Raw genomic sequence first — 56,344 nt, 5'->3', positions numbered from 1 at the left:
GCCAGCCGAAGTGTCAGCCGATATGGTCGTGGCGACCGCCCGCATCCCGGAAGGCAGGATCGACGACATGAAGCTCTGCCCCTCGCCGATCAGCTTGGAACGCCGCACGGGCTCGCCCGCGTACATCGTCACGCGGGCTATCGACCCTTTCAGTTTCTCGAGGGCGTCGGGGGCGGTGGCCTTGGTGATGAAATTGGCGTTGATGCCGTCAGCCGGCCAGGATTGCCAGGTGATATTGTTCCCGAGCGCGCTGCCCATCGCGACATCGCCCGACAGCACAAGCACATCCTGCAGAGATACGGCAGGGGCCTTGGGACCGGATTCGACGATGATCTGGGGCGGCGGCGCAGCGACCATGTTTTTCGCGACATAACCAGCGCCACCCGCCGCGGCCACCGCCACGCTTAGAATAATCAGTCGGGATGCTGGCATTTTGTCCGAACCTCGCCTTGGCAAACCTAGCCAAGCCGGACTTTGCAGCGGCAATCGTCAAAACAAGGTTAATGTAATGCTTACGATCGTGATTAATTTAAGGTTTACATAAATTAGACGGATTGCGTCGCCATGCGTGCAAGTATCGGCCGGTTTCCTTCAAAGCCAGGTCGGACAACGCGGTAGGGAATGGGGAAATTAGATCGTGTTCAGCCGGCCAGCCTTGCCAGCGCCCACACCATCAAAGGCGAATCCGGATAGGTCAGCAATCCGCCCAGGCCGAGCGCGATCCCATAAGGAACCCCCGCTGACTCTTCCGCAAAGTGGCGCAGGAATGGATTGCGGCCGGTAAATACCGCCAGCGGCGACTTCCGGTAAAGCAGGATGGCGAGCGTCAAGAGGCCGCCAATGAATGTCGAGACGACAAGGTATTCAACGAGATGCACGTTGAGCCCCATCCACACGGCCGTAGCGGCCAGCAGTTTGGCGTCGCCTCCACCCATGCCACCCATCGCGAACAAACCGAACGTCACGGCCAGAACCACGGCCCCGGCGGCGAAATGCCAACCGAAGGCTGCCCATTCCATGCCCGTCAGCGGCGCAACCAGCGCGAAGACGACGACAAGCAGCACCGGCACGCGATTGGCGATCGTCATCGACAGCATGTCGGAGATCGCGGCAAACAGCATGCAGAACGGAAATACGACGAAGATCAGGGCTTCAAGCATCGGCGCTATGCCTATTGTCCAGGGGCTCAATCTAGAATGGATCGATTAACGATTGATGAGGCCTGCAATTGACGAGGCCCGCAATGCAAACACGACCGTCGTCAGCCGCGACATGAACACGCAACGCAAAACAGGGGCCACCACTTGGCGGCCCCTGTCCAGAACACGATCTGAACGTTCAGCAATAAGCCGATCAGCTGCCGCTGGAGTTCAGGGTGGTTCCGATCGAGGTGAACTTGGCGTTGATGGCATTGCCGAGCGCGCCAGCGCCGGTGATGATGGCGAGTGCGATGAGAGCGGCGATCAGACCATATTCGATAGCGGTCGCGCCGGATTCGTCCTTCACGAAACGTGCAATGAGATTAGACATTCGAGAGCTCCTACTCCACGTGTTACAGCACTTCCGTCAACTTCTGTGATGGTTGATCGGATGCTGCCAATCTAGGGAGAAGCTCTTTCGATCGGCTTAATAAACAGCCTTACCGATTCCTTTCCCGGATCGAACATAGTGCGTGGTTAACTCCGCACTAAGCGCCGGCTAAAGCACCATTTCCCAGGCCAACGCCGCAGAAGGCAAGGGCTTGGCGAAGCTCGCGGCCCGGCGCCTGGACCTGGCCACGCGAGCAGCGATGCCGACCGCGACAACGGTCGGCGGCGGTCGACTTAACCGTTGGTTCACCAATCTCGTTCATGTTCCGTTGAACAGTCCGCCTGCGTGGAGCGCCATAATGGCCTTGCCGAGACCTTCAATCCTGATTGCCGTGCTCCTTGCGACCGCGAGTTTGATCACGCCGGCCAGGGCCGGCGCCGGGATCGAGGTCACCATGAACCAGGCCAAGATCGTCAAATTGTCGCGCCCCGCCGACACGGTCGTCGTCGGCAACCCGGCAATCGCCGATGCCTCCGTCCAGGACGCCTCCACGATCGTGCTCACAGGCAAGGGTTTCGGCGTCACCAATCTCGTCGTGCTCGACCAGGAAGGTAGCCCGATCGTCGACGCGCAGGTTACCGTCGTGCGGCAGGCAGCCTCGTCTGTCCGCATTTATCGACGTGCCGAGGTCCAGACCATGTCTTGCACGCCCTATTGCGAAAGCTCCTACAAGAGCGAGGCGGAAAAATCCTCCGAGGCTGAAATGAGCGTCAGCAAATAGGCAGCGCGGCAGACCGGCGGCCGGGTTACCGCCCGGTTAAGACGCCCGCGCCGACTTTAATGATCATTCAAACCGGACCTCAATTGGTTTGCATTAGTACCCCTGTCGGGACCGTCCAGGGATGGCAGGAACAGGTATGGGCAAGGCAATCGGTTCGACGGATCAACGCAAGATGGCGCGCGCCCGGCCTTTCAGGCGCTTCGTTCGCGACCGGCGCGGCAGCACGGCCCTGGAATTCGCGCTGCTTGCATTGCCTTTCGCTCTCCTGGTGTTCGCCATCCTCGAGAGCTGCATTTCATTCGCCGGGCAGGAGGTGATGGCCAACATCACCGACGACGTTGCGCGCCAGCTGCGCACCGGCCAGTTGCGGCCGGCCGATGTCGCTGGGAATAATTTGACGACCCTGATCTGCAACAAACTGGAAATCATCGTCTCCACGGATTGCCCACAACAACTGCTCGTCGATCTTCGCCAGTATTCGACTTTCGCCGACGCGGCCCAGGCGGGCTTCAAGATCCAGAACGGTGATGTCGTGCTGATGCAAGGCACCAGTTCCCAGACATTCGTGAACTCCCCGGGGCCGGCGGAATCGAAGAACATGCTGCGGGTCTTCTACAAATGGCCTGTCATGACCGATCTGATGGCCAAGTCGATGGCCAATCTGAGTGGCGGCAGGACGCTGCATTTTGCGTCGGTGACCTGGCAGAACGAGCCGTTCAATTGAGTTCGGAAGCACCGACAAGAAAAAAGGCAATGGTATGATGCGTGCGGGGGCACATCTGGAAACTGCAGGGATCTGGAGCAAGACGGTTGGGTTCTGGTGCAATCACCGCGGCGTGGCGGCGGTCGAGTTTGCCCTGATCGTGCCTATCCTGCTGATCCTGTATTTCATGACCATGGAGGCTTCGCAGGCTATCGAGACCAGCAAGAAGGTCAGCCGTATCGGCAGCATGGTGGCCGATCTCGTCACGCAACAGCCGACCATCGTGAAGGCGGATCTCGACGCCATCATGCAAATCGGCACGTCGACCATTCAGCCCTACAACCGCTCGACGCCAAACATCACCATCACCGCAATCCAGGTCACCACCGACACGCCGCCCAAAGTGCTGGTGGCGTGGTCACGCAAGGTGGCCAACGGCGTCAACAGCGTCGGCGCCGCAGCAGGCTCGGCCGCAACGGTTCCGACAACGCTCAACGTGGCCGGTACCTTCCTGATCCGCGTCGACAGCACACTGGGCTACCAGCCGATCATCAGCTGGACCGCGGACACTCAACAGAAGCTTGGATTGACCGCCGCCCTCGCCAACGGCATATCGATGGGCGAGACTTACTATCTGCGCCCCCGCAGAAGCCTGACGATCCCTTGCAGCGACTGCTAGAGCAATTCCAGGGACATCACGCGATGTGCCTTTCGTCCGAAATTGCATAAAAACAAGGGCTTGGAGCGGCTCAGCGATTCCATCAGACACTGAACCGCTGGGGCTTTTACCGCGGCCCACCATCGGGCGAGACCATCCGCACGATAGCTTCCGCCGTCGCATAATCCTTTGGAGCCACGGTCAAAAAACCACCAGAGTGCTTCGTTTCCAGGAGATCGTAGACATCCGGCGTCATCGATTTGAGGTTGGTGAGGAACGCGGTCAGCCGCCGTTTGGCTTCCGGGTCGAGATCGCTGCGCACGGTGTGGGGACCGTATCTCAGCAGGGCCGATGTCCACACGACCTGGAGAGCGGATGCCGAAAGGCCGGCCGCCTCGAGCCTTGCCCGCGTGCCACCAGACAGGTGCGGTTGGCCATCGGCCGCGGCCCTGACCCAGCCGAACATGGCGTCGGCCTTACCGTCGACGAGCATCATTTCCGCCGCCGACGCTGAATCCGCTTGGATCAGAAACGGTGCATCTTCGGCAACCTTGACATGCTCGGCGGCCAGCCCTGCCAGCGGCAAAAGCGAGCCCCCGACACTGTCAGGCGGCGGCATGGCGATCCGATGGGTCTCCATATCAGCCAGGCCAGGCAGCTTGCCATCCCTGGTCAGCAACACGGAGCGGATGCCCGCCGCACCGTCGGAATCGACCGGAGCCACGAGCGGCTCGACGCATGCGCAGCGTTGCTGCGCCGTGGCATAGGCGGTCGCCGAATAGATGGCGTATTCGATCCGGGCATTGGCCTGCGCCTCGATCAGCGAGGCATAGTCGCGGGCAACGACGAACTCCACCTTCATGCCCAACGCATTGGTAAAGGCTTGCGTCAACTGCGCCAGACCCGGAACGGTGTTGCCGCCATTAGGCTCGGCGACAATGCCGATGCGAAACGTGCCGATATCATCGCGCCAGTCGGCCCGCGCCTGCCCGCACCACAACATGCCGTGCACGACCATGAGGGTAGCCCAGGTCCTCAGCGCAGCCTTCATGGCAAGACTGCCCCGCGTTCTGTTTGATTGACGACCCGTGCCCGCAGCGCCGCGACATTCATCTCTTGTATCGGTGCCATCTCTCGTATCGGTGCATGTCGTCACCCCAAAACCGCCGCACACTTTTGGGCGACATGCACTCTTGCTGTCCATGTCGTTCCCCCAAAACCGCTGCGCACTGTTGGGCGACATGCACCGGATTATCGCGCCAAGCCGTTGCCGTTCGGTTTCCGATTTGCCAATGCCGCCGTGGAACCCTATGTCTGGTCGTCCACACTGGCAACAATGATCCGATGGCGCGCGCTTTCCTCTTCGTCCTGGATTCCTTCGGCATTGGCGGCGCGGCCGACGCCGAGCGCTATGGCGACGCCGGCGCCAACACCCTCGCGCACATCGCCGAAGCTTGCGCGGAAGGCCGCGCGGATCGTGAAGGGCTTCGTCAGGGCCCGCTGTTTGTTCCCAACATGGCATCTCTCGGGCTTGGCAAGGCGGCCGAGACGGCGACAGGACTGGGTTTTGCCCATTTCGGAACGGATGTACTCGCCAATGCCTTCCATGGCGCGGCGCAAGAGGTTTCGAGCGGCAAGGACACCCCTTCCGGTCACTGGGAGATCGCGGGCCTGCCGGTCCGCTTCGACTGGGGCTATTTCCCGGATACCGTTCCCGCCTTCCCCCCCGATCTGACCGAGGCGATGATCCGCGAGGGCAAGGTGCCTGGCATTCTCGGCAACTGCCATGCGCCAGGCACCGAGATTATCGAGCGGTTTGGCGAGGAGCACATCCGTACCGGCAAGCCGATCTGCTACACGTCGATCGATTCGGTCCTGCAGGTCGCCGCGCATGAAGTTCATTTCGGGCTGGAGCGGCTTTATGAATTTTGTCAGGTGGTGCGCCGACTGGTTGACCCATTGAGGATCGGCCGCGTGATCGCACGGCCGTTCGTCGGCGAGACGACCACGACCTTCGCTCGAACCTACAACCGTCACGACTACGCCGTGCCACCGCCGGAGCCGACCTTGCTCGATAGATTGACGGCACGGGGAAGCCGCGTCATCGCCGTCGGCAAGATCGGCGACATCTTCGCCCATCGCGGGATTTCGGAAGTGCGCAAGGCCGCCGGCAACATGGCCATGTTCGACAAGGCGCTGGGCGCAATGGATGACGCCGGCGACGGCGATCTCGTCTTCGCCAATTTCGTCGATTTCGACACCGAGTTCGGCCATCGCCGCGATGTCGCCGGCTATGCCGCCGCGCTCGAGGCCTTCGACCTGCGGCTGCCGGAGGCATTCGCAAGGCTGCGGCAAGGCGACCTTCTCATCCTGACGGCCGATCACGGCAACGATCCGACCTGGCGGGGCACCGACCACACGCGCGAACGCATTCCCGTGATCGGCACCAGGCCGGATCTAAAAGGCGGCGACATAGGGCTGAGGGCAACCTTCGCCGATATCGGCGAGACCGTCGCCGAACATCTCGGACTGGCGCGCGGCCCCCACGGCACTTCTTTCCACGCGACGATTGGCGGCCATGCCTGAATTGCCCGAAGTCGAGACGGTCCGGCGCGGCCTGCAGCCGGTTCTCGAAGGCGCCCATCTGGCCAAGGTCGAGGCGCGGCGGCCGGATCTCCGGTTTCCGTTTCCCGAACGATTCTCGGAACGGCTGACCGGCCGAACGATTACCGCGCTCGGCCGCCGGGCGAAGTACCTGACCATGCATATGCAGGATGGTCCGGTGCTGATCTGCCATCTCGGCATGTCGGGCTCCTTTCGTATCGAGACCGACGACGACAGCGAGATGCCGGGCGTGTTCCACCACGAACGCTCGAAAAGCACGGTGCACGACCATGTCGTCTTCCACGTCGAATCGGCCGCCGGCACTCGGTCACGAGTGATCTTCAACGACCCGCGCCGCTTCGGTTTCATGTTGTTTTCAGAAGGGCTGCCGGAGACGCATCCCATGCTGGCCGGACTGGGCGTCGAGCCCACGGGCAATGCGCTGGACGGCGTGCTGCTCGCCTCGCTGCTGAAAGGCCGCAGATCGCCGCTCAAGGCAGCGCTTCTCGACCAGAGGCTGATCGCGGGGCTTGGCAATATTTATGTCTCGGAGGCGCTGTGGCGTGCCGGCCTGTCGCCCCTGCGCGAGGCGGGCACCATCGCCAAGCCCGGCAAGAAGGCGAAGGAACAGAGCGAACGTCTCGCCGGGGCGATCCGCTCGGTCATATCAGACGCCATCGCCGCCGGCGGGTCATCGCTGCGTGACTATGTGCACGCCGACGGGTCGCTGGGCTATTTCCAGCACTCCTTCGCCGTTTACGACCGCGAGGGAGAGCCTTGCCCCAAGCCCGGCTGCGGCGGTCACGTCGAGCGCATCGTGCAGAGCGGACGCTCGACCTTCTATTGCCGGACGTGTCAGAGCTGAGTTAGACCGGGGTCGAGCGAGGAGAAGCAGCCATGGCCTATGAGACGATCATCACCGAGACGCGCGGCAAGGTCGGGCTGATCACGCTGAACCGGCCGCAGGCGCTCAACGCGCTGAATTCCCAAATCCTCAATGAACTCGTCGCAGCCGTAAACGGTTTCAGCGCCGATCCCGGGATCGGCGCCATGGTTGTTACCGGCTCCGACAAGGCCTTTGCCGCCGGTGCCGACATCAAGGAGATGCAGGCGATCTCCTACGTGGACGCTTACAGCCAGGACTTCTTCGCTGGCTGGGAAGAATTCACGCGGGCGCGAAAGCCAATTATCGCGGCGGTGGCCGGCTATGCGCTGGGAGGGGGGTGCGAACTCGCGATGATGTGCGATTTCATCATCGCCGCCGATACGGCCAAATTCGGCCAGCCCGAAATCACGCTCGGCGTCATTCCCGGCATGGGCGGGTCGCAACGATTGACCCGGTTCGTCGGTAAGTCGAAGGCCATGGACATGTGCCTGACCGGGCGGATGATGGATGCGGCGGAAGCCGAGCGCTCGGGCCTGGTATCGCGGGTCGTGCCCGCGGGCGAGCTTGTCGAGGCGGCCGTCAAGGCGGCTGCCAAAATCGCTGATTTCTCGCTGCCGTCGGTGATGATGGCGAAGGAAGCTGTCAACCGTGCCTATGAAACGACGCTTGCCGAGGGATTGCGGTTCGAACGCCGCCTGTTCCACTCGCTTTTCGCGCTCGAAGACCAGAAGGAAGGCATGGCGGCCTTCGCCGAAAAGCGGAAGCCGAATTTCACCAACCGGTAGGGCATCGGCGGCCGGGGCCGAAACCCTGTGACGCCGGCCAAAAAGAACGCCGGGCAGCGTTGACGCGCCGGAAAAGCTGAACTATAAGCCGCACCAACCGAGGCGGCCCCGTGGCTGCCCGTTTGTTTTTTGCGCCCTGCGGCATGCCGCGTGCGCCGACCAGATCAGAAGAGAGGCATCATGGCCAACACATCCTCGGCCAAAAAGGCAACGCGTAAGATCGCCCGCCGCGCGGCGATCAACAAGAACCGCCGGTCGCGCGTTCGCACCTATATCCGCCAGGTCGAGGAGGCACTCGCCTCCGGCGACAAGGCAGCCGCCCAGGCCGCTTTCAAGGCCGCCGAGCCGGAATTGATGCGCGCCGCGACCAAGGGCGTGATCCACAAGAATACCGCGTCCCGCAAGGTGTCGCGCCTGGCCCAGCGCCTCAAGGTGCTGTCGGCCTGAATCGACTTTCCAGGCTGATCTTCTTTAAAACCCGGCCGATCGTGCCGGGTTTTTTCGTTTGCCGGCAAGTACTTAAAAAGAATACTGAGAAATGGCGTCCAATACGGAGTCCAGGGTTCGAAATGCTTTGCCGGCACATGCATGCCTACTGATGGTCGACATGCTTGAAAAGTGCAGGCTGCAAAATCCCTGATCAGCATTAATAATCAATATTTTTCAATCAATTAGCGGTAGTCATCCACAACTTGTCCACAGCACGCCGAGGGGACGGGAGGACAACTGGCTGTCAAGCGAATTATTTCAGAAAATTTCAAACCGGCCCGGCTTTTTCATATTCGCGGGAAAAGGGTTTGAATCACAATGGCTTTGTTAAAACATACCGCCGCAGCATGGCGCCTGAACCTGCCCGAGGTAACCAGATTCCTTAAAAATCCGTTAGACGTGGCCTTGCCCTATCCACAGCGATTTCGGTAATGTCCATCCATCGAAAGGGACGGGGTCCTGAGCCCTTAACCCAGCCTGAATCGGGCCAGCTTAAATTGGCGGGATTTGCGACGCGGATCAAGTCCGCGGACGGTTTGGTTTGCTCTTTTTCGATACGGTAGGGGACTGGCGTAACTAGACATGGCAGGTAGACAGCGCGCCGGCGCTCTTTCGCCGGACGGTGTTGTGTTGCCCTGAAATACCCAACGCGGACTGGCTTCCATGGGCCGGCACCGGTTCCCCGGATAATGGGCGACGTTCATTGCCGGCGGCGGCAAGGAGCTTCGTAGCGAAGATACAGTCGCTGGCAAAGGATGCAGGAGGCGCATCCCCAGCGGAAAAACAGGTACAGAAAGGCAAGGAACTCGATCATGCAGAGCGGCATCGAAAGGGAGCTTACGGGCGACCTCCCATTTCCTGGAACTTTGATCGGAGCAAACGAGATGGTGGTCTCCAGCGACGCGGAACAGAAGTTCGACCGGGTCAAGACCCAGTTGAAGGCGCGTCTGGGGGCTGAAGTCTATTCGAGCTGGTTCGGCCGCATGAAGGTCGCGGAGGCTTCCAAGGGCATTGTCCGCATCTCGGTGCCCACCGCGTTCCTGCGCTCGTGGATCAACGGTCATTATCACGACCTTATCTCCGAACTGTGGAAGCAGGAGGATCCCGAAGTCCTCAAGATCGAGATCGTCGTCCGCACGGCCACCCGCCAGGGGCGCAGCCATGCCGAACCGGAATTGGCGCCGGCGCGCAAGATGACGCGGCAGACGCAGACAGCGCTGGCCGCCGGCACCGTGAGCCCAGGCAGGGTGGAGCGGCCTCCGGTGCCGCGGCCGGGCGCTTCGGCCGAGAACGAGTTCCGCCACAATGTGCTGGGGTCGCCGCTTGATCCGCGCTACACTTTTGGCTCCTTCATCGAAGGACCGTCGAACCGGGTGGCGTTCGCGGCCGCCAAGGCCGTAGCGGAATCGCAGTCGAGCGCGGTGCGCTTCAATCCGCTTTTCCTGCACGCAACCGTCGGGCTCGGCAAGACGCACCTCCTGCAGGCCATCGCGGCGGAATCGCTGAAGCAGAATCCCAAGTCCCGCGTCGTCTATCTCACCGCCGAATATTTCATGTGGCGCTTCGCCACGGCGATCCGTGACAACAATGCGCTGACGCTCAAGGAGCAGCTGCGCGACATCGATCTCCTGATCATCGACGACATGCAGTTCCTGCAGGGCAAGTCGATCCAGCATGAGTTCTGCCACTTGATCAACATGCTGCTCGACAGCGCCAAGCAAGTCGTCGTCGCCGCGGACCGGCCACCGTCGGAGCTGGAATCGCTGGAGCCGCGGGTGCGTTCGCGCCTCAATGGCGGCGTCGCGCTCGAAATGTCGGCGCCCGATTTCGCCATGCGCCTCGGCATGCTCAAACTGCGCCTGGCCACGGCCAGGACCGACGACGCGTCGCTCGACATTTCCGATGAAATCCTCAATCACGTCGCCCGCACCGTGACCGGCAGCGGCCGCGAACTCGAGGGTGCGTTCAATCAGCTGCTGTTTCGCCAGTCGTTCGAGCCGCAGATCACCATCGACCGCATCGACGAGATCCTCGGCCACATCTATCGCACGGGCGAGCCGAAGCGGGTTCGCATCGAGGACATCCAGCGCATCGTGGCGCGCCACTACAACGTGTCGAAGACGGAACTTTTGTCCAACCGGCGCACGCGCACGATCGTCAAGCCCAGGCAGGTAGCCATGTATCTGTCGAAGGTGATGACGCCGCGCTCCTTGCCCGAAATCGGGCGGCGCTTCGGCGGCCGCGACCACACCACGGTGCTGCATGCCGTGCGCAAGATCGAAGACCTTTCTGGCGCCGACAACACGCTGGCACAGGAACTAGAACTGCTGCGGCGCCTGATCAACGACCAAGCCTGACCGGTACCGCGACAGGCAAGCCGGAACCGTTCTGGAATTCAATGGCTTGCCTGCCCGGCCGTGAACCCGAAATGGGCCCACGGCCTTGCCGGGAGACGATCCGGATTCCGGATTCGCCGCATCGGCCGGCGGACTTCGCGCCCTTTATCCCCAGAAAGCCTGTGCAGCCGGCCTGAACCGGTGGCGCGGGCTTGCGTTTGCTGGCTTTTTCCTGTCAGTTTACGCAGATTCTGAGCCTGTTCAGACCTTTCGCGGGGCGCCGCCAGCCGGAGACCCGCTCATCCTTTCAAGCGAGCCTGTTTCGTCATGCGTGTTATCCTGGAACGGTCAAATCTCCTGAAGTCGCTCAACCACGTCCACCGCGTGGTCGAACGGCGCAACACAATACCGATCCTGTCCAACGTGCTGCTCAGCGCCGAGGGCGCCAGCCTCGAAATGAAAGCCACCGACCTAGACCTGGAGGTGACGGAAGCGACGCCGGCCAAGGTGGAGCGCGGCGGGGCGACGACGGTTCCGGCCCACCTTCTCTATGACATCGTGCGCAAACTCTCCGACGGCGCCGAGGTGATGCTGAAGACGGATGAGGACGGCAACGCCATGACGGTGACGTCGGGCCGCTCGAGCTTCCGCCTGCAGTGCCTGCCGCAATCCGACTTCCCGGAGCTTTCGGCCGGCTCCTTCTCGCATATCTTCCGGCTCGACTCGGTCGCCCTGAAGGGGCTGATCGAGAAGACGCAGTTCGCCATTTCCACCGAAGAGACGCGCTACTATCTCAACGGCATCTACCTGCACACACATGAGGTCGGCGGCAAGCTCAAGCTGCGCTCCGTGGCCACAGACGGCCACCGCCTGGCCCGTGCCGAGATCGACGCACCGGCGGGTTCCGAGGGCATGCCGGGGATCATCATTCCGCGCAAGACGGTCAGTGAGCTGCAGAAGCTGGTCGACGATCCGGATATCGCCGTGACCACCGAACTGTCGGACACCAAGATCCGCTTCACCATCGGCAGCGTGGTCCTGACCTCGAAGCTGATCGACGGCACCTTCCCCGATTATCAGCGCGTCATTCCGACCGGCAACGACAAGAAGCTGATCCTCGACCGCCAGAGCTTTGCCGCCGCGGTCGATCGCGTCTCGACCATTTCCTCCGAACGGGGCCGCGCGGTGAAGCTTTCGATCAGCGAAGGCCAGGTGACGCTCGCCGTCAACAACCCGGATTCCGGCAGCGCCACCGAGGAACTGGCCGCCGACTATTCGGCGGACCCGATCGAGATCGGCTTCAACGCCAAATACCTGCTCGACGTCGCCGCGCAGCTGACCGGCACGGAAGCCAAATTCATGCTGGCCGACGCCGGTTCGCCGACGCTGATCCACGACATGGCCGACGAGACCGCGCTCTACGTGCTGATGCCGATGCGCGTATAGCCGGCACCTGTCGTCAGCGGCTCCGCCGCAGCCGGCAGCGAGAATGATGGCGACTTCTACAGGCGGATAGCGGTTGCCGGTACAAACCCATATAAGTAAGCTTACACTTACAAATTTTCGCAATTATGCGGCGCTGGCGATCGACCTCGCCCCGGGCCTTGTGGTCTTTTCTGGCGACAACGGCGCCGGCAAGACCAACCTTCTCGAAGCCATCTCCTTTCTGACGCCGGGACGTGGCCTGCGCCGCGCTCCTTACGCGGATGTCGCGCGCGAGGGCGGCGACGGCGGTTTTGCGCTGCACGCCCGGCTCGACGGACCTGGCGGCCAGATCGAGATCGGCACCGGCATTTCCGGCGGCGAGAGCGAGGGCGGCAGGCGGGTGCGGATCAACGGCGCCAACGCGCGATCGGCCGAGGACATGCTGGAATGGCTGCGCGTCGTTTGGCTGACGCCCGCCATGGATGCGCTGTTCACCGGACCGGCGGCGGATCGCCGGCGCTTTCTCGACCGGCTGGTGCTGGCGATCGACCCTGGCCACGGCCAGCGCGCCCTCGACTACGAGAAGGCGATGCGCGGCCGTAACCGTCTGCTGACCGAAGGCTCGCGCGACGACCGCTGGTTCGACGCGATCGAGACCCAGATGGCCGAAACCGGGGTGGCGATCGCTGCGGCGCGCGCCGAGATAGTGCGCCTGCTGGCCGCCATGATCGACAGGCTGCCCGACGCGGGACCGTTCCCGCAGGCCGACATCGGCCTCGCGGGCGATTTGGAGGCCGAGATCGCAAGCGCGCCGGCGGTCGATGTCGAGGAGCGGTTCCGGCGGGCACTCATGGAGGGCCGCGACCGCGACCGCGCCGCCGGGCGCACGCTCGAGGGGCCGCACCGTTCGGATCTCGTTGTCCGGCACCGGCCCAAGGCGATGCCGGCAGAGCTCTGCTCGACCGGTGAGCAGAAGGCACTGCTGGTCGGCATCGTCCTGTCGCATGCAAGGCTGACCGGCGAAATGTCCGGCATGACGCCGATCCTGCTGCTTGACGAGATCGCCGCGCATCTCGACGGCGGACGGCGGGCGGCGCTATTCTCGATCCTGGAGGAATTGAACTGCCAGGCTTTCATGACGGGAACCGATGCGGCGCTGTTTTCCAGCCTGCAGGGCAGGGCACAGTTCCTGACGGTCGACCACGGCAAGGTAAGGTCAACCGTCTAGGTCGCACGCATGTCGGCACCCCAAAGCCGCTCGACACTTTTGGGCGACATGATCTTGTTGCATGCATGTCGGCATCCCAAAACCGCTCGACACTTTTGGGCGACATGCATGAAGACCTGACAAGGTTTTTCGGCCACGATATGGTCCTGATATGACCACTGTGCTCACCGCCGACGAGATAGAACGTTATGCCCGCCACATCGTGCTGCCCGAGGTCGGCGGCGCGGGCCAGCAGAAGCTCAAGCAAGCGCGTGTCCTGGTGATCGGCGCGGGCGGGCTGGGGGCGCCGGTGCTCGAATATCTTGCCGCGGCCGGCGTCGGCACGCTCGGCATTGTCGACGACGACACGGTGTCGCTCTCCAATCTGCAGCGTCAGGTCATCCATGGCACCGATACGGTCGGCATGCTGAAAACCGATAGCGCCAAGGCGGCGATCATCCGCATCAATCCCAACACCACGGTCGAGACGCACACATTCCGGCTGACGGCGGAGAATGCCCCTGCCCTCGTCTCACGCCATGACATCGTCGTCGACGGTTCCGACAATTTCGAAACCCGCTATACGGTGGCCGACGCCTGCGCGAGCGAAAGAAAAACGCTGGTGCATGCCGCTGTCGGACGCTTCGACGGTTCGGTGACGGTGCTGAAGCCATTCGAGGACGGCAAGGATGGCAAGCCGAACCCGAGCTACCGCGACCTCTTTCCCGAAGCCCCGCCGCCGGGCCTGGTGCCGTCCTGCGCCGAGGCCGGGGTGCTCGGCGCGCTGACCGGCGTCGTCGGTACGCTGCAGGCGATGGAGGCGATCAAGCTGATCACCGGCATCGGCGAGCCGCTGGTCGGCCGGCTGCTGCTCTACGATGCGCTCGCCGCGCGCTTCGAAACGATCCGCTACACCAGGCGCTGACCTTGAAGCAGACCGTGCCCTTCTCCATCACCCGCATCCCCGCCGATTTCGACCGCTGGGCTGATGTGCTTGCCCTGATCATGCAGGCCTTCGCCTCCATGGACGGCGTCATCGACCCGCCATCCTCGGCCCATTTGCTCACCGTCGACACATTGCGTGACAAGGCTCGGCGGGAGGCCGGCTTCGTGGCCCTCAACGACGGCAGCATCGTCGGCTGCGTCTTTGCTCTCGAACGGGAGGACGACTTTTATGTCGGCAAGCTCGCCGTCGCACCGGACTGGCAGGGCCAAGGCATTGGCCGGCAACTGATGCGGGCAGTCGAATGTCTTGCGCTCGACCGCGGCAAGGCGGCGCTGGAACTTCAGACACGGATCGAACTCATCACGAACCATGCCGCCTTCGCCTGCCTCGGCTTCCACGAGACCGAACAGACGGCGCATGAAGGCTACGCCAGGCCGACCTCGATCACCATGCGCAAAACCATTTCGTAAGCCTTGGCTTTCACTTGAAGGAAGGCGAGCCGTCAGGTCCTGAGCGGCAGTACGCGGTCCGGCGGACGATGCCCGTCAACGAAGGCCCTGATATTGATGATGACCTTCTCGCCCATGTCGATGCGGCCCTCGAGCGTCGCCGAGCCCATATGCGGCAAGAGCACGACCTTGCCCTTGGCGGCGAGCTTGAGCAGCTTGCCATTCAGGGCCGGCTCGTGCTCGTAGACGTCGAGGCCGGCGCCGGCGATCTTGCCGTCCTGGATCAGCTTGACCAGCGCTTCTTCATCGATGATGTCGCCGCGCGCGGTGTTGACGACATAGGCCGTGGGCTGCAGCAACGCCAGTCGCCGCGCCGACAAGAGGTGAAAGGTCGCGGGCGTCGACGGACAGTTGACCGAGATGATATCCATGCGGGCCAGCATCTGGTCGAGGCTTTCCCAATAGGTCGCCTCCAGCCCGTCCTCGACCGCCGGCAGCACGCGATGGCGATTGTGATAGTGGATGGAAAGGCCGAAGGCCTTGGCCCGCCGGGCAACGGCCGTGCCGATGCGGCCCATGCCGACAATGCCGAGCCGCTTGCCCCAGATGCGCCGGCCAAGCATCCAGGTCGGCGACCAGCCGGCCCATTTCTTGTCTCCGGTCAGCACGTTGGCGCCTTCCGCGAGCCGGCGTGGCACCGCCAGCATCAGCGCCATGGTCATGTCGGCGGTATCTTCCGTGAGCACATTGGGCGTGTTGGTGACCGTAATGCCCCTCTTGGCCGCCGCCGCCACGTCGATCTTGTCGACGCCATTGCCGAAATTGGCAATCAGCTTGAGGTTGTCGCCGGCCTGGGCGATCAGCGCCGCGTCGATCTGGTCGGTCACGGTCGGCACCAGCACGTCGGCTTCCTTGACCGCGGCAACCAGCTCCGGCTGCGTCATCGGCCTGTCCTCGACATTCAGCCTTGCATCGAACAACTCGCGCATGCGGGTCTCGACCGGGTCGGGCAGCTTTCGCGTGATGACCACGAGAGGCTTCTTTTTGCCTACCATTGTTTCCCTCGTTGAGACCTCTTTAACCAAGACCGGCGAAACTGAAAGCCGGTCGCGGTAGCCGATTTACCCATGTAACAAGCGGTGCCGCCGAAGACAAAGAAAAAGGGGCGCCGCAGCCGCCGGGCCGGCACCGAAAGGAACGAAAGTGTCTGGTTTCGCGTCGCTTCGCCTGACCCTCAGCGCAGCATTTCTCGGCGCTCTCCTTTATTCTCCGCTTGCCATGGCGCAAAGCGCGGCGGCACCGGCCCAGAGCGCCGTCACGCTCGGGCCGAGCGGCCTGCCACTGCCGCGATTCGTCAGTCTCAAATCCGGCCGCGTCAACTCGCGCGTCGGGCCGGGTGCCAATTATTCAGTCGACTGGATGTACCTGAAGGCCGGGCTGCCTATGGAGATCATCCAGGAGTTCGATACGTGGCGCCGCGTGCGCGATGCGGACGGTTCGGAAGGCTGGATCAACCAATCGCTGCTCTCAGGCCGACGCACCGCCATCATCGCGCCCTGGCAGCGCGGCAAGGGCGCCCAAGTCAATCTTCTCAAGAGCCCCGACAAGGATGCCAGGGTGGTGGCCATCGTCGAGCCGGGCGTCATGGGCACGATCAAGGCCTGCGACGGTCAGTGGTGCGAAATGACGCTCGCCGGCCATACCGGCTGGCTCTCCCAGTCCGCAGTGTGGGGCGCCTATCCAGGCGAGCGGGTCAAGGACTGAGCGTCTCGCGTTTACGCCCGATACGGCCGAGATGGGTGTCCTGGAAACCGGTTGACAGCTTGAGGCCATAGCCAAGCGCACGGTCGATGGCGATGTGAGCGATCCAGATCAGTGCGACCGCGATTGCCGTCGCATTGCCGGCCAGGCGACCAGCGAGCAACAGCAGCACCGGTACGATCACGATGTGCAGGGCGTTGTAGGCGATGGCACCGATGCGCGGGCCACCGAGATAGCCCAACATCGACAGGTCCGGTGCCAGGATGAGCAATCCGAAGAGCCACCAGGAAACCCCTGTTGAGCCGTAGAAGACGACAGCGGCCATGGTCACGACAGCCCATTCGAGCCGGACTATCAGGTCGAGCGGTTTCATCCCAGGCAGATTATTCTGGCCGGGCCGATTATTCGGGCCGGGCCGACTAGTCTGGCCCTCGCCTGTCATTCCTGGCGCTTGGCGCGCAGCCTCACGACGATGTCGACATTGGCGATTTCCATACCCTCGGGCGGGTCCGGCAGGTTGGTGACCGTCACCGGGCCGTTGGCGATGTCGAAAATCCGGTTTTCGCCTTCGATGTAGAAATGATGGTGGTCGGAGGTGTTGGTGTCGAAATAGGTCTTGGCGCCCTCGACGGCGAGGATGCGCAGCAGCCCCGCCTGGGTGAACTGGTGGAGTGCGTTGTAGACGGTGGCCAGCGACACCGGCACGCCGGCGGCCAGCGCCTCCTCATGCAGTTCCTCGGCCGAGAGATGACGGTCGCCCTTGGCAAAAAGCAGGTTGGCCAGCGCTATGCGTTGGCGCGTCGGCCTCAGCCCCGCTTCCCGTACGCGCTTGTCCACAGCGACATTTTCCTTCCGGCAGCCCCGGTCCATCTGGTCTTCCAAGCTCACAGTCCCGCCTCAAGGCACGCCCAGAATGGCAAAAAAATGAATGTCTGCCGAAACCGGACCCCAGTTGACATATATTCTGTCGTCCGAATGCGATCAATAGCGCGCATTGACCCGGGCAGACTGGCGGGTTAAGCGCAAACGCCGGTTTCCGGCCTGAAACAGATTGTGTTAGGACACCAACGACAAGGGCGCGCTATCGCCCGGACGATATGGGGACGAGATTGATGGCGGGTTCGAAATCCAGCTACGACTACGAAGAATTGCTGGCCTGCGCCCGCGGCGAGCTGTTCGGAGAGGGCAATGCCCAGTTGCCCTACCCGCCGATGCTGATGTTCGACCGCATCACCGAGGTCAGCGAAACCGGCGGCGCCTTCGACAAGGGCTTCATCCGCGCCGAATTCGACATCAAGCCGGACCTGTGGTTCTTTGCCTGCCATTTCATCGGCAATCCGATCATGCCGGGATGCCTCGGCCTCGACGCTTTGTGGCAATTGACGGGTTTCTATCTCGGCTGGCTCGGCGAACCCGGCAAGGGAATGGCGCTGTCGACCGGCGAGGTAAAGTTCAAGGGCATGGTCACGCCATCGGTCAAGAAGGTCGAGTATGGCGTGGATTTCAAGCGCGTGATGCGCGGCCGGCTCGTGCTGGGCATCGCCGATGGCTGGATGAAGGCGGATGGCGAGCCCATATATGCGGCGACGGACCTGAAGGTCGGTTTGTCCAAGCAGTCGGCGGTCGCTTGACCGCAGCCCTGGCCCGCCCTTTGGCCGGCATCCCTGGAAGGAGTTGCGAATGAGACGTGTCGTAGTCACAGGCCTCGGCATCGTGTCGTCGATCGGCAACAACGCCAACGAGGTGCAGACCTCGCTGCATGACGCCAGATCCGGGATCAGCTTTTCCGATTCCTTCGCCGAGCATGGCTTCCGCTGCCAGGTCTGGGGTGCGCCGACACTCGACCCGTCCGCCATGATCGATCGCCGCGCGATGCGCTTCCTGTCGCAGGGCGCGGCCTGGAACCACGTCGCCATGGACCAGGCGATCGCGGATGCCGGCTTGAGCGAAAGCGACATCACCAATGAGCGCACCGGCATCGTCATGGGCTCGGGCGGCCCCTCCACCCGCACCATCGTCGAAGCGGCCGAAACCACGCTCAAGAACGGCAGCCCCAAGCGCATCGGCCCCTTCGCGGTGCCGAAGGCGATGTCGTCGACGGCCTCGGCCACCTTGGCCACGTGGTTCAAGATCCATGGCGTCAACTATTCGATCTCGTCGGCCTGCTCGACCTCGGCGCATTGCATCGGCAATGGCTATGAGCTGATCCAGTGGGGCAAGCAGGACATGGTCTTTGCCGGCGGTCACGAGGATCTCGACTGGACGATGTCGGACCTGTTCGATGCCATGGGCGCCATGTCGTCGAAGTTCAATGACCGGGCATCGACCGCTTCCCGCGCCTACGACGCCAATCGCGACGGCTTCGTCATTGCCGGCGGCGCCGGCGTGCTGGTGCTGGAAGAACTGGAGCATGCCAAGGCGCGCGGCGCCAAGATCTACGCCGAGATCGTCGGCTACGGCGCGACCTCGGACGGCTACGACATGGTCGCGCCTTCGGGCGAAGGTGCTATCCGCTGCATGCGGCAGGCCCTGTCGACGGTTACCGAGCCGGTCGATTACATCAACACCCATGGCACCTCGACGCCAGTGGGGGATTCCAAGGAAATGGGCGCGATCCGCGAGGTGTTCGGCGAGAAGATGCCGTTCATCACCTCGACGAAATCACTGACCGGCCATTCGCTGGGCGCGGCCGGCGTGCAGGAATCCATCTATTCGATCCTGATGATGCAGGGCGGCTTCATCGGCGAAAGCGCCCATATCGAGACGCTTGATCCTGAATTCGAGGGCATGCCGATCGTGCGCAAGCGCATCGACGACGCCAAGATCGACACCGTCCTGTCAAATTCCTTCGGCTTCGGTGGCACCAACGCAACGCTCGTTTTCCAGCGCTATTCCGCATAAGGCCTGGTTTTTGTAGAAGGATTGGCGGCCATGGACGGATTGATGAAGGGCAAGCGCGGGCTTGTCATGGGGGTCGCCAACGATCATTCGATCGCCTGGGGCATCGCCAGGAAATTGTCCGAACATGGGGCGGAACTGGCGTTCACCTACCAGGGTGAGGCCTTCGGCCGCCGGGTCAAACCGCTCGCCGACAAGCTCGGCGCCTCACTGGTCGTTCCCTGCGACGTCGAGGACAGCGCTTCGGTCGCCGAAACTTTCGAGACGCTTGGCAAGGCCTGGGGCGGGCTGGACTTCGTCGTCCATGCTATCGGCTTTTCCGACAAGAATGAGCTGAAAGGCCTTTACGCCGACACCAGCCGGGACAATTTCATCCGCACCATGGTGATCTCCTGCTATTCCTTCACCGAGGTGGCCCGCAATGCCGCGCCGCTGATGAAGGATGGCGGCTCGATGATCACGCTGACCTATGCCGGTTCGGTCCGCGTCATGCCGAACTACAACGTGATGGGCGTCGCCAAGGCCGGGCTCGAGGCCAGCGTGCGTTATCTCGCCAACGACTACGGCCCGCGCGGCATCCGGGTGAACGGCATCTCGGCGGGACCGGTGCGCACACTCGCCGGCGCCGGCATTTCGGACGCCCGCCACATGTTCTCCTACCAGCAGCGCAACTCGCCGCTGCGCCGTACCGTGACCATCGACGAGGTCGGCGGGTCGGCGCTTTATCTCCTCTCCGACCTCGCCTCCGGGGTCACCGGCGAAATCCACTATGTCGATTCCGGCTATCACATCGTCTCGATGCCGACGCTGGACGAATTGAAGCAGACGGATGGCTGAGGAGCGGATTGCGGCCACCCGTTTTGCGCGACATGTATCCCGGCGTTTGGAAATCGCTTCATTCCAGGAAAGAAATAGTCCTCTCCGGTAAAATTGGATGCATTCGCGGAAAGCCATTTTAAGAAGGCTCCCGCTATAGAGTCCCGCAATCTGGGGACCTTTCAATGCCTGCTGTCAGCAACCCGAAGCGAACACCGGTGTTCCGACTGCTCACGATAGCAAGTTCGGGTATCGGCAGTTTCATCCTCGGCATCTGGGGCCTGAAGCACGGTCTCGGCAACGGGTTTGCCGGCATGTCGGTGGACATGATGGTCGCGATCACGGCCGCGCTTTGCGCGCTGGCGGCATCGGTGGCGGCAATGTCTTTCTTCGCCGGCATCGATGAATCGGCGGATTTCGTCTTCAACGAGACCCATTTCGACAAGCTGACCGGGTTGCTGGCCCGCCCGGCGATGGTCGGCAAGATCGCCGAGGCGGCATGCACCACGCGCCGGACCGGAGAACCGGTGTTCCTGATCGACATCGACATCGACCGGTTCAAGCAGATCAACGACGCGATCGGCTACACCCAGGGCGACGAGTTGATACGCGCCTTCACCAAGCGGCTGAAAACCTGTGTTCCCGCGCGCACAGTGATCGGGCGCATTGGTGCCGGCGAGTTCGCCGTGCTGCTTCAGGATCACCAAATCCAGGGAACGATGGAAAGCATGCTCGAGAGGCTCATCGACGAGATGATGGAGCCCTATGAACTCAGCAGCCATCAGCAATCCGTGAGCCTTTCGGTGGGTATCGTGGCCATGCCCAAGGATGGCATCGACCCGGTCCTCATCCTGCGCCGCTCCAACCTTGCGCTGCAGAACGCGCGCGCCAGCGGCGTCGGCAACTGGTCGGTCTTCAACAGCGAGATGGGGCGGGTGGCCGACTATCGCCAATGGGTCGAATCCGAACTGCACACCGCCTTCGAACGCGGAGACTTCGACCTGCACTATCAGCCGCAACTCGATCTGCCGACCGGCCGCATCGTCGGCTATGAGGCGCTGATCCGCTGGAACCATCCAGAGCGTGGCATGATCCCGCCGATGGAGTTCATCCAGATCGCCGAGGAGACGGGGATGATCAACCCGATCGGCGAATGGGTTCTGCGCAAGGCCTGCAGTGACGCCAGCCATTTGCCGGACGACTGCTTCGTGGCTGTCAACATCTCGCCGGTCCAGTTCATGACCAAGGACTTCGTCGGCATCGTGCGCGACACGATGAGGACCACCGGCATCAAGCCGTCACGGCTGGAACTGGAAGTCACCGAGACGGCGATGATGCAGGACCGTGACCGCGCGGCCGCCATCCTGAAAGAGCTTGCCGAGATGGGCATATCCGTGGCCGTCGACGATTTCGGCACAGGCTATTCGAACCTCAGCTACCTGATCGACTTCTCGTTCGGCAAGCTGAAGATCGATCGTTCCTTCGTCAGCCGCATCGATACGGATTCCAGTTCCGGCGCCGTCGTCTCGACCATTGTCGGGCTTTCGCGTGCGCTCGGCGTCAGCATCATCGCCGAAGGCGTCGAGACCGAGAGCCAGGCAACGCTGCTGCGGGCGGCAGGCTGCGAAGTCGTGCAAGGCTACCTGTTCGGGCGGCCGGCGCCGCTGAAGGTCGGGGTCGTCGATGGGCACGCCGGCGAGGACATGCGGCGCGTCGCCACTCTGCATTGAGGGCGCCCGCTTATATCAGCGCCGAGCGGAAAACACCTTGAACATACCGTCGCGGGCAAGCTCGGCGTGGCTGGCAAAGGCGGCCGACAGCACGGGCTCGTAGGGAAGCTGGCGGTTGGCGACCATGAACAGCCTGCCGCCGGGCTTCAACGCCTTGGCTGCGGCACGGATCATGCCGGCGCCGATCTCCGGCTCCGCGGCACGGCTGCGGTGAAAGGGCGGGTTCATGGCGATGACGTCATAGCGGCGCTCGACAGTCTCCGCGAGCAGATCCGTCCAGAAGAAGCCCAGCGCCAAGGTGTTGCCGAGGTTGCCCTTGGCCGCCTCCAGCGCGTCAAAATCGGCCTCGTAGAGATCGAGAGCCGACAGGCCTGGCGAGCGGGCAGCCATCTCAGCCGCCACATAGCCCCAGCCGGCGCAGAAATCGGCCGCGCTGCCACGCAGATCACCAGGCAGGTTGTCGACCAGCAGTTTCGAACCCGCGTCGACGCGGTCGAAGGAGAACATACCTGGTGCGGTGCGGAACCGGTCCTCGACCAGCAAGGCGGGATTGGCGGCGCGTAAGGCGATGACAGCCTGCATGTCCATCGGCCGGCGCAGCCAGAAAGCGATGCCGTGATATTTCGGCATATGGCCGCCGAGCGGTACAAGCTCGTCGATGCGCTTGCGCAGGCTGGCAATGCCATCATCCTTGCCACCGGCAATGACGATCAACCCGCCCGGCGCCAAGCGCTGGAGAGCCTCCGCGACGCGCAGTTCGTTCTGGCCGCGATGGCGGCCGGCGATCACCAGCGCGGCTTCAAAACCATCATCCGCCGGTTGCGGCGTGACCGCGAAGCCAGCCGCCTGCAGTGCACAGAAATAGGGCCGGAAGCCTTGTACGAGGTGTAGCGTGGCGGCGAAGCCCTGAGGCAAGCGCAGGCCGGGCTCGGCGCCGAGGAAAAGGACGCGTTCGCCCTTGCCTGGCAAGGCAAGAGCCTCGGCCTCGAACGGATGGAAAAGCGTCTTCAGCGCCTCAGCAGACATGTCCCCCTGCCCTTTGGTGTCTTGCGCAATTCCGGACGGAAATCCGCTTCGCACCTTTCCTGGAATTGCTGCAAACGAAAACGGGCGCGACAACAGCCGCGCCCGCTTCGATTTCGTTGTCAGATCGCTCAGGCGGCGTCTTCTTCGCCTTCGGCCTTCTTCTCGCGCACGATTTCCTTGCCAGTCGCCTGGTCGACGACCTTCATCGACAGGCGAACCTTGCCGCGCTCGTCGAAGCCCATCAGCTTGACCCAGACCTTGTCGCCTTCCTTGACGACGTCGGAGGTCTTGGCGACGCGCTCATTGGCGAGCTGCGAGATGTGGACGAGACCGTCACGCGGGCCAAAGAAGTTGACGAAGGCGCCGAAGTCGGCGGTCTTGACGACCGTGCCTTCGTAGATTTCGCCGACTTCCGGCTCGGCGACGATGGTGTGGATCCACTTCTTCGCCGCCTCGATCTCCTTGGCGTTAGAGGAAGCGATCTTGACCGTGCCGTCGTCCTCGATGTTGATCTTGGCGCCGGTCTTCTCGACGATCTCGCGGATGACCTTGCCGCCGGAGCCGATGACGTCACGGATCTTGTCGGTCGGGATGTGCATGACCTCGATGCGCGGCGCGAACTCGCCGAGCTCGGCGCGTGCGCCGGACAGCGCATGGGCCATTTCGCCGAGGATATGCAGGCGACCGTCCTTGGCTTGGCCGAGGGCGATCTGCATGATCTCCTCGGTGATGCCATCGATCTTGATGTCCATCTGCAGCGAGGTGATGCCGTTGGCGGTGCCGGCGACCTTGAAGTCCATGTCGCCGAGGTGATCCTCGTCGCCCAGGATGTCCGACAGCACGGCGAAGCGCTCGCCTTCCTTGATCAGGCCCATGGCGATACCGGCAACAGGCTTGGCCAGCGGCACGCCGGCATCCATCAGCGCCAGCGAGGTGCCGCAGACAGTGGCCATCGATGAGGAACCGTTGGACTCGGTGATCTCCGAGACGACGCGCAGCGTGTAAGGGAACTGGTCAGCGCTGGGCAGCATCGGGCGGATGGCGCGCCAGGCGAGCTTGCCGTGGCCGATTTCGCGGCGGCCCGGCGAACCCATGCGGCCGGTCTCACCGACGGAGTAGGGAGGGAAGTTGTAGTGAAGGAGGAACTTCTCCTTGTACATGCCGGTCAGCGAATCGACATACTGCTCGTCCTCGCCGGTGCCGAGCGTGGCAACGACCAGCGCCTGGGTCTCGCCGCGGGTGAACAGCGCCGAACCATGGGTGCGCGGCAGGACGCCGACTTCGGAGACGATCTTGCGGACCGTCTTCAGGTCACGGCCGTCGATGCGCGAGCTGGTGTCGAGGATGTTCCAGCGCACGACCTTGGCCTGGAGTTCCTTGAACACGGAACCGATCTGCTCGGAAGCGTATCTGGGCTCCTCGCCCTCGGCCGGAGCAAATGCGGCCTTGACCTTCGCCTTGACGGCGTCGACGGCGGCATAGCGCTTCTGCTTGTCAGTGATTTTGTAGGCGTCGCGAAGCTCGTCGCCGACGATCTTCAGCATCTCGCCTTCGAGCTCGGAATAATCCGGCGCGGTGAAGTCGCGCGGATCCTTGGCGGCGACTTCGGCCAGCTTGATGATGGCATCGATCACTGGCTGGAAGCCCTTCTGGCCGAACATCACGGCGCCGAGCATCAGCTCTTCGGAAAGTTCCTTGGCTTCGGATTCGACCATCAGCACGGCATCGGTGGTGCCGGCGACGACGAGGTCGAGCTTGGATTCCTCCATCTCGTCGATGTGCGGGTTGAGAACATATTCGCCGTTGATGTAGCCGACGCGGGCGCCGCCGATCGGGCCCATGAAGGGAACGCCCGACAGGGTCAGCGCGGCCGAGGTGGCGACGATCGACAGGATGTCCGGGTCATTTTCGAGATCGTGCTGGACGACGGTGACGACGATCTGGGTGTCGTTCTTGTAGCCGTCGGCGAAAAGCGGCCGGATCGGGCGGTCGATGAGGCGGGAAACCAGCGTTTCCTTCTCGCTCGGACGGCCTTCGCGCTTGAAATAGCCGCCCGGGATCTTGCCGGCGGCATAGGTCTTTTCCTGGTAGTTGACGGTCAGCGGAAAGAAATCGAGGCCGGGCTTGGGCTCCTTCATCGAAACGACGGTGGCGAGAACCACGGTCTCGCCATAAGTGGCAAGCACGGCACCGTCAGCCTGGCGCGCGATCTTGCCGGTTTCGAGGATGAGCGGGCGGCCGCCCCATTCGATTTCCACTTTGTGTTGATTGAACATGTCTTGTCCTTTGTATGAGGAAGGGCCGCGCCGTTTCATCGTGCGCGGGTGCCCTTTCCTCTGGCTTCCTTTCTCGGGCAGCCACGGGCAAGACAACGGGAAGCTCGGGTTTGACTGGCACAATGGCCATACGAGCGTCCTGCAATCCTGCCCCATGACCGTCCATGGGTGACTTCGAGTGGCCCTCTGCGCGCTCGAAGCCGGATATGGCCAATCGATCGACTGGCCTGCGCATGACCCCGAAAACCACGGCTTACGGAACGCGTCATGCGCAAATTCAGCTTTTCGGAGCGTCCGTCCGGCATCCAGATGGGCTGCGCGGCGCTCCAGTCCTGCATTCGAGTTCGGGTTGGCCCGATGCTCAAATGCGCGACCGGCGGACTCCCTGTGGGAGCCCGCCGGTCAATTCGTCAACGGCGCAGACCGAGCTTCTCGATCAGCGTCTGGTAGCGCGCGTCGTCCTTGCGCTTGAGATAATCAAGCAGGCTGCGGCGCTGGGACACGAGAGCGAGCAGACCACGACGGGAATGGTTATCCTTCTTGTGGTCCTTGAAATGGTCGGTCAGGTTCTTGATGCGCTCGGAAAGGATGGCCACCTGGACTTCCGGAGACCCGGTATCGCCCTTGGCGGTAGCGAATTCACCCATCAATTCCTTCTTGCGCTCGGCAGTAATCGACATCGTGTTTTTCCTTATCTGTTCGAGGAAACGGGTCGCCCTCAGCCGGGATGTCGTCCAGCAGGGGCCGGTGCAAGCAAAGCGTCCTAGCGCTATGCTGCGGCGCATATAGTGCAATTCCCGGCAAAACACCAGCCCAATTCACAAAGCCGGCTTTTCAGCTCGAAATACCAAGTTTTGTACCGGTTACAGCCATTTCTTCCATTTGAAAAAGGCGATCAGCCCAGCGGCGATAACGGCCATGAACAGCAACGACGCGGGATAGCCGTAATAGGCCTTCAGCTCCGGCATGTTCCAGGGCGAACTCCCGGGATCGAAGTTCATGCCCCAGACGCCAACCAGGAATGTGAGCGGCATGAAGATGACCGAGACGATGGTCAGATAGCTGATGACGTCGTTGGTGCGCGCCTGGCTCAGCGACAGATGCATCTCGATCAGTCCGGTCAGCATGTCGCGCTGGGTCTCCACCAGCTCGATCAGCCGGAGCGAATGGTCGAGCGTGTCGTTGAGGAAGACCTTGGTCTCGGCTCTGACACAGGCCACGTCGTTGCGGATCAGCGTCGCCAGGGCATCGCGCATCGGCCAAAGCACGCCCTTCAGCACATTGGCGTCGCGCCGCAATTCATGCAGCTGCCGCATCTGGTGCTTGTGCGTCGAATGCAGCATCTGGTCCTCGATGCCGTCGACTAGGTCGCCGGCCGCCTCGATCGGCGGGAAATAGCTGTCAACGATGGCGTCGATCAGTGCATAGGCCAGATAATCGGCGCCGCGCGTGCGCAACCGATTGGGCGCCGAACTCTCGATGCGCTTGCGCACGGGATCGAACGGATCTCCCTCGCGCTCCTGGAAAGTGACGACGAAGTTCTCGCCGAGGAACACAGCGATCTGTTCGTAGCGATGCGCGGTGATATCGTCGATCATGCGCACGACGACGAAAACATGATCCTCGAAGAAGTCGACCTTCGGCCGCTGGCCGGTGTTGACGACGTCCTCCAGCGCCAGCGGGTGCAGGCTGAAGATGCGGCCGATCTCCTCGATCAGCTGGATGTTGGCGAGACCAGTGCAGTCGAGCCAGATCACCGGCCATTTGTGGCAATTGGCCTCGACGTCGTCGATGCTGGCATTGTCGATGGTCTTGAATTTCTGCGGCGAGATCAGGGTCAGCCGCAGTTCGGAGCGCCGCGCCGCCGGATCGGCGATCAGCGTGCCCGGCGAGGCGCCGACCGGCGGCCGCCGCGTCTTCACCGGCGCCCGCTTTTTCACCGCCTCGGCCTTTGCCATGTGCCCCCCGATCTTAAAGTCCAACCGAAGTTAGACGAGAGCCATCAGCCGGCAAAGACCCGCTTGGGCTTGAACATGCCCTGTTCGATCGCGCCGATGGCAACCAGCTTGCCGCGTGCCGTCGCGCAGGCTTCTTCAGCCTCCACCGGCGCATCGCGGCCACGAATGATGACCGGGTTGCCGAGACGGATCTTGGTCGCGGCGTCATCGCTGATGGCGATCTGCGGCAGGCAATCGAGAGCCGCTGACGTATCGACAAGAAGCGCATCGATCGCGTCGAAGTCGATCGGCGCGTCCGGGGCGTCGCCGCCGTCGTCCGAACCTGACTTGTCTTCACCTTGCGCGCCGAAGCGCGCCGCCTCAAGGTCGGCGATGGTAACGAAATCCTGCGGCGTGAACGGCTCGACCTCGACCCGGCGCAGGTCGGAAACATGGCCGAAGCAGCCGAGGTCGCGGCCCATGTCACGCGCCAGCGAACGCACATAGGTGCCCTTGCCGCATTCGACCTCGAAAACCGTGTAATCGGCGCCGTGCTCGACGACGTCGAGACGCCCGATCTCGATCTCGCGCGGGGGGATGTCGACCGTCTCGCCTTCGCGGGCTAGGTCGTAGGCGCGTTCGCCCGCGATCTTGACGGCCGAGAATTGCGGCGGCGTCTGCATGATGACGCCGGTGTATTTCGGCAGCAGGGCCCGCACCTCGGCTTCGGTCGGACGCAGGTCAGAGCTCTTCGTCACCGGCCCTTCAAGATCGTCGGTGGAGCGCTCATCGCCCCAGGCGACGGTGAAACGATAAATCTTGGCGCCGTCCTGCACGTAAGGCACGGTCTTGGTAGCTTCGCCGAGCGCGATCGGCAGCATGCCGGAAGCCAGAGGGTCGAGCGTACCGGCGTGGCCGGCTTTTTCGGCCTGGAACAGCCATTTGATCTTGGACACAGCCTCGGTCGATCCCATGCCGACCGGCTTGTCCAGCACCACCCAGCCGGAGACCGGCCGACCCTTTTTCTTGCCGCGACGCCCCATTATTCGCTGTCCCTGTCGTCTTTGACCCTGTCGTCTTTGTTCTTGTCGTCGTCCGCATCAAGATCGCGGGCCACTTCGGGCGACTTCAGCAGGTCGTTGATCCTGGCGAAATTGTCGAAGGATGTGTCCAGCCGGAAGCGGAACTCCGGCATGTATTTCATTTGCCTGAGCGCACCGGAGACACGGCCGCGGACGAATTTCGCATGCTTGTTGAGCGCTTCGATGACGGCGCCGGCATCCTTTGCACCGAGCGGGGATACAAAGGCCGTGGCGATCTTGAGATCGGGCGACATGCGCACTTCGGAGACCGAAACGACCGAGTTTTCAATCAACGGGTCGATGATCTCGCCGCGCTGCAGGGTTTCGGAAAGCGCATGGCGCACCTGCTCGCCAACGCGCAGCATGCGCTGGGATGGACCGGATGTGGTGGAACGGGGCATTTTTCTCAATCCTGAAAGCGTGAGGCGCGGGATGGGACCGTGCCGCATGTCTCAAACAGTTCTCAACAGGCTTTGGGCGGCGGTCTTACGACCACCGCCCGATACCGACAAGTCATTCGAACTCAGAGTGTCCGGGTCACCATCTCGACGCGGAAGCACTCGATGATGTCGCCGACGCGCATGTCCTCGTAGTTCTGGAAGGCCATGCCGCACTCCTGGCCGACGGGGACTTCCGCAACCTCGTCCTTGAAGCGCTTCAGCGTCTTCAGCGTGCCTTCGTGGATGACGACATTGTCGCGGATCAGGCGCACGCCCGCGCCGCGCTCGACCTTGCCTTCGGTGACACGGCAGCCGGCGATCTTGCCGACCTTGGTGATGTCGAAGATCTCGAGGATCTCGGCATTGCCGATGAAGGTTTCGCGACGCTCCGGCGACAGCAGGCCCGACAGAGCCGCTTTCACATCATCCACGAGGTTGTAGATGATCGAGTAGTACCGGATCTCGATGCCCGCGGCCGCGGCCGCTGCACGCGCCTGCACATTGGCACGGACGTTGAAGCCGATGATTGCCGCGCCCGAAGTCTCCGCCAGGGAAACGTCGCTTTCGGTGATGGCGCCGGCGCCGGCGTGGACGATGCGCGCACGCACCTCGTCGGTGCCGAGCTTGTCCAGCGCGGCATTGATCGCCTCGATCGAACCCTGAACGTCGCCCTTGATGACCAGCGGGAATTCCTTCAGCCCGCTCGTCTGCAACTGCGACATCATCTGTTCGAGCGAGCCGCGCTGACCGGCATGCTTGGCAACCGCCTTCTCGCGCGCCAGACGCTGGCGGTATTCGGTGATCTCGCGGGCGCGAGCCTCGTTGTTGACGACCGCGAAGCGGTCACCAGCCTGCGGCGTGCCCTGAAGGCCGAGCACCTCGACCGGCATCGCCGGCGGCGCTTCCTTGATCTGTTCGCCACGATCGTTGACCAGCGCGCGCACCCGGCCCCATTCGTTGCCGGCGACGAGAATGTCGCCCGGCATCAGCGTGCCGGTCTGCACCAGCACTGTGGCGACGGGGCCGCGGCCCTTGTCGAGCTGGGCCTCGATGACGACGCCCTCGGCGGTCCTGTCCGGATTGGCCTTCAGGTCGAGGATTTCGGCCTGCAGCAGGATCGCTTCGAGCAGTTTGTCGAGATTGGTGCCCTTGGTCGCCGACACTTCGACGTCAAGCACTTCACCGCCCATCGATTCCACGAACACCTCGTGGCGCAGCAGTTCGGAGCGCACCTTCTGCGGATCGGCATCGTGCTTGTCGATCTTGTTGATCGCCACGATGATCGGAACGTTGGCCGCCTTGGCATGGCTGATCGATTCGATCGTCTGCGGCATCACGCTGTCGTCGGCAGCCACCACGAGAATGGCAATGTCGGTGGCCTGGGCGCCGCGGGCGCGCATCGCCGTGAAGGCGGCGTGGCCGGGCGTGTCGATGAAGGTGATCTTCTGACCGTTCTTCTCGACCTGATAGGCGCCGATATGCTGGGTGATGCCGCCGGCCTCGCCGGACACGACATTGGCGTTGCGGATCGCATCCAGCAGCGAGGTCTTGCCGTGGTCGACGTGACCCATGATGGTCACGACCGGCGGACGCGGCACCAGGTCTTCCGGACGATCGGCGATGTTGAACAGGCCTTCCTCGATGTCGGACTCGGCGACGCGGCGGACCGTGTGGCCGAATTCGGTGGCGACCAGCTCGGCCGTGTCGGCGTCGATGACGTCGCCCGGCTTCAGGATCTGGCCCTGCTTCATGAAGAACTTGACGACATCGACCGCACGTTCGGACATGCGCTGCGCCAGTTCCTGGATGGTGATGGTCTCGGGCAAGATCACTTCGCGCATGACTTTCTCGCGCGGTTCATTGTGCATCGCGCGCTTGAACTTCTCCTGACGGCGACGCATCGACGACAGCGAACGGGCCCGCGCATCCTCGTCGGAAAGCGCGGAATTCAGCGTCAGCTTGCCGCGGCGACGGTCTTCCTCGCCTTTGGTCGGTTTGGCCGGACGCGCCACTTCGGGCGTGACCGGGCGGCGTACCGGCGCCCCGGCGCCAGCCCGCTTCGGCTTGACCTCTTCCTCTTCGTCCGATGTCGCCAGTTCGGCGGCCTGCGGCGCGCGGCGGCGTGCCTCTTCCTCGGCGCGGCGGCGCGATTCGGCTTCGGCCTGCAGGCGCGCTTCCTCCTCGGCCTGCCGGCGCGCGGATTCCTCGCGCTCACGCTTGCGGCGCTCTTCTTCCTCGGCGCGGCGCTTGGCCTCCTCGGCGGCGCGCTGGCGGTCCTCGACTTCGCGAACCTTCGAGCCTTCGAGTGCCCTGCGGCGCGCTTCCATTTCACTGCGCGACAATTCGTTCAGCACCATGCCGCTGCGCTCGACCGGAGGCGGCGGGGGCGGCGGCGCCTTGGGCGCTTCCTGCACGACGGGCGCGGCAGCAGCGACCGGCGGCTTTGGCGTGAAAACAGGCGCAGGGGCAGCGGCTACCGGCTCCGGCCTGTCGCCAGGCAGCGAGAACTTGCGCTTCTTGGTCTCGACCACGACCGACTTGGTACGGCCATGCGAGAAGTTCTGGCGCACGGTGCCCTGTTCCATGCCGGGGCGCTTCAGCGTCAAGGTCTTCTTCGGCGTAACACTCAACGTCTTGTCGTCGCCCGATTTCGTATCGCTCATTCCATATCCTCTGCGGCCTCATCTTCGTCAGCAACGGCCGCAAGCATTGCCAGATCGTCCGGGGTACCGCCCCGATACCGGTCGAGCGCAACCATGCGCTTCTGGACCGCCTTACCCGCGTCTCCCGCGAGGACGGCAGCATGTATCACATTTGTACCCCCCAATGCCAAGCTCAACTCGGCCTCGGAGAAAAGTTTGTAGGCAAGGATGGAAGGGCCGCCAATATGGACGGTCGCCCGCCGCGCCTGGCTGATCTTGCGTACGCCATCGTCGGACGCTTCGGTCGCGTGGAGCACGAAAAGCGCCAACCCGCCACGCACCGCGCTCTCGACCTTGGTGGCACCCAGCGCTATCGCGCCTGCCTTGCGGGCGAGACCCAGCATGCCAAGCGCGGATTTGGAGAGCAACCCATCGACCATGCCGCCCAGATCGGGCGGCACAACCACCTGTGCCTTGAAGGCGCGGGCAAAGAGGTTTTTGGCCGCCGCCTTGTCGATATGTAAGCGGTCAGCACTCACCCAGCAACCACGGCCGGGCAGATTTCTCTTAAGATCGGGAACGACGGCCGAATCCGGGCCGACGACGAACCGGATCAGATCATCCGGTTCGGCCTGCTTGCGGGTGACGATGCAGGTGCGATCGTTCATCTCGTCCAGGGGCGGGTTCTGTGCGATGCGGTTTCACCTCACGCACCAACGGCTTCGTCAGCCGATGCTTCGTCGGCCGCAAGCTCGTCCTCGGAAATCCAGCCGGCCTTGAGACGGGCGGCGAGCACCATCTGCTCGGCGTCGGCGCGCGAAACGCCGTGATTGGCCAGCACGCCGGGGTACACCTTGGTTTCGCCGTCCTTGCGTTCCTTCCAGCCAGTCAGGTCGTCGGCGGCATAGCCGGCGAAATCCTCGATCGTCTTCACGCCGTCTTCGCCAAGCGTCACCATCATGGCGGTGGTGATGCCGGGGATTTCGCGCAGCTCGTCCTTGACACCCAGCGCCTTGCGCTTCTCGTCGTGCTGGGCCTCGATCTTCTCCAGATATTCGCGGGCGCGGGTCTGGATTTCCGAAGCGGTGTCCTCGTCGAAGCCGTCGATCGAGGAGATTTCGCCGGAATCGACGTAGGCCACTTCCTCGACGCTGGTGAAGCCTTCCGAGGCAAGCACCTGGCCGACCATTTCGTCGACGTCGAGGGCTTCCATGAACAGCGCCGAGCGCTCGACGAATTCCTTCTGACGCCGCTCGCTCTCTTCCTGCTCGGTCAGGATGTCGATGTCCCAGCCGGTGAGCTGCGAGGCAAGGCGCACGTTCTGGCCGCGACGGCCGATGGCCAACGACAGTTGATCGTCCGGCACCACAACCTCGATGCGCTCGGCATCCTCGTCGAGAACCACCTTGGCGACTTCGGCCGGCTGCAGCGCGTTGACGATGAAGGAAGCGGCCGAGGGCGACCACGGAATGATGTCGATCTTCTCGCCCTGCAATTCGCCGACGACCGCCTGGACGCGGCTGCCGCGCATACCGACGCAGGCACCGACCGGATCGATCGAGCTGTCGCGCGAGATGACGGCGATCTTGGCGCGCGAGCCAGGGTCACGGGCGACCGACTTGATCTCGATGATGCCGTCATAGATTTCCGGCACTTCCATGGTGAAGAGCTTGGCCATGAACTGCGGATGGGTGCGCGACAGGAATATCTGCGGGCCGCGCTGCTCGCGGCGCACGTCGTAGACGTAGGCACGGACGCGGTCGCCATACTTATAGTTCTCGCGCGGGATCAGTTCGTCACGGCGGATGATCGCCTCGCCACGGCCGAGATCGACGATGACATTGCCATATTCGACGCGCTTGACGGTGCCGTTGACGATCTCGCCGATGCGGTCCTTGTATTCGTCATACTGGCGGTCGCGTTCAGCCTCGCGCACCTTCTGCACGATGACCTGCTTGGCGGACTGGGCGGCGATGCGGCCGAAATCCATCGGCGGCAGCTGCTCGGCGATGAAATCGCCGAGCTGAGCGTCGGGATTGCGCTCCCGGGCAGAGGAAATGGCGATCTGCGTGGCATAATCGTCGACCTTCTCGACCACTTCCATCAGCCGCTGCAGCTTCATCTCGCCGGTGTTCGGGTTGATGTCGGCACGGATGTTGGTCTCCTGGCCGTAACGCGAACGCGCCGCTTTCTGGATCGCATCGGCCATGGCGGCGATGACGATCGACTTGTCGATCGACTTTTCACGCGCGACCGCGTCGGCAATCTGCAGCAGTTCAAGTCTGTTGGCGCTTACAACCATGTTCTTTCTCCCGAGCCTGTTTGCCGGACCTTCGGGTCCGGCAGCTCAATCAACTTTCCTGTTCGTGTTCTTCCGTGACATCCGTTTCCGCACCCTCCGGCACGTCGTCGTCCGGCTCGCCGCGGCGTTTCTTGGCTTCCTTGCGCGCCCTGTTGTCCTTCGACAAGGCATCGCGGATCAGATCGTCGGTCAGGATCAGGCGCGCCTCTGCGATCGCATCGTAAGGCACGCGCACCGTCGGCTCCTCGCCATAGGCCGCCTTGTCGCGCTCTATCAGCACGTCATTTTCGCCGGCTTCGGCGATCTTGCCCTTGAAGCGCTTGCGGTCGGCGACGACGACCGACGTCTCCATCTTCACTAGGTGGCCAGTCCACGCCGTGAAATCCGATTTGCGGACCAGCGGCCGGTCGATGCCGGGAGAAGAGACTTCCAGATGATACGCCTTCTCGATCGGATCGTCGACGTCGAGCGCCGGCGACACCGCGCGGCTGACCGCTTCGCAATCCTCGACGGTCATGGTGCCGTCCTCGCGCTCGGCCATGATCTGCAGCGTCAGCCCGTTCTGACCGGACAGGCGCACGCGCACCAGGCGAAACCCGATGCCGCGCAGCACGGGTTGGATGATCAGCGCGATGCGCGCATCGATGCCGCTTTCGCGGATGATGCGGTCGTCACCTTCGCTTGCCGTTGCAGTCATCTAATCCCTGTCGTTCTTTTCGAACCTATCGGCAGGTAATAAAAAAGAGCGGGACCGGGTGGACCCACTCTTCGTCATACCGACCAAGAATTTGAAGCTGATATAGACGATCCGGGCCGGCGTTTCAAGTCCGCTGTGCCGGGGCGGCAAAAGCCCTGACGGCATCCGCGCTGCTTCAGACGCATGGCCCCATGCGGCAATCCCCCTGTGTGCGCCGACAGGACGCTCCTTTAGCCACGACACGAACAGAATTGCCGCGCGAAAGGACAAGATCATGAGCAACCGCAGAATATTTTCCGCCTTGGGCGATCTCTTCACAACGTTCGGCAGCGCCATCGCCGCATCGCGCGCCGTGGAAGCCGGCGGCAAGCCGCGCGCGGACGACCTGCGCAAGCTTGGCATGGATCCGGCTGTGTTCGACCGAATCGGCCGTTTCTGAGCTGCCGGAAGGCTTATGTCCTGACGAAAGTCAGATAGGCGGGCGGCCGGCCCTCGCGAATGGCCTTCGCCTCGTAACGGGTGCCTGGCCAGCCATCGTAAGGGCGATGCCAGTCCGCCGCTTCCGCGGCCTGCCATGCGAAGGCGCCGTGCGCCCGGCAATGCAGCAAGGTCCAGTTCACATAGGTGTCGATATCGGACGCGAAGCGGAATTTCGAACCCGGCTTCAGGACACGCGCGAAACGGTCGAGATTGACCTGGCTGACGAAGCGCCGCTTCCAGTGCTTCTTCTTCGGCCAGGGGTCGGGATAAAGAAGATCAATGCCCTCCAGCGAGGCCGAGGGCAGCCAGTCGAGCAATTGCGTGGCGTCGTCGTCATAGACCCTGAGATTGGCAAGCGGCCTTTCCCGGACCGCCATCATCATCTTGGCCATGCCGTTGACGAAGGGCTCGACGCCGATGAAGCCGATCGTCGGCGCCTCGACGGCGCGATGCAGGAGATGTTCGCCACCGCCAAAGCCGATTTCGAGCCGCACGGCCGAAACGTCAGCTTCAAACAGAGTGCGCAGATCCGGCGGCGCCGCGGTCGCCAGATCGAGCCGATAGGCGCCAAGGCCGCTTTCCAGGGCCGCGGCCTGCTGCGGGCGAACGGGCTTGCCGCGCCGACGACCGAAAAAGGCTTCGGTCGTACGGCTTGGCCTGTCTTGCGGGCTCATCTGGTTGGGCGCAGGGTCCGTCGTGGCGCTCAGGCCGCGACGGCATCCTTGAGCGCCTTGGCGAGGTCGGTCTTCTCCCAGGAGAAAGACCCATCACGGCCGGCCTTGCGACCGAAATGACCGTAGGACGACGTCTTGGCGTAAATCGGCTTGTTAAGGTCCAGGTGGCGGCGGATGCCCGACGGCGACAGATCCATCACGCTGCGCAGCACGTCTTCGAGCTTTGCCTCGTCGACCTTGCCGGTGCCGTGGAGGTCGACATAGACCGACAGCGGCTGGGCGACACCTATGGCATAGGAAAGCTGGATGGTGCAGCGGTCGGCCAGCTTCGCCGCCACGACATTCTTGGCGAGGTAACGCGCCGCATATGCGGCCGAACGATCGACCTTGGTGGTATCCTTACCGGAGAAGGCGCCGCCGCCGTGAGGTGCCGCGCCACCATAGGTGTCGACGATGATCTTGCGGCCGGTGAGGCCCGCATCGCCGTCTGGCCCGCCGATGACGAACTTGCCGGTCGGGTTGATGTACCACATGCAATCGTCGGCGATCTTGAGATCGCCAAGCGCCTCGCGAACGTAGGGTTCCACGACCTTGCGGACCTTCTTGGAGTCCCAGGTCGAGTCGAGATGCTGAGTCGACAGGACGATCTGCGTCGCCTCGGCCGCCTTGCCATCGATGTAGCGGACGGTGACCTGGCTCTTGGCATCCGGTCCGAGCTTGCCCGCCTCGCCGTTGTTTTCGTGACGGGCGGCGGCCAGCAGTTCGAGGATCTTGTGGCTGTAGTAGATCGGCGCCGGCATCAGGTCGGGCGTCTCGCGGCAGGCATAACCGAACATGATGCCCTGGTCGCCGGCACCTTCCTCGCCCTGGCGGTCGGCGGCGTTGTCGACGCCCTGGCCGATGTCCGGCGACTGGCCGTGCAGCAGGACCTCGATCTTGGCCGTCTTCCAGTGGAAGCCTGCCTGCTCATAGCCTATCTCGCGGATCGCCTTGCGGGCGACGGATTTGAATTTCGCCGGGTTCACGACAGGGTGCCCCGCCGCGTCCTTGAGGATGTTGCCGGCCTTGTCCTTCTTCAGCAGCGTCTCGGGGACGCGCACCTCACCGGCGATGACGACGCGGTTGGTGGTCGCCAGGGTCTCGCAGGCAACGCGGACTTTCCATGGGTCCATGCCGGTCTTCTTGGCTTCACGATAGACCAGATCGACGATCTCGTCGGAGATCCGGTCACAGACTTTGTCGGGATGGCCCTCGGCAACGGATTCCGAGGTAAAGAAGTAGTTCTGCCGCGTCACGGGTGTCCCCTCTTGAAAAACGATCGGCAGGCTGCCGATTTTGGCGCGCCACGTGTTAGCGGGGCAGAGCGCCGCTCGTCAAGCGTTGCCGCCGTTCTGGCATGAATGTCGACGCCGAAATCTTGTGCCACCGGCGGCTGGTGCCGCCGGTTCGAAGCGCATCGCGGATCAGTCGAGATCGTCCGCCGCGAGCGATTTCACCAAGTCGATGATCCTGCGGCGCACCTTGACATCGGCGATCTTGACAAAGGCGCGGTTGAGCTGAAGGCCTTCCGGGCTGCCGCAGAATTCGACGGCAAAAGCCATAGAGGCATCCTCGGCAAAGCCGCGGTTGGCCGCGGACTCCTGACCCGGCGCATCCTCGAAAAAGAAGGCGACGGGCACGCCGAGTATCGAGGCAATCGCCTGCAGGCGGCTGGCGCCGACGCGATTGGTGCCCTTTTCATATTTCTGGATCTGTTGAAATGTGATGCCGAGATTTTCGCCCAGCTTTTCCTGGCTCATTCCGAGCATGTTGCGGCGGAGCCGAACCCGGCTTCCAACATGGATGTCGATCGGATTCGGTTTCTTCTTGTTTTCTTCTGTCATTTTTTCCTCGCCGAATTTTTTCGGCTTCGTGTTTTTTTCCTGCCCAAAGAAAGCCGGAGGCGAACTGCCCCAACAGAACGATCCACTGGCTTCGAGAAATTTTCAGGCGGTACAGTATGAGTTTCTAATGTGCCAACTGTCAATTCACCCGTAGCCTTTGCCTTACATTCAACAGGGCCCCGACCAGCGCAAACAGCAACATAATCAGCATTCCGTTAATGCGTCGCTGGCCTGAGGAAACGACCGTCTGTTCGGAAATCGGCACCTTCACATCGATGGCTCCGCGCGCGTCGATCGCCAGCGCGTCGACGACGCGTCCGTGTCGATCGACGACGGCCGAGATGCCGTTATTGGCAGCGCGCAGCAAGGGCAATCCGTTCTCCACTGCGCGAATCTGAGCCTGCCGGAAATGCTGGTATGGCCCCGGCGTGTCGCCAAACCACGCATCATTGGTAACGTTCACAATAAGCTGCGCTGACGTAGCGTCAACCGCCACGAGGTCGGGAAAGATCACCTCATAACAAATAAATGGCAGGGCATGGATGCCGCCCGGAAGCGTGATTGCGTGGCGCTCGTTGCCGGCCGTGAACGTCATCGGCCCGGCGACGAGCTGGTCGATACCGAAACGGCCGAACAGATCGGCAAAAGGCAGGTATTCACCGAACGGCACCAGATGGACCTTGTCGACGGCGTCAGCGATTTCGCCCTTGTCGTTGATCGCCACCACGGAATTGTAATAGCGGCTGTCAGGGCTGGCCGCCGAGCCGCCCTCCTCGCGAACGACGCCGGCAATCAGCATCTGGCCATCGGCCAGCATATCGCCCAGCGCCGTCAACGCATCAGGCCGCTCGGTGAAGAGGAACGGCACCGAGGTTTCCGGCCACAGGATCAGCTGCGGCTTTCCGTGACCGGGGTCCGGTGCCTTGGCGGACAGGCCTAACAGGGTGGCGAAGATGCGGTCACGCACCGAGGCGTTCCATTTTTCCGACAGGTCCACCGCCGGCTGGACGATGCGGACATCCAGGCTGCGCTCAGCCGGCTTTTCAGGAGCGGCAAGCCTGACATAGCCGAAGCCGACATGGGCGGCGGCAAGCAGCACAAACAGGGCTGCGCCGAGGCGAAGATGCCGGCGCGCCGCCAGCAATGCGGGCAGGGAAAAGAGGAACACGGCAAGAGCGTTCATGCCGATCATGCCGGTCACCGAGACGCTCTGCATCAGAAGGGGCACGGGCATCGCCGCGTAGCCGATCGCATTCCAGGGGAAGCCGGTGAACAGGAAGCCGCGCAGCCACTCCGTCAGCCCGAAGCTGAAGGCAAGAGCGGCGATGCGGCCGACATCGCTGCTCCATAGAAGCCGGGCGACCATCGTCGCAAAGCCATAGAAAAAGGCGAGCGCGAAAGGAATGCCGATTACGGCGAAGGGAAGCGCCCAGGCAAAGCTGTCTGCCTCGACCAGCAGCGCCGAGCCGACCCACCAGAGGCTGGCGAGGAAATAGCCAAAGCCAAACCACCAACCGACGGCGAAAGCCGGCCGCAGGCGCCGGAACAGGCTGCCGGAGGCTTCGCCGGTTGCGCCGTCCAGCAGCCAGACCAGCAAGGGAAATGAAATAAAGCAGGCGGCGAAGAAATCGTATGGCGCCTGGCCGAGCACCGCCAGCGCTCCGGCAAGAAAGGCAACGAGCGCGCGCCGCCAACCCCAAAGCAGAATTATCCGGCCAGCAAGGCGCACCATGCATACTTCCGAGTCGCGCGAATCAGGACGCCAGATTTATCAGGCCGCGGCTTGCACTCCAAACGCCGACGGCCGCGATGCCCCGACCGCCGCTCTATCGATGCCAACCGTCGATCCGCAGGCCGCCCAGGTGTTCGGCCTCTTCGCGGGAAACGGAACGGATCGGCTGCGTGAAGATCCAGACGTGACCCTCGGAATCGCGTGCCCGATACTGGCGCTCGCCATAGAACTGATCCGTCGGCTCCTGGATTATTACCGCACCGGCTGCCCGCGCCTGCTCACAATGCGCTTCGAGGCCGTCCTTCAGCCTGACATAGACCGACTGCGTGTTCTTGCCGGAGACCGCAGCCGGGCTGGCGACATAATCAGCCCATTCGGAATCGACGATGATATAGCAATCGCCGAACCGCATCTCGGAATGAACGAGCTTTCCCTCGGCGTCACTGACCACCATGCTGCGCTCGAAGCCGAACGCCGCTTCCAGCCACGCCAGCGCGGCAACAGGGTCCCTGTGGAAGACACCGGACCCCAGGCTCGCGTGCTTGAACGGATCCTCAATCGTCATCGGGGAGCGAGCGGCTCAGGCCTGTTCGGTGCGCGCCGCGGCACGCCGGCGGCGTTCGCCCTTCTGGCTCTGCACGATGCGCACGCGCTTGACGCGGCGCGGATCGGCGTCGAGCACATGGAACTCGAAGCCCGGGATGGCCTGCACCACCTCGCCGCGCGCCGGCACGCGGCCGAGCGTGTTGAAGATCATGCCGCCGATGGTGTCGACATATTCGCCATGTTCGCCAGCGGCGAAATCGCCGCCGATCATCTTGGCGACGTCGTCGATCTCGGCCTTGCCGTCGACGACGAACACGCCGTCGCCGGCCTGGGTGATCATCGGCTCGTCATCGTCATGCTCGTCCTCGATGTCGCCGACGACCATCTCGACAATGTCCTCGAGCGAGACAAGGCCGTCCGTGCCGCCATATTCGTCGATGACCAGTGCCATCTGCGTGCGCGTCGTCTGCATGCGGCCCATGAGATCGGAGGCAAGCATCGATGGCGGCACGAACAGAACCTGGCGGATCAGGTTGAGTTCGCCGATGGTGCGCGCGAGGTCGACCTGGGCAAGATCAAGCTGCGTGGCGGCCGGCGTCTTCCTGGTCGTGCGCCCCTTCTTGACGCGCGCGAGCTTGGTGATGTGCGCCAGCACGTCGCGGATATGGACCATGCCGCGCGGATCATCGAGCGTCTCGGAATAGACCGGCATGCGGGAGTGGCCGGATTGTTCGAACGTGCCCAGGAGGTCGCCAAGCGTCGTGGTGATCTCGACGGCCTCGATATCGGCGCGGGGCACCATGACGTCCTCGACACGCACTTCACGCAACCGCAGGATGTTGTTCAGCATGGCACGCTCGCCAGGCGAGAAGGATTCGGCATCGCTGGCTGTCTCGGCAAGCGCGCCGGCGATTTCCTCACGCAGGCTGGTTCCATTGCGTTGCCGGAACAGGCCCAGAACACGCTCGAACAGGGAAGGGCCGGCAGGCGAAGACTCGCTGGCAACGCTGCCGGTGTTGGCAACACCAGGGGTAACGGTACTCGGACTTGATCCCTCTTCCGACGTATCGGAAGCCTTGGCGGCACTGCCGGCGTCGGGGCGGGCGGCAGTCTCTGGTTTGTCGTTCATCGTCGTCCGGTCAATTGTCAGATGTAGTTACGCGTAGGGATCGGGAATGGCAAGCCTTGCGAGCGCTGTACGTTCGAGAGCTTCCATCTCCTCGGCCTCGGCGTCGGTCTCGTGATCGTAGCCCAGCAAATGCAGCAGGCCATGGATGACGAGATGGGAGATATGGTTCTCCAGGGGCTTGTCTTCCAGTGCCGCCTCGCGCGCCACCGTCTCGGCGGCGAGCACGATGTCGCCCAACATCGGCGGCAGCGGAGCGCCTTTCGCATGCGGAAAAGCCGGGAAAGACAAGACGTTGGTCGGCTTGTCCTTGCCGCGCCAGCCGGCGTTCAGCGTGCGGATATGGGCGTCGTCGGAAAAAACGACACTCAGTTCGGAATGTCCTGCCGCGCCGGTTTCGGCGAAAGCGGCCGCGGCGGCTTTGTCGACAAGCTGCAAAAGCACCGCCTCTCCAGGCCAGTTTCCCGCCTCGACCATCAGATCGATGTCGACGGGAAGGGGCAGGCCCATCCCATCAGGCCTTTCGGGCTCCGTCATGGGGTCAAATCAGCCTTCGGTCCCCATGCCGCGGGCGAGCTTGCCGTCCCGGTCATAGGCCTTGACGATCTCGGCGACCAGCGGATGCCGGACGACGTCACCCTCGTTGAAGCGCACCGTCACCATACCCGTCACGCCGTCAAGAATCCTGAGCGCCTCGACCAGGCCGGACTTGGTGTTCGGCGGCAGGTCGATCTGGGTCGGATCGCCCGTCACGATCATGCGCGAATTTTCGCCAAGACGCGTCAGGAACATCTTCATCTGCATCGGCGTGGTGTTCTGCGCCTCGTCGAGGATGACCGCGGCATGCGCCAGCGTGCGGCCGCGCATGAAGGCGAGCGGCGCGATCTCGATCACTTCCGCCGCAATGGCGCGTTCGACCTTGTCGGCCGGCATCATGTCATAGAGCGCGTCATAGAGCGGCCGCAGATAGGGATCGACCTTCTCCTTCATGTCGCCGGGCAGGAAACCCAGCCGCTCGCCGGCTTCGACCGCGGGGCGCGACAGCACGATACGCTCGACCATGCCGCGTTCGAGCAGCATCGCCGCATGCGCCACCGCCAGATAAGTCTTGCCGGTGCCGGCCGGACCGATGCCGAACACCAGTTCCGACCGCTCCAAGGCCCGCATATAGGCGTCCTGGGTGAGCGAGCGGGCGTAGATCGTCTTCTTGCGGGTGGATATCTGGGCAGCTGAAACCTTGCCCTTGCGCTCTAGCGTCGGCAGCGTGAGTTGATCGTCGGCGGCCACCGCCATGCGCACGGCGCCGTCGACATCGGACTGACTGATATCGACGCCTTTCTGCAGAATCCCGTAGAGATTGTCCAAGGCGCGGCGCGCTTGTTCGGCGGCCGAAGCAGACCCCTTGATGGTCAGCTGGTTGCCGCGCGAGCGTATGTCGACGCCGAGCTTCTGCTCGAGCCGGGCGAGGTTCTCGTCGAACTGACCGTAAAGGGCGCTGGCAAGCTTGTTGTTGTCGAAAGTCAGAACGATGTGCGCCATGTCAGAAGCCCCAGATGCCGGTACCGGGGGCAGATTCTTCAGCTCCGCTGCGCTCAACCGTCTCTCCTCATCTGCCGAGACCATCAGGCCAATTCGGCGAACAGGCTATTGTAGCCCGTCTTCGTGATTCGTACCTGGATAATGTCACCGATTTCGCCGGCCTTTTCATCAACAATAACCGGCTGTAGCCAAGGCGAGCGGCCAACCTTCTGGCCGGCCTGCCGGCCAGGCTTCTCGATCAGCGTGTCGATGGTGCTGCCGACCAGGCTCGAGCCGAAATCCTGCTGTTGTTTCAAAAGCAGAGCCTGCAGGAGCTGCAGGCGTTCGTCCTTGACCGATTCCGGCACATGATCGGGCATATCGGCGCCCGGCGTGCCAGGGCGTGGCGAATATTTGAAGGAAAAGGCCGAGGCGTAGTTCACCTGGCGCACCAATTCCATGGTCGCTTCGAAATCGGCGTCCGTTTCACCGGGGAAGCCGACGATGAAGTCGCCAGACAGTGCGATATCCGGCCGCGCGGCACGGATGCGATCAAGCAACGCCAGATACTCCTTGGCCGTGTGCCTGCGGTTCATCGCCTTGAGGATACGGTCGGATCCCGACTGCACCGGCAGATGCAGATAGGGCATCAGCGACGGCAGGTCGCGGTGGGCAGCAATCAGCTCGTCGTCCATGTCGCGCGGATGGCTGGTGGTGTAGCGCAGCCGCGCAAGGCCGGGGATTTCGGCCAGCCGGAACAGCAGCCGGCCAAGACCCCATTCCTCGCCATTTTCGCCTTGGCCATGCCAGGCATTGACGTTCTGGCCAAGCAGCGTCACCTCGCGCACACCGGCCTCGGCGAGCCGCTCGGCCTCAGCGACGATCTGTGCGACCGGGCGCGATACCTCGGAACCTCTGGTGTAGGGCACGACGCAAAAGGTGCAGAACTTGTCGCAGCCTTCCTGCACAGTGAGGAAGGCGGTGACGCCGCGCTTGATGATCTCGGCGCGCCTGGGTTGCGGCAGATGCTCGAACTTGTCCTCAATGGCGTATTCGGTCTCGACGATCTTCTCGCCGCCACGGACACTCGCCAGCACGTCAGGCAAGCGGTGATAGGTCTGCGGACCGATGACCAGATCGACAGCCGGAGAGCGCCTGATGATCTCGGCGCCCTCGGCCTGCGCCACGCAGCCGGCGACGCCGATCAGCAACTCGCGGCCGGCATCGGCGCGCTCCGCCTTGATGTCACGGATGCGGCCGAGCTCGGAATAGACCTTTTCGGCCGCCTTCTCCCTGATATGGCAGGTGTTGAGCAGCACGAGATCAGCCTCGCCGATGGCATCGGTCGCGGTGTAGCCGTCGGCGGCCAGAGCGTCGCTCATGCGCTGTGAGTCATAGACGTTCATCTGGCAGCCATAGGTCTTGATGAAGACCTTCTTCGTTGCCGTGGCGCGCGCTGCCGGCTCTCCGGCGACAGTGCCGATGTCGTCGCTTTCAATCGGGTTCAAGTCCATCCGGCGGCTTCTAACGCCTTTCCGTGACAAAAAACAGACGATTCTCGGTATGCGCCCGCAGGAGCGTGTGCCGGGCTAGCGGCTCGGGCGCGGATCGGCGAGTGACGCCTGCATCATCTCGCGCACCTGCCTTTCCATCAGCTTCGCCGTTTCCTTGCGGTTCGAGCCCTTGGAAAAGGCAATCGCTTCACCGAAATGCACCTCTACATCGAGGGCGCCTTCGGCCATCAGCACCTTGAGGTGCGGCATCAAATCCTCGTCGCCGATCCAGGCCGCGATCGGGCGGTGCCGGCGGCCGAGCGGCACGCCATGCAGGCGCGTATAGACGATCGCCACCGGCTGGATGAATACCTGCTCGGCAGCACCCTCCGAAATCGCCATCGACGCGGCCCCGAACAGCGTGCTCTTGAACGGCAGGACGACATTGCCGTCACCGGTCGAACCCTCGGCGAACAGCACCATGACGTCGCCCTTGGCCATGCGGCCGGCGATCTCGCTGGCCTGGTCGCCCGAGGAACGCTTGCGTTCGCGCTCGATGAAGACGGTGCGCTGCAGTTTCGACAGCATGCCGATCAGCGGCCAGCCTTCCATGTCGGCCCTGGCGATGAACTTCACATCGGCAAAAGAGCCCAGCACCATGATGTCGGTCCAGGAGATGTGGTTCGCGGCAACCAGCAAGGGGCGCTTGGCCGACAGCGTCCCCTTGACATGGATGCGCATGCCGAGCGCCCGGACAATCAACCTATGCCATGTCTTGAGGATGACGGTTTCCGGCCACCAGCCGGTTTTCATCGACAGTATCTGCAACGGCACCAGGACCAGCGAACCGGCAACGACGAGGCCCAGCGCCAGGAAAACCCTGATTTTTCCGATCATGCGTCCTTGGCCTTACCATTACAGTGCCGCGCGTCCTCCTGGACGCGCAAAGGACGCTGCAACACCTTAATCTTGGCGCATGATCCTTCCGAAATCGGATCCGATTTTCGGGGTCATGCGGCCTCTGGCTAGCGAAGATCGCGGCGCATGACAAGCGCCCCGGTCGGCCCGCGCCCGGGCGCCTTATAGTAATCCGGGCGCTTGCCGACTTCGCGGAAGCCGAGCCGCCGATAGAGGGCGATCGCGGCGACATTGGTCTCGTCGACCTCCAGGAACAGCGCTTCGGCGCGTTGGGCGTGCAGTTCGCGTAGCACCGCGTCCATCAGCTGCCAGCCCAGCCCCTGGCGGCGATGCGATCGCGCCACGGCGACGGTCAGAATCTCGCCCTCGCCGGCTGCCAGCCTTGCCAGCACGAAGCCCACCGGCGGCTTGGCGCCCTGCCCGGTTTCGCGCGCGGCGTAGCCGAACACGGTGTCCTGTTCGAGCAAGGCAGCGAACTCGCCATCGGTCCACGGGCGGACGAAATCCTCGCGGTGCAGCAGCGAGATCGCGGGACTGTCGGTGATCCTGAGCGGCTCGAGTGCATAGTCCCGGCGACGCGGCTGAAGAAAAGGTATGCGCATTCTATTTTTCTTGCCTCGAAAGAATAAATCCGGCCTGCGGCTTGGCATCGGCGTCGCGCAGGTAAAGCGGTTTTGGCCTTTCGCTCTCGCCTTTGGCGACGGCAAGACGGGCGTAGGTGACAATGTCGGCGGTGGCCATCCGTGGCCCGATGTCGAAAGCGCGCCCGGCTGAAGCGGCGATGTGCGCCGCCGCGGTGCCGGCAAGCACGGCAGCATTTTCGACCGCCAGGGCCGTGGCTTCCGCCAGCGTGGTCACCGCGGGGCCGTAAGTCAAAGCTGACATTTTATCGTACAATGCGGCATGGATCTCCTCACGGCCGGCATCGAGCGCCGCCAGCACGGCGCGGCCGGGAAATGCCGCTGCCGCTTCGGCCGCCAGCGCCTCGAGCGTCGTCACGCCGATCGCGGGCACCTTGAGCGCCAGCGCCAACCCGCGCGCGGTCGAAACACCGACGCGAAGGCCGGTGAAGGAACCGGGACCGACGGAGACGGCGATGGCGCCAAGGCCGGCGTAGTCAGTCGCACCCGCCTTCATCGCCTCGGCGATGACCGCCATCAGGTGTTCGGCATGGCCCTTGCCGAGATCGAGCACCGAGCGGCCGAGTTCCTCCTCTGCCGCCGCGTCGTAGACGCAGGCGGCGCAGAGGCTGGCGGCACAGTCGATGGCAAGCAATTTCATGAAGCGACCGGTTCCGAGAACCACTTCCCTGTGCCCGCCAAGGCGCGCCACCGCAAGCACAATTTGTTAAACGGCTTCGGTTCTGCCAGCGCGCTATCAGACCTGTTCGATACGCAGCACATGGTTATCCCAGACATAGTCCGGTTTCGATCGCTTCGCGCCGCTGCCCTCGATGATCTCGCCAGCGCCCGTGGTGGCCATGAAGCCCGATCCGTCAGGCGCCAGGCCGCAGACCTCGACCAGCACGCTGGTCGAGACGACCCGACCGCTCGCCGCATCGATCACCACAAGCGAATTGCCTTCCGGCGACGAGACGGCAACGGTGCCGGCTGAATCGTTGGCGGCGACCGAGCCGATATAGTTGCGAAAGCCGGACAGCACATCCCCCGGCATGTCGAGCAACTGCAGATCCTTGCCGCGCGTGGCGCGGCCGACCAACGCCGGACGATCGGTGCCCGGCCCCCTGTATTGGCAGCCGAACCAGACGGTGCCGGTCTGGTCGGTGTCCATGTGGCGGATCGACAGCTGATGCAGCGCCGCCGGCAGTTCGTGCTTTTCGATGAGGTCACCAGAGACGCGGTCGACAAGCACATAGCACGGCTTCATGGTCCCGATGTTGAGCTCGGCACGGCCATAATCGGGATGGGTCTCGATGCCGCCATTGGCGACCGCGATCGTCCTGCCATCGCCCAGCAGCAGAAGCTCGTGCGGCCCCATGCCGTAGGTCGGGAACTCCCCGACGCGGCTGAATTTCGCCCGCGCATCATAGATGCCGACCACGCCTGCAGCGTTGTCGAAATCATTCTCCGTGGCGTAGAGCAGCGCGCCGTCGGGCGAGAACACGCCATGGCCGAAGAAATGCCGGCCGGGGATGCTGGCGATTGTCAGCGGAGCATCGTGCCCGGTGTGATCGAAAACGACGGCGAAAGTGCCCGGCTGGCGGGCGAAAACCACCGAACGCCTGGATACGGGATCGAAGGTGACGTCGTGGCCGCGATCGGGCAGGTCGATCGCATGCAGCACCTTGCCGGCCTCCGACAGGACGGCAGCACCAAAACCGCCGTCGCGCTTGAGGAAGGCGGTGGCGAAGACGGCACCCGCCGCCAGCGTTTTTGCCCAGGCCGACGGTGCCATCGCGGCGGCAAAGCCAATGCCCGCGGCCCTCAGGAAATCACGGCGATCCATGAGGGATGTTCTCATGACACCATCCCAACGGTTAGAGGCTCGCTCATCGCCATGTCCGGAGGTCGAAGTTGGCATTCAGTTCCCACCGATCGCTCGAGCGGATTATCGCAGCCATCCGAGGTTGGCCGAAGCCTTTCAGAATTCGTCATGCTTGGGCGAAGCAGGAGCGAAGCTCCGTCGCGAAGACCCAAGGATCCATGCCGTGATTTCAGCCGAAGAACGCAGCGGAGCAGAAAGCCGAACCGTTGCAACGCCCTGAAGTCGCGGCATGGATCCCGGGGTCTGCGCCGCGTCGCTTCGCTCCTTGCTCCGCCCCAGGATGACGAAGCGACTAGCGTTTCGACCAATCTCCAAAGACGGAGATTCGCAAATACCGGCCACGCGTCGCAGCCGCTGCGCCTATCGCCAAATGCCCACGCCATTTTCCGGCTCACGCTCAATCTCCATCCAACGACGAAAAACCTGCAGTCAGGCCGAATTCGGCGGTCAGCCTGGCGCCGATCAGGGGCGACAGGCTGGAGGTGATCAGCGCGAAATGCTCGAGTTTTTCGCGCTGCGCCGGATCGGCGAGCGCCTTGTCGATCGGACCCTGGATGGACTTCGCGGTGGCGACGCCGTTGACCAGCTGGATATGGATCGACTCCGCCATCCAGCGCGCATCCGCCGGCAGCGCATCGCCGAGCTTCGAGACCTGGAACAGCGCATCGATGCCGGCGAGATTTCCGGCCAGCGAATTGGCAGTGTTTTGCGAACGCCAGTAGATCGCCTGTTTCGGCTTGTCCGTCCCGGGCCCGGCTCCAAGGAAGCCCTTCAGGCGGACATCGCGAACCATCTCCAACTCTTTGATGAAGACCCCGACCAGCTCAATCACTGCTTCGTTGCCGTCGCGGTAAAGTGCGTTTTGCGGTCCCGGATTGGCCCAGAGCATTGCAAAGCCGTCCGGCTTGTTCCAAGCGTCGTCGACGTCTTTGGCCATGGTCTCGATGTTGCCGGCAATCGCGGCCCCATAGGCGCAACGATAGGCATCATCCTTGCCCGTCAGCGCATCGGCGCCGTCCCCGTAAAGCACGAATTCCAGCGCACCCAAGCCTTGCATGGCAACGCTCTTGCCGGCCAGTTGTGCCGGATCGGTGGCGGTAGCGTCCTTGTCCGACAAGGCCGCCTGCACCTGCTTCAGGCCAATGCTCTTGCGGTCCGGCCAGAACAGCATGCGCTCCAGGCGGTTGTTCTCCTTGATCGGCCCAAAACCGATGATCTCGGCCGACGACCAGGCATAGACCGTGGCCGAAAACTCGGCACGCGCCGCATCAAGTTCCCGTTGCGAAGGTGCCTCACAGAGCTTGTGCATGGCCTTCGCCAGGGATTGCGTGTGTTCGTGGAGGCCGGCATAGGCCAGGCGGACAAAGCTGTCGACCGCGCGCTGGATCACGTCGGAGGCCTTCACGGCCGCCGATGCCGGAAAAATACCCAGCAACGCCAGGGGAAGAGCGAGAACCAGCGCGGAACGCTTCAGCATCAAAGTGACTCCAGGAATTTAAGCAATGCATCGCGCTCGGCAGCGTCGGCGGCGGCAAAGCGGTCGCGCGCCTTCCGGCCCTCGCCGCCATGCCACAGGATCGCCTCGGTCAGGCTGCGGGCACGGCCATCGTGCAGAAAGAAGGAATTGCCGTTGACGATCTCGGTCAGGCCGATACCCCACAGCGGCGGGGTGCGCCACTCGTTGCCGGTCGCGTCGCCCACAGCCTGGCCGTCGGCAAGGTCAGGCCCCATGTCGTGCAGCAGGAAATCGGAATAGGGCCAGATCAGCTGGAAGGCCTGCGCCTTGTTGGGCGCGTCGCGGCGGGTGACGAATTTCGGCGTGTGGCAGGCAACGCAGCCGATCTCGTAAAAGACCTTTTTTCCTGCGAGCACATCAGGCGCGGCGAGATCGCGGCGTGCCGGCACGGCCACGTTCTGCGCATAGAAGGTGACGAGATCCATCACCGGCGATGGCGCCTCGACCGGGCCGAGGCGGTCCTGCACGCCGTTGGGCATGGCGAGGCATTTTGCCTGCGCGGCGGTGCAGTCGCCCCAATGCTTCGGTTCTTCCGGCGTCGAAATGCCGATGTCGCCGGCAAAAGCATCCGCCGCCTGCTGGCGGATCGATGCTGTCTGCGCCTTCCAGCCGAAACGGCCAAGCGTCAACTCACCGCTCGGCCTGTCGCGGACGATGTTCGGCCTGCCGGAGATGCCGTCACCATCGCGGTCCTCCGGATCGGCATGAGCAAGGATGTCGGTCGGCGCGATTTGCTCGATCAGCCCAAGGCCGATCATAGGCGGGGTCAGGCGCGGCGACAGCGTGGTGCGCGGATCGAGAGACCCATAGGCAAGATCGGTGACGGAGTAACTGGGCTTGCGCAGGGAAACCATCGTGCCATCCGTCAGTTCTACCTTACGTTCCTGATAGTCGACATGCATCCGGCCTTCGCCGTGCAGGCCAGGCACCGCCAGCTCCTGCAACTGCGTGCCGTAAACCGGATCGGGGAAGTTGGGCAACTGATGGTCGGCGATAGCCGCCTTCTCTTCCGCGCTGCTTGCCTCGCGGGCCAGCCGCAGGAACATCGAGGTGGTGCCGGCGTCACCTTGCGGCGGGCGGCCGCGACCATCCTTCAGATGGCAATTCTGGCAGGCCCGTTCGTTGAACAGGGGTCCAAGCCCGTCCGACGCCTGCGTCGAGGATGGCGACGACACCCAGTTCTTGCGGAACAGGGCGTTACCGAGCTTGAAGATGCTCTCTTCCTCGAAGGTGATGTTGGCCGAGGATTGCGAGAAGGACTCACGGCTGACGTCTTTCTCGGACGTGCCGGCGCCACCTTGCATCAGTTCGAACGGCTCAGGTCTGGAGAAATCCGTAGTCGCCCTGGTGACGGCAGCGACGCGCGCCTGGTCTTTCGCATTAAGGTCGGTACGCACGGTGGCGAGGCCGGCGGGAAGGGCGCCGGCCACCGCCGAAGAGGCCAGCGCCAGCATGAGAATGGTGCAGCGCCGACCAGCCGACATAACTGGCGTTTTCTGAACACCCAGCGGGCCTTTGGCCCGCCGCAAGCGGCGCAAGACAGCTATGGGGCGCCGCATTTCCGCATATCCTTATTCCGCCTCGCCCGCCGGGGGGTTGTGCTGCCAGTATTCCTCTTCGCCGATCGAGGGCAGTAGACCGAGTTGCGTCTCAAGGGGAACAGAGCCTCGTTAAGCCGCTCGATGATCCGCGGTTCGCCTTTCATGGCTTCTGCTCCCGTATTGGACGCGCAGGCCTCTGACACGATCCAGATGTGAAACGACATCCACACCGCCCGCCTCCGAGCGGCCGTGGTAATTTTCGGTGACCCGAATGATCGTTTCGACCACATTTGGCAAGCAGCCGCAGCAACGCCCGCGCTTCTGCATGGCGTGGTAGACCTTTGCCGGCACGATGAGCTGCCAGGGGTCCTTGTCAAGCAGCCCGACGATGGCCTGCTCGATCTCCGTTTCGGTGATGATGTTGCAATGGCAGATCAGCATTACTTGGCTCGGATGGCTGGCGGCGGCTCCCGCGCCGCCTGGCATTTCTTACTGCCGGGGCCTCCTCATTCCGAAGCCGGTCGCCCGGCTCCTGAGCAGGCTTCTGGCCTTACTTGAACACCTTGTCGGGCGCGTCGAGGCTGTCGGAACCCTCGAAGGCGATGGCGTTGAGCTTCAGCGAGCCGACGGCGCGCTCGATCGATTTGGTCTGGTCGATCAATGCGTCGATCGCCGCCTGAACGGTGGCATTGCCTTGCGCATTGCCCTCGGCGATCTGCTGGTCATAGGCTTCGCCGGCCTCGGCCCGCGCCTTGATCGCTTCCATCCTGGCGACGGTGACTTCGAGCTTGCCCGACAGTTCCTTGTCGATCGCCGGGTCGACTGCCTTCACCATATCGGACACCGAGGGCCCCGAAACGACGGTGCCATCGAGGCGGATATAGCTGGCGTGATAGGCGGCGCGGATGCCGACGGCGTCATAGAGGTGGGAGTTGTAAGTGTTGTCGGAGAAGCAGTCTTGCTCCTCTTCCGGATCATGCAGCAGCAGGCCGAGCTTCATGCGTTCGCCGGCCAGTTCACCGTAGGACAGCGAGCCCATGCCGGTGAAGATGATCGAGATCGCGGTGTTCGGCTCGCCATCGACGAGGTTCTTGCGCGCGGCGCCGTCTTCCTTCCAGTCGTTGACCATCTTCTGCAGGTCGGAGACCAGAAGGTCAGTTGCCGATTTCAGGTACTCTGCGCGGCGGGCGCAATTGCCGCCGGTGCAGTTCTTGAGGTCGTAGTCCGTATAGGGACGCTCGCCGGCGCCCGGACCGGTGCCGTGCAGATCCTGGCCCCAGAGCAGGAACTCGATGGCGTGATAGCCGGTAGCGACATTGGCCTCGATGCCGCCAGCTTGTTGCAAGGTGCCGGAGAGGAATTCCGGCGAAAGCGTCGAGGCATCGACCTTCTTGCCGTTGATCTCGATTTCCTTGTTGGCGATTACATTGGCCGTATAGAGCGAATTCACGTCCGATTCCGTACCGTAGCTCTTGGCAACGTAGTCGATCAGGCCTTCGTCCAAGGGCCAGGAATTCACCCCGCCTTCCCAGTCGTCGACGATCTTGTTGCCGAAGCGGTAGACCTCGGTCTGTGGATAGAGCACGCGGGCCGCCTTCCAGGCGTCGCGGGCGGCGTTGAGCGTTTCGGCCGACGGCTTGGCAAGCAAGGCGTCGACCGCCTTGTCGAGCGTCTGCGCGGTGATCAGGGAATCCTCATATTTGGCAAGCCCGATATCCGCGTAAGTCTTGATGACCGCCTTGGGGTCGGTTTCCGCCTTCGCGGGCAGCACGAACACCGCCGCCGTCAGCAAGGCCGTGGCACCAATCGCCGCGAGCCTGCCGCCATATCGTGCTGTCATCATCGCTCTCCAGTCTCTCGGGAATTCCGCAAACGGCGCGCGTGGCAGCCGGCACCAGGCCGTGTGCATGCCACCGGCCGCAGGATATGCCGCGCTGCCGCGCGGCTCAGGGAAGAAGGACACCAAAATGCCTCCAATCGAACGGGTTCAAGGCCCAGACATCAAAGGGATGCGCCAATGCGCGAGATCCCTTAAAGCTTCGACGCCAGTGGAAGTCAACCAAAATTGCTGGAAAATCCAATCGAAACAATAGTTTAGAATTATTCTAAACTATGATAGTCAACTTTATCCGCTGCGTTCACCGGTTTTCTCGACGAGCTGTGCGATTGACAGCCGCCATTCCCGGTGCGACCCGCAAAAGCTCTCTTGCGGCGGCGCCAGACAATTGCCACTTGGCGAGACGTCCTAGGATCAAAATCGGGATGGGAATGCGATGAAGAACAGTGTGGTCATTGTCGGCGCGGGTCATGCTGGCGTGCAAGCGGCGGCAAGCCTGCGTGAGGACGGCTATGACGGGCCGGTGATCCTCGTCGGTGACGAGAACGAACTGCCCTACCACAAGCCGCCACTGTCGAAGACCTTCATCAAGGACCCGGAAGCCAAGCCGCAGCCCCTGCGCGGCGAAGCCTTCTATACTGGCAGCGCCATCGATTACCGGCCGGGAATCCGGATTGAGCGCATCGATTCCGGTCGCCGCAGCCTCGACATCGCCGGTGGCAGCTCGCTTGCCTTCGACCATCTGATCCTGGCGACCGGGTCGCGCCCGCGCGCCCTGCCGCTGGCAGGCTCGGACCTCTCCGGCGTTTTGTCGCTGCGTTCGCTGGCCGATGCGCGGCTGATCCGGGAGTTGAGCGCACAGAGCGAAGATGTCGTCATCCTCGGCGGCGGTTTCATCGGGCTGGAGATTGCCGCGACGCTGCTGGCGGCCGGCCGCACGGTGACGGTTGTCGAAACGGTCGACCGGCTGCTTGGACGCGCCGTGGCGCCCGCCGTGGCGAGCCATGTCCGCCAACGGCTGGAAGCGACCGGCGTGCGCATCCTGACCGGCACCTCGATTGCCCGGCTGGAAGGCGAAAACGGTCATGTCGTGGCCGCGATCACCTCAACAGGCGAAAGGCTGCCGGCGCGCATGGTCATCGTCGGCATCGGCGCCGTGCCGAATGTCGAACTGGCGCAGGCAGCCGGCCTCGTCGTGGCCAACGGCATCCGCGTCGACCAACAGATGCGCAGCTCGGTGCCTGAAATCCTCGCAATTGGCGACGCCGCCTCCTACCGGCACTGGTTCACCGGCGGCGACGTGCGGCTGGAGTCGGTGCAGAACGCCACCGACCAGGCACGCCTTGCCGCGCGCACGATATCAGGCCATGCCGATGCCTATTCCGCGGTGCCATGGTTCTGGTCCGACATTGGCGACATGAAGCTGCAGATGGTCGGGCTGACCGCCGGCGGCGACAGCCATGTCGTGCTGGGCGACCTGCCCGACAACAAGTTTTCGATCTACCATTACGCCGGGGACCGGCTGCTCGGCATCGAATCCGTCAACCGGCCGGGCGACCACATGCTCGGCCGCAAGATGCTCGGCGCCGGCTTCTCGCCGACGCCGCAGATGGTGGCCATGGGGCCCGAAGGGCTAAAGGCAGCACTGGCCGCGTTTCAGCAGGATGAGCCGGCAAGGGCTGCCGGCTAGACGCCCTTACTCTCCCGCTTGTGGGGAGGGTCGCTGCGAAGCAGCGGGGTGGGGTCGGCGCCAAGCCCCCCACCCGGACCTTCGGTCCGACCTCCCCACGAAGGAGAGGTAAAGTGGTTCAGGCGGCGCAGACTTCGCGGATCGAGCTTTCCAGAATGTCGAGCGCCTCGTTCATGACTTCGTCCTGGATGGTGATCGGCGCCAGGAAACGGATGACGTTGCCATAGACGCCGCAGGTCAGCAGGATCAGCCCCATGTCGAGCGCCTTCAGCCGGACGGCGTTGGCGATCTCGGCCGAGGGCAGGCCCTTCTTGATGTCGTTGAACTCGACCGCGTTCATGAAGCCGAGGCCGCGGATGTCGACAATCTCGGGCACGTCGTCGCGGATCGACTGAAGGCGCTGCTTCAGCCGCGCACCCAGCGTGTTGGCGCGGTCGCACAGCTTTTCGTCCTCGATCACATCGAGAACCGCATGCGCGGCGGCGACGCCGATCGGGCTGCCGCCATAGGTGCCGCCGAGCCCACCAGGGCCGGGCGCATCCATGATCTCGGCGCGGCCGGTGACCGCCGCCAGTGGGAAGCCGCCGGCAAGGCTCTTGGCCATGGTGGTGATGTCGGCAGCGACCTCGTGATGGTCCATCGCGAACATCTTGCCGGTGCGGGCAAAGCCGGTCTGCACTTCATCGGCGATGAGAAGCATTCCATGCTGGTCGCAGAGCTTGCGCAGCGCCGTCAGGAGCTCACGCGGCGCATCGTAGAAGCCGCCCTCGCCCTGAACCGGCTCGATGATGATCGCGGCGACGCGGGCCGGATCGACATCGGCCTTGAACAGCTTGTCGAGCGCGGCAAACGAATCGGCGACCGAGACGCCATGCAGCTGCACCGGGAACGGCACGTGGTAGACGTCGCCCGGCATGGCGCCGAAGCCGACCTTGTAGGGAACGACCTTGCCGGTCAGCGCCATGCCCATGAAGGTTCGGCCGTGGAAGCCGCCCCCAAAGGCAATGACGGCCTGGCGGCCGGTGGCGTTGCGGGCGATCTTGATGGCGTTCTCGACCGCCTCGGCGCCGGTGGTGACGAAGATGGTCTTCTTCTCGAACTTGCCGGGCAGCATGGCGTTCAGGCGTTCGGCCAGCCGCACGTAGCTTTCATAGGGCACCACCTGATGGCAGGTATGGGTGAAGCGGTCGAGCTGTGCCTTGACAGCCTCGATTACCTTGGGATGGCGGTGGCCGGTATTGACCACGGCGATGCCGGAGGAGAAGTCGATGTAGCGGCGGCCCTCGACATCCCAGATCTCCGAATTTTCAGCCCGGTCGGCATAGATCTGCGTGGTCATGCCGACGCCGCGTGAAATCGACTGGTTCTTGCGTTCGGAAATGGCTGAATTCTTCATAATATCCCTCATCGGGCCGGCGCCCGTTCTCGTTTGGTCAGATGTCTTCTGACCTTATTTCACGTTTTCCTCAAGTCGGCACCACCGGCAGGCAATTGGGCCTGCGGCCGGCGGGTGCCTGCCCTTAACCAGTCGGGCGATAGGCAGGCAAGACCGGTTTCCTTTTTCCGGCGATCGATTATCCTCCAGATATCCGCGAGCGTCAGCGAGCGGTCCGCGGTCGAGGGGAGCCCATGAGCAGGAACGCGACATCCTCCGTCTCGCCGCCATCGGTCAAAACCTCCAGCCTTTTGTCTTTTCCAGTCGCCTCGGCGCTTTTCGCCTGTATGGTCGCCCTGCTGCTGACCGGCTGCCAGAAGCAGGAGGCTGCGGCGAAAAAGCTGCCGATCATGGTGCGCACCGAGACGGTGGCACTCGCCGACTATGCGCCGAGAACCACGCTGACGGGAGTGATCGCGGCACGCACGCTGAACAATCTGTCGTTCAGGGTCGGCGGCCGCGTCGCCGAGCGGCTTGTCGATGTCGGCCAGCATGTCGACCAGGGCGCGGTGCTTGCCCGCATCGATCCGCAGGAACAGGAATCCGATCTGCGTTCCGCGCAGGCCGATCTTGACGCGGCACAAGCACAACTGACCCAGGCCGCCGCCACATTCGCGCGGCAGAAGACGCTGCTTGCCCAGGGCTTCACTACCAGACGCGATTTTGACACCGCCGACCAGGCGCTGAAGGTGGCGCGAGGCAGCGTCGATGCGGCGCAGAGCGCGTTCGCCAACGCGCAGCAAAACCTGTCCTTCACCGAACTCAAGGCTGGCGCCCCCGGCGTGATCACCGCCCGCCAGGTCGAAGCCGGCCAGGTGGTGCAAGCGGCGCAAACCGTCTTCACCGTAGCCGAGGACGGCGACCGGGACGCCGTGTTCAACGTGCAGGAGACGCTGGTCGCCAGGACGCCTACGTCTCCCGCAGTGACGATCACGCTATTGTCCGATCCGCAGGTGAGGGCAACAGGCAAGGTGCGCGAAATTTCGCCGGCGGTCGACCAGGCGTCCGGTTCGATCCGGGTCAAGGTCGGCATTCCCTATACGC

55 protein-coding genes (2 of these 55 running past the window's edge) are annotated in these 56,344 nt (G+C 63.2%); 20 read left to right on the top strand and 35 right to left on the bottom strand.

Going from position 1 to position 56,344, the window contains the following annotated elements; translation table 11 throughout:
• The 3 genes from cpaB to FJW03_RS28025 all read right to left on the bottom strand — a co-directional run.
• Nucleotides 1-432, bottom strand: partial view of a Flp pilus assembly protein CpaB gene (gene cpaB / locus FJW03_RS28035; RefSeq protein WP_140764997.1) — the 5' portion only. It extends 384 nt beyond the left edge of the window; 432 of the gene's 816 nt are visible here — the first part of the coding sequence; its start codon is at nt 430-432; the stop codon falls past the left edge of the window.
• 209 nt (nt 433-641) lie between these two features.
• Nucleotides 642-1,160, bottom strand: a complete 519-nt coding sequence (locus tag FJW03_RS28030; protein ID WP_140765000.1) for a prepilin peptidase — start codon at nt 1,158-1,160, stop codon at nt 642-644.
• 193 nt (nt 1,161-1,353) lie between these two features.
• Complete coding sequence (locus tag FJW03_RS28025; protein ID WP_140607708.1) at nt 1,354-1,530, bottom strand: Flp family type IVb pilin; 177 nt, start codon at nt 1,528-1,530, stop codon at nt 1,354-1,356.
• A 358-nt stretch (nt 1,531-1,888) separates the two neighbouring features.
• Between FJW03_RS28025 and FJW03_RS28020 the strand changes: the two genes are divergently transcribed.
• The 3 genes from FJW03_RS28020 (at nt 1,889) to FJW03_RS28010 (ending at nt 3,693) form a co-directional block, all read left to right on the top strand.
• On the top strand, nt 1,889-2,311 hold the full coding sequence (locus tag FJW03_RS28020) for a pilus assembly protein N-terminal domain-containing protein (protein WP_140607709.1): 423 nt from the start codon (nt 1,889-1,891) through the stop codon (nt 2,309-2,311).
• A 136-nt stretch (nt 2,312-2,447) separates the two neighbouring features.
• Nucleotides 2,448-3,035 (top strand): TadE/TadG family type IV pilus assembly protein, encoded by a 588-nt coding sequence (locus FJW03_RS28015; RefSeq protein WP_140765003.1) that lies wholly within the window; start codon nt 2,448-2,450, stop codon nt 3,033-3,035.
• Between the two features lie 34 nt (nt 3,036-3,069).
• On the top strand, nt 3,070-3,693 hold the full coding sequence (locus FJW03_RS28010; RefSeq protein WP_140765006.1) for a TadE/TadG family type IV pilus assembly protein: 624 nt from the start codon (nt 3,070-3,072) through the stop codon (nt 3,691-3,693).
• Nucleotides 3,694-3,799: 106 nt separating this feature from the next.
• Here FJW03_RS28010 and FJW03_RS28005 read toward each other — a convergent pair whose 3' ends face one another.
• A complete protein-coding gene (locus FJW03_RS28005) occupies nt 3,800-4,723 on the bottom strand; it encodes a phosphate/phosphite/phosphonate ABC transporter substrate-binding protein (RefSeq protein ID WP_140765009.1) in 924 nt (307 codons plus the stop codon).
• Between the two features lie 293 nt (nt 4,724-5,016).
• On the opposite strand from FJW03_RS28005, the gene FJW03_RS28000 reads away from it, so the two are divergent.
• The 9 genes from FJW03_RS28000 to FJW03_RS27960 all read left to right on the top strand — a co-directional run bounded on the left by FJW03_RS28000 (nt 5,017) and on the right by FJW03_RS27960 (nt 14,820).
• The gene (locus FJW03_RS28000; RefSeq protein WP_140765012.1) at nt 5,017-6,258 is read left to right on the top strand and encodes a phosphopentomutase; all 1,242 of its coding nucleotides are present in this window, start codon (nt 5,017-5,019) and stop codon (nt 6,256-6,258) included.
• The gene (gene mutM / locus FJW03_RS27995) at nt 6,251-7,141 is read left to right on the top strand and encodes a bifunctional DNA-formamidopyrimidine glycosylase/DNA-(apurinic or apyrimidinic site) lyase (protein WP_140765015.1); all 891 of its coding nucleotides are present in this window, start codon (nt 6,251-6,253) and stop codon (nt 7,139-7,141) included. The genes FJW03_RS28000 and mutM overlap by 8 nt, the downstream gene beginning before the upstream one ends.
• Nucleotides 7,142-7,173: 32 nt before the next feature.
• Nucleotides 7,174-7,947, top strand: coding sequence for an enoyl-CoA hydratase (locus FJW03_RS27990; RefSeq protein ID WP_140607715.1), 774 nt, complete (start codon nt 7,174-7,176; stop codon nt 7,945-7,947).
• A gap of 180 nt (nt 7,948-8,127) precedes the next feature.
• Nucleotides 8,128-8,394 (top strand): 30S ribosomal protein S20, encoded by a 267-nt coding sequence (gene rpsT / locus FJW03_RS27985; protein WP_140607716.1) that lies wholly within the window; start codon nt 8,128-8,130, stop codon nt 8,392-8,394.
• 854 nt (nt 8,395-9,248) lie between these two features.
• Nucleotides 9,249-10,793 carry a chromosomal replication initiator protein DnaA gene (dnaA, locus tag FJW03_RS27980; protein ID WP_140607717.1) on the top strand — a complete coding sequence of 515 codons (1,545 nt, stop codon included), beginning with the start codon at nt 9,249-9,251 and terminating at the stop codon, nt 10,791-10,793.
• Between the two features lie 306 nt (nt 10,794-11,099).
• Complete coding sequence (dnaN, locus tag FJW03_RS27975) at nt 11,100-12,218, top strand: DNA polymerase III subunit beta (protein ID WP_140607718.1); 1,119 nt, start codon at nt 11,100-11,102, stop codon at nt 12,216-12,218.
• A 73-nt stretch (nt 12,219-12,291) separates the two neighbouring features.
• Nucleotides 12,292-13,425 carry a DNA replication/repair protein RecF gene (gene recF, locus FJW03_RS27970; RefSeq protein WP_140765018.1) on the top strand — a complete coding sequence of 378 codons (1,134 nt, stop codon included), beginning with the start codon at nt 12,292-12,294 and terminating at the stop codon, nt 13,423-13,425.
• A 151-nt stretch (nt 13,426-13,576) separates the two neighbouring features.
• Nucleotides 13,577-14,329 (top strand): molybdopterin-synthase adenylyltransferase MoeB, encoded by a 753-nt coding sequence (locus FJW03_RS27965; protein ID WP_140765021.1) that lies wholly within the window; start codon nt 13,577-13,579, stop codon nt 14,327-14,329.
• A 2-nt stretch (nt 14,330-14,331) separates the two neighbouring features.
• On the top strand, nt 14,332-14,820 hold the full coding sequence (locus tag FJW03_RS27960; RefSeq protein WP_226890479.1) for a GNAT family N-acetyltransferase: 489 nt from the start codon (nt 14,332-14,334) through the stop codon (nt 14,818-14,820).
• A gap of 32 nt (nt 14,821-14,852) precedes the next feature.
• On the opposite strand, the gene FJW03_RS27955 is transcribed toward FJW03_RS27960, so the two are convergent.
• Nucleotides 14,853-15,854, bottom strand: coding sequence for a 2-hydroxyacid dehydrogenase (locus tag FJW03_RS27955; RefSeq protein WP_140607722.1), 1,002 nt, complete (start codon nt 15,852-15,854; stop codon nt 14,853-14,855).
• A gap of 148 nt (nt 15,855-16,002) precedes the next feature.
• On the opposite strand from FJW03_RS27955, the gene FJW03_RS27950 reads away from it, so the two are divergent.
• Nucleotides 16,003-16,563 (top strand): SH3 domain-containing protein, encoded by a 561-nt coding sequence (locus FJW03_RS27950; RefSeq protein WP_140765024.1) that lies wholly within the window; start codon nt 16,003-16,005, stop codon nt 16,561-16,563.
• Here the strand turns inward: FJW03_RS27950 and FJW03_RS27945 are convergent.
• Nucleotides 16,553-16,933 (bottom strand): DUF4260 domain-containing protein, encoded by a 381-nt coding sequence (locus FJW03_RS27945; RefSeq protein WP_226890478.1) that lies wholly within the window; start codon nt 16,931-16,933, stop codon nt 16,553-16,555. The two genes, FJW03_RS27950 and FJW03_RS27945, sit on opposite strands and share 11 nt — an antisense overlap.
• Nucleotides 16,934-16,998: 65 nt before the next feature.
• Nucleotides 16,999-17,430, bottom strand: a complete 432-nt coding sequence (gene irrA / locus FJW03_RS27940) for an iron response transcriptional regulator IrrA (RefSeq protein ID WP_181165535.1) — start codon at nt 17,428-17,430, stop codon at nt 16,999-17,001.
• Between the two features lie 242 nt (nt 17,431-17,672).
• Between irrA and fabA the strand changes: the two genes are divergently transcribed.
• The 4 genes from fabA (at nt 17,673) to FJW03_RS27920 (ending at nt 22,004) form a co-directional block, all read left to right on the top strand.
• A complete protein-coding gene (fabA, locus tag FJW03_RS27935) occupies nt 17,673-18,191 on the top strand; it encodes a 3-hydroxyacyl-[acyl-carrier-protein] dehydratase FabA (RefSeq protein ID WP_127276870.1) in 519 nt (172 codons plus the stop codon).
• Nucleotides 18,192-18,240: 49 nt separating this feature from the next.
• Nucleotides 18,241-19,461 carry a beta-ketoacyl-ACP synthase I gene (gene fabB / locus FJW03_RS27930; protein WP_140607730.1) on the top strand — a complete coding sequence of 407 codons (1,221 nt, stop codon included), beginning with the start codon at nt 18,241-18,243 and terminating at the stop codon, nt 19,459-19,461.
• Nucleotides 19,462-19,491: 30 nt separating this feature from the next.
• Entirely contained in the window at nt 19,492-20,295 is an 804-nt protein-coding gene (gene fabI / locus FJW03_RS27925; RefSeq protein WP_140607732.1) for an enoyl-ACP reductase FabI, read from the top strand.
• Nucleotides 20,296-20,459: 164 nt separating this feature from the next.
• A complete protein-coding gene (locus FJW03_RS27920; protein ID WP_140765030.1) occupies nt 20,460-22,004 on the top strand; it encodes a putative bifunctional diguanylate cyclase/phosphodiesterase in 1,545 nt (514 codons plus the stop codon).
• A gap of 15 nt (nt 22,005-22,019) precedes the next feature.
• On the opposite strand, the gene FJW03_RS27915 is transcribed toward FJW03_RS27920, so the two are convergent.
• The 10 genes from FJW03_RS27915 to rimP all read right to left on the bottom strand — a co-directional run bounded on the left by FJW03_RS27915 (nt 22,020) and on the right by rimP (nt 34,406).
• Nucleotides 22,020-23,030: a class I SAM-dependent methyltransferase gene (locus tag FJW03_RS27915; RefSeq protein ID WP_140691358.1), complete on the bottom strand. Its 1,011-nt coding sequence runs from the start codon at nt 23,028-23,030 to the stop codon at nt 22,020-22,022.
• A 128-nt stretch (nt 23,031-23,158) separates the two neighbouring features.
• Nucleotides 23,159-25,306 (bottom strand): polyribonucleotide nucleotidyltransferase, encoded by a 2,148-nt coding sequence (pnp, locus tag FJW03_RS27910; protein ID WP_140691356.1) that lies wholly within the window; start codon nt 25,304-25,306, stop codon nt 23,159-23,161.
• A gap of 410 nt (nt 25,307-25,716) precedes the next feature.
• Entirely contained in the window at nt 25,717-26,091 is a 375-nt protein-coding gene (gene rpsO, locus FJW03_RS27905) for a 30S ribosomal protein S15 (protein ID WP_281406662.1), read from the bottom strand.
• A gap of 78 nt (nt 26,092-26,169) precedes the next feature.
• Nucleotides 26,170-27,264, bottom strand: a complete 1,095-nt coding sequence (gene corA / locus FJW03_RS27900; RefSeq protein WP_140607740.1) for a magnesium/cobalt transporter CorA — start codon at nt 27,262-27,264, stop codon at nt 26,170-26,172.
• Nucleotides 27,265-27,308: 44 nt separating this feature from the next.
• Nucleotides 27,309-28,286, bottom strand: coding sequence for a tRNA pseudouridine(55) synthase TruB (gene truB / locus FJW03_RS27895; RefSeq protein ID WP_140765033.1), 978 nt, complete (start codon nt 28,284-28,286; stop codon nt 27,309-27,311).
• A complete protein-coding gene (gene rbfA / locus FJW03_RS27890; protein ID WP_140607744.1) occupies nt 28,286-28,726 on the bottom strand; it encodes a 30S ribosome-binding factor RbfA in 441 nt (146 codons plus the stop codon). The genes truB and rbfA overlap by 1 nt, the downstream gene beginning before the upstream one ends.
• A 122-nt stretch (nt 28,727-28,848) precedes the next feature.
• Nucleotides 28,849-31,428 (bottom strand): translation initiation factor IF-2, encoded by a 2,580-nt coding sequence (infB, locus tag FJW03_RS27885; RefSeq protein WP_140691342.1) that lies wholly within the window; start codon nt 31,426-31,428, stop codon nt 28,849-28,851.
• On the bottom strand, nt 31,425-32,075 hold the full coding sequence (locus FJW03_RS27880; protein ID WP_140765035.1) for an RNA-binding protein: 651 nt from the start codon (nt 32,073-32,075) through the stop codon (nt 31,425-31,427). Before FJW03_RS27880 ends, infB begins: the two co-directional genes overlap by 4 nt.
• 38 nt (nt 32,076-32,113) lie before the next feature.
• Nucleotides 32,114-33,709, bottom strand: coding sequence for a transcription termination factor NusA (gene nusA, locus FJW03_RS27875; RefSeq protein ID WP_140691336.1), 1,596 nt, complete (start codon nt 33,707-33,709; stop codon nt 32,114-32,116).
• 49 nt (nt 33,710-33,758) lie between these two features.
• Nucleotides 33,759-34,406: a ribosome maturation factor RimP gene (rimP, locus tag FJW03_RS27870; protein ID WP_140765038.1), complete on the bottom strand. Its 648-nt coding sequence runs from the start codon at nt 34,404-34,406 to the stop codon at nt 33,759-33,761.
• A 274-nt stretch (nt 34,407-34,680) separates the two neighbouring features.
• Here rimP and FJW03_RS27865 point away from each other — a divergent pair, with 274 nt between their 5' ends.
• On the top strand, nt 34,681-34,845 hold the full coding sequence (locus FJW03_RS27865) for a hypothetical protein (protein ID WP_140765041.1): 165 nt from the start codon (nt 34,681-34,683) through the stop codon (nt 34,843-34,845).
• A gap of 13 nt (nt 34,846-34,858) precedes the next feature.
• On the opposite strand, the gene trmB is transcribed toward FJW03_RS27865, so the two are convergent.
• The 17 genes from trmB to FJW03_RS27780 all read right to left on the bottom strand — a co-directional run bounded on the left by trmB (nt 34,859) and on the right by FJW03_RS27780 (nt 52,178).
• Entirely contained in the window at nt 34,859-35,560 is a 702-nt protein-coding gene (gene trmB, locus FJW03_RS27860) for a tRNA (guanine(46)-N(7))-methyltransferase TrmB (protein ID WP_140765044.1), read from the bottom strand.
• A 29-nt stretch (nt 35,561-35,589) separates the two neighbouring features.
• Entirely contained in the window at nt 35,590-36,855 is a 1,266-nt protein-coding gene (gene metK / locus FJW03_RS27855; protein WP_140607756.1) for a methionine adenosyltransferase, read from the bottom strand.
• A gap of 168 nt (nt 36,856-37,023) precedes the next feature.
• A complete protein-coding gene (locus FJW03_RS27850) occupies nt 37,024-37,443 on the bottom strand; it encodes a helix-turn-helix domain-containing protein (protein WP_140607758.1) in 420 nt (139 codons plus the stop codon).
• A gap of 139 nt (nt 37,444-37,582) precedes the next feature.
• Nucleotides 37,583-39,175 carry an apolipoprotein N-acyltransferase gene (gene lnt, locus FJW03_RS27845; protein ID WP_140765047.1) on the bottom strand — a complete coding sequence of 531 codons (1,593 nt, stop codon included), beginning with the start codon at nt 39,173-39,175 and terminating at the stop codon, nt 37,583-37,585.
• A 94-nt stretch (nt 39,176-39,269) separates the two neighbouring features.
• The gene (locus tag FJW03_RS27840; protein ID WP_140765049.1) at nt 39,270-39,740 is read right to left on the bottom strand and encodes a VOC family protein; all 471 of its coding nucleotides are present in this window, start codon (nt 39,738-39,740) and stop codon (nt 39,270-39,272) included.
• Between the two features lie 15 nt (nt 39,741-39,755).
• On the bottom strand, nt 39,756-40,850 hold the full coding sequence (locus FJW03_RS27835) for a hemolysin family protein (protein WP_140765052.1): 1,095 nt from the start codon (nt 40,848-40,850) through the stop codon (nt 39,756-39,758).
• A 27-nt stretch (nt 40,851-40,877) separates the two neighbouring features.
• A complete protein-coding gene (ybeY, locus tag FJW03_RS27830) occupies nt 40,878-41,357 on the bottom strand; it encodes an rRNA maturation RNase YbeY (protein ID WP_413466445.1) in 480 nt (159 codons plus the stop codon).
• Between the two features lie 36 nt (nt 41,358-41,393).
• The gene (locus FJW03_RS27825) at nt 41,394-42,386 is read right to left on the bottom strand and encodes a PhoH family protein (RefSeq protein WP_226890477.1); all 993 of its coding nucleotides are present in this window, start codon (nt 42,384-42,386) and stop codon (nt 41,394-41,396) included.
• A gap of 83 nt (nt 42,387-42,469) precedes the next feature.
• Nucleotides 42,470-43,879: a tRNA (N6-isopentenyl adenosine(37)-C2)-methylthiotransferase MiaB gene (miaB, locus tag FJW03_RS27820; RefSeq protein ID WP_140765054.1), complete on the bottom strand. Its 1,410-nt coding sequence runs from the start codon at nt 43,877-43,879 to the stop codon at nt 42,470-42,472.
• 75 nt (nt 43,880-43,954) lie between these two features.
• Nucleotides 43,955-44,755 (bottom strand): lysophospholipid acyltransferase family protein, encoded by an 801-nt coding sequence (locus FJW03_RS27815; RefSeq protein ID WP_140765056.1) that lies wholly within the window; start codon nt 44,753-44,755, stop codon nt 43,955-43,957.
• A 128-nt stretch (nt 44,756-44,883) separates the two neighbouring features.
• The gene (rimI, locus tag FJW03_RS27810) at nt 44,884-45,378 is read right to left on the bottom strand and encodes a ribosomal protein S18-alanine N-acetyltransferase (protein WP_140607780.1); all 495 of its coding nucleotides are present in this window, start codon (nt 45,376-45,378) and stop codon (nt 44,884-44,886) included.
• A 1-nt stretch (nt 45,379) separates the two neighbouring features.
• Nucleotides 45,380-46,057, bottom strand: coding sequence for a tRNA (adenosine(37)-N6)-threonylcarbamoyltransferase complex dimerization subunit type 1 TsaB (gene tsaB, locus FJW03_RS27805; protein ID WP_140765058.1), 678 nt, complete (start codon nt 46,055-46,057; stop codon nt 45,380-45,382).
• A 96-nt stretch (nt 46,058-46,153) separates the two neighbouring features.
• Complete coding sequence (locus FJW03_RS27800) at nt 46,154-47,257, bottom strand: DUF1513 domain-containing protein (protein ID WP_140765059.1); 1,104 nt, start codon at nt 47,255-47,257, stop codon at nt 46,154-46,156.
• Nucleotides 47,258-47,678: 421 nt separating this feature from the next.
• Nucleotides 47,679-48,758 (bottom strand): imelysin family protein, encoded by a 1,080-nt coding sequence (locus tag FJW03_RS27795; protein ID WP_140765062.1) that lies wholly within the window; start codon nt 48,756-48,758, stop codon nt 47,679-47,681.
• Nucleotides 48,758-50,356 (bottom strand): di-heme oxidoredictase family protein, encoded by a 1,599-nt coding sequence (locus tag FJW03_RS27790; protein ID WP_140765064.1) that lies wholly within the window; start codon nt 50,354-50,356, stop codon nt 48,758-48,760. Before FJW03_RS27790 ends, FJW03_RS27795 begins: the two co-directional genes overlap by 1 nt.
• A 111-nt stretch (nt 50,357-50,467) precedes the next feature.
• Entirely contained in the window at nt 50,468-50,779 is a 312-nt protein-coding gene (locus FJW03_RS27785; protein WP_140765136.1) for a (2Fe-2S)-binding protein, read from the bottom strand.
• 109 nt (nt 50,780-50,888) lie between these two features.
• Nucleotides 50,889-52,178, bottom strand: a complete 1,290-nt coding sequence (locus FJW03_RS27780; protein ID WP_140765138.1) for an imelysin family protein — start codon at nt 52,176-52,178, stop codon at nt 50,889-50,891.
• A gap of 433 nt (nt 52,179-52,611) precedes the next feature.
• Here FJW03_RS27780 and FJW03_RS27775 point away from each other — a divergent pair, with 433 nt between their 5' ends.
• Nucleotides 52,612-53,865: an NAD(P)/FAD-dependent oxidoreductase gene (locus FJW03_RS27775; protein ID WP_140765066.1), complete on the top strand. Its 1,254-nt coding sequence runs from the start codon at nt 52,612-52,614 to the stop codon at nt 53,863-53,865.
• A gap of 118 nt (nt 53,866-53,983) precedes the next feature.
• Here the strand turns inward: FJW03_RS27775 and FJW03_RS27770 are convergent, their stop codons facing one another.
• Nucleotides 53,984-55,261: a 4-aminobutyrate--2-oxoglutarate transaminase gene (locus tag FJW03_RS27770; protein ID WP_140765068.1), complete on the bottom strand. Its 1,278-nt coding sequence runs from the start codon at nt 55,259-55,261 to the stop codon at nt 53,984-53,986.
• 233 nt (nt 55,262-55,494) lie between these two features.
• On the opposite strand from FJW03_RS27770, the gene FJW03_RS27765 reads away from it, so the two are divergent.
• Nucleotides 55,495-56,344, top strand: the 5' portion of a protein-coding gene (locus FJW03_RS27765) for an efflux RND transporter periplasmic adaptor subunit (RefSeq protein WP_140765070.1). The gene runs 290 nt beyond the window's last position; only the first 850 of its 1,140 coding nucleotides appear in the window; its start codon is at nt 55,495-55,497; its stop codon lies beyond the right edge, outside the window.

The sequence above is a fragment of the Mesorhizobium sp. B4-1-4 genome, assembly GCF_006439395.2.
Lineage (GTDB): Bacteria > Pseudomonadota > Alphaproteobacteria > Rhizobiales > Rhizobiaceae > Mesorhizobium.
Note: the sequence above shows the minus strand (reverse complement) of the source record. Positions and strands in the feature narration are given on the sequence as shown.

Bases quoted from the DNA above. Each gene is read 5' to 3' on its own strand.
- FJW03_RS28030 (WP_140765000.1), bottom strand. From the start codon at position 1,160: ATGCTTGAAGCCCTGATCTTCGTCGTATTTCCGTTCTGCATGCTGTTT.
- FJW03_RS28025 (WP_140607708.1), bottom strand. From the start codon at position 1,530: ATGTCTAATCTCATTGCACGTTTCGTGAAGGACGAATCCGGCGCGACC.
- FJW03_RS28020 (WP_140607709.1), top strand. From the start codon at position 1,889: ATGGCCTTGCCGAGACCTTCAATCCTGATTGCCGTGCTCCTTGCGACC.
- FJW03_RS28015 (WP_140765003.1), top strand. From the start codon at position 2,448: ATGGGCAAGGCAATCGGTTCGACGGATCAACGCAAGATGGCGCGCGCC.
- FJW03_RS28010 (WP_140765006.1), top strand. From the start codon at position 3,070: ATGATGCGTGCGGGGGCACATCTGGAAACTGCAGGGATCTGGAGCAAG.
- FJW03_RS28005 (WP_140765009.1), bottom strand. From the start codon at position 4,723: ATGAAGGCTGCGCTGAGGACCTGGGCTACCCTCATGGTCGTGCACGGC.
- FJW03_RS28000 (WP_140765012.1), top strand. From the start codon at position 5,017: ATGGCGCGCGCTTTCCTCTTCGTCCTGGATTCCTTCGGCATTGGCGGC.
- mutM (WP_140765015.1), top strand. From the start codon at position 6,251: ATGCCTGAATTGCCCGAAGTCGAGACGGTCCGGCGCGGCCTGCAGCCG.
- FJW03_RS27990 (WP_140607715.1), top strand. From the start codon at position 7,174: ATGGCCTATGAGACGATCATCACCGAGACGCGCGGCAAGGTCGGGCTG.
- rpsT (WP_140607716.1), top strand. From the start codon at position 8,128: ATGGCCAACACATCCTCGGCCAAAAAGGCAACGCGTAAGATCGCCCGC.
- dnaA (WP_140607717.1), top strand. From the start codon at position 9,249: ATGCAGAGCGGCATCGAAAGGGAGCTTACGGGCGACCTCCCATTTCCT.
- dnaN (WP_140607718.1), top strand. From the start codon at position 11,100: ATGCGTGTTATCCTGGAACGGTCAAATCTCCTGAAGTCGCTCAACCAC.
- FJW03_RS27965 (WP_140765021.1), top strand. From the start codon at position 13,577: ATGACCACTGTGCTCACCGCCGACGAGATAGAACGTTATGCCCGCCAC.
- FJW03_RS27955 (WP_140607722.1), bottom strand. From the start codon at position 15,854: ATGGTAGGCAAAAAGAAGCCTCTCGTGGTCATCACGCGAAAGCTGCCC.
- FJW03_RS27945 (WP_226890478.1), bottom strand. From the start codon at position 16,933: ATGAAACCGCTCGACCTGATAGTCCGGCTCGAATGGGCTGTCGTGACC.
- irrA (WP_181165535.1), bottom strand. From the start codon at position 17,430: ATGGACCGGGGCTGCCGGAAGGAAAATGTCGCTGTGGACAAGCGCGTA.
- fabA (WP_127276870.1), top strand. From the start codon at position 17,673: ATGGCGGGTTCGAAATCCAGCTACGACTACGAAGAATTGCTGGCCTGC.
- fabB (WP_140607730.1), top strand. From the start codon at position 18,241: ATGAGACGTGTCGTAGTCACAGGCCTCGGCATCGTGTCGTCGATCGGC.
- fabI (WP_140607732.1), top strand. From the start codon at position 19,492: ATGGACGGATTGATGAAGGGCAAGCGCGGGCTTGTCATGGGGGTCGCC.
- FJW03_RS27920 (WP_140765030.1), top strand. From the start codon at position 20,460: ATGCCTGCTGTCAGCAACCCGAAGCGAACACCGGTGTTCCGACTGCTC.
- FJW03_RS27915 (WP_140691358.1), bottom strand. From the start codon at position 23,030: ATGTCTGCTGAGGCGCTGAAGACGCTTTTCCATCCGTTCGAGGCCGAG.
- pnp (WP_140691356.1), bottom strand. From the start codon at position 25,306: ATGTTCAATCAACACAAAGTGGAAATCGAATGGGGCGGCCGCCCGCTC.
- rpsO (WP_281406662.1), bottom strand. From the start codon at position 26,091: ATGCGCCGCAGCATAGCGCTAGGACGCTTTGCTTGCACCGGCCCCTGC.
- corA (WP_140607740.1), bottom strand. From the start codon at position 27,264: ATGGCAAAGGCCGAGGCGGTGAAAAAGCGGGCGCCGGTGAAGACGCGG.
- truB (WP_140765033.1), bottom strand. From the start codon at position 28,286: ATGGGGCGTCGCGGCAAGAAAAAGGGTCGGCCGGTCTCCGGCTGGGTG.
- rbfA (WP_140607744.1), bottom strand. From the start codon at position 28,726: ATGCCCCGTTCCACCACATCCGGTCCATCCCAGCGCATGCTGCGCGTT.
- infB (WP_140691342.1), bottom strand. From the start codon at position 31,428: ATGAGCGATACGAAATCGGGCGACGACAAGACGTTGAGTGTTACGCCG.
- FJW03_RS27880 (WP_140765035.1), bottom strand. From the start codon at position 32,075: ATGAACGATCGCACCTGCATCGTCACCCGCAAGCAGGCCGAACCGGAT.
- nusA (WP_140691336.1), bottom strand. From the start codon at position 33,709: ATGGTTGTAAGCGCCAACAGACTTGAACTGCTGCAGATTGCCGACGCG.
- rimP (WP_140765038.1), bottom strand. From the start codon at position 34,406: ATGACTGCAACGGCAAGCGAAGGTGACGACCGCATCATCCGCGAAAGC.
- FJW03_RS27865 (WP_140765041.1), top strand. From the start codon at position 34,681: ATGAGCAACCGCAGAATATTTTCCGCCTTGGGCGATCTCTTCACAACG.
- trmB (WP_140765044.1), bottom strand. From the start codon at position 35,560: ATGAGCCCGCAAGACAGGCCAAGCCGTACGACCGAAGCCTTTTTCGGT.
- FJW03_RS27850 (WP_140607758.1), bottom strand. From the start codon at position 37,443: ATGACAGAAGAAAACAAGAAGAAACCGAATCCGATCGACATCCATGTT.
- lnt (WP_140765047.1), bottom strand. From the start codon at position 39,175: ATGGTGCGCCTTGCTGGCCGGATAATTCTGCTTTGGGGTTGGCGGCGC.
- FJW03_RS27840 (WP_140765049.1), bottom strand. From the start codon at position 39,740: ATGACGATTGAGGATCCGTTCAAGCACGCGAGCCTGGGGTCCGGTGTC.
- FJW03_RS27835 (WP_140765052.1), bottom strand. From the start codon at position 40,850: ATGAACGACAAACCAGAGACTGCCGCCCGCCCCGACGCCGGCAGTGCC.
- ybeY (WP_413466445.1), bottom strand. From the start codon at position 41,357: ATGGGCCTGCCCCTTCCCGTCGACATCGATCTGATGGTCGAGGCGGGA.
- FJW03_RS27825 (WP_226890477.1), bottom strand. From the start codon at position 42,386: ATGGCGCACATCGTTCTGACTTTCGACAACAACAAGCTTGCCAGCGCC.
- miaB (WP_140765054.1), bottom strand. From the start codon at position 43,879: ATGGACTTGAACCCGATTGAAAGCGACGACATCGGCACTGTCGCCGGA.
- FJW03_RS27815 (WP_140765056.1), bottom strand. From the start codon at position 44,755: ATGATCGGAAAAATCAGGGTTTTCCTGGCGCTGGGCCTCGTCGTTGCC.
- rimI (WP_140607780.1), bottom strand. From the start codon at position 45,378: ATGCGCATACCTTTTCTTCAGCCGCGTCGCCGGGACTATGCACTCGAG.
- tsaB (WP_140765058.1), bottom strand. From the start codon at position 46,057: ATGAAATTGCTTGCCATCGACTGTGCCGCCAGCCTCTGCGCCGCCTGC.
- FJW03_RS27800 (WP_140765059.1), bottom strand. From the start codon at position 47,257: ATGAGAACATCCCTCATGGATCGCCGTGATTTCCTGAGGGCCGCGGGC.
- FJW03_RS27795 (WP_140765062.1), bottom strand. From the start codon at position 48,758: ATGCTGAAGCGTTCCGCGCTGGTTCTCGCTCTTCCCCTGGCGTTGCTG.
- FJW03_RS27790 (WP_140765064.1), bottom strand. From the start codon at position 50,356: ATGCGGCGCCCCATAGCTGTCTTGCGCCGCTTGCGGCGGGCCAAAGGC.
- FJW03_RS27785 (WP_140765136.1), bottom strand. From the start codon at position 50,779: ATGCTGATCTGCCATTGCAACATCATCACCGAAACGGAGATCGAGCAG.
- FJW03_RS27780 (WP_140765138.1), bottom strand. From the start codon at position 52,178: ATGACAGCACGATATGGCGGCAGGCTCGCGGCGATTGGTGCCACGGCC.
- FJW03_RS27775 (WP_140765066.1), top strand. From the start codon at position 52,612: ATGAAGAACAGTGTGGTCATTGTCGGCGCGGGTCATGCTGGCGTGCAA.
- FJW03_RS27770 (WP_140765068.1), bottom strand. From the start codon at position 55,261: ATGAAGAATTCAGCCATTTCCGAACGCAAGAACCAGTCGATTTCACGC.